The organism is Rhodococcus wratislaviensis, from assembly GCF_900455735.1.
In the GTDB taxonomy this organism is placed as follows: Bacteria; Actinomycetota; Actinomycetes; order Mycobacteriales; family Mycobacteriaceae; genus Rhodococcus_F; species Rhodococcus_F wratislaviensis.
In genome coordinates this window covers 1-57,671 of sequence record NZ_UAUI01000002.1, presented here as the reverse complement: position 1 = coordinate 57,671, position 57,671 = coordinate 1, and the positions used below count along the sequence as shown (strand labels likewise).

The window sequence follows — 57,671 nt, the reverse complement described above, 5'->3', positions numbered from 1 at the left end:
CTGGTCGGAGGGAATGACGAACGTGCGCGGGTTGTCGGTCGCGGTGTAGACGGCGAACCCGTAGACGGTGTCCATGAGCACCGATCCCTCGGGCAGATTCATCGCGTCGATGTGTTGGGCCAGTGCGCGTTCGGTGCTGAACGAGGCGATGATCCGCCGCTCGGTGCGCCGCTTGTCGGAGGTGTCGTCGGGGGCGGGGAACACCACCGATTCCAGTGCGTACTGCTGATCCGACAGGGTGGGGGACACCATCAGCGCGCCGGTGGCGACGGGAGTGAAGACGACGAGGGCCACGGCCAGCGCCGCCGGAACGGATCGTGAGCCGACGACGACGCGTCGCGCGAACCCGTGCGGGCCGTGCCGCCGCTCGACCAGGGGACCGCCCGGCGGGACGAGTTGGAATGCGAGCACCGCCATCAGCGGTAACGCGCAGATGTAGAACCGCAGGAACGGGAACGTCAGCCCGCGCATGTAGCTGAGCGTGGCGAAGGCGATCACCGACGCCAGGACCACCACGGCCGCGATCACCTCGAGGTCGCGGCGGCGCCAGGCGAGTACCGCGACGATCGGGATCAGCAGGGGGAGGACGGGACCGAGCACAACGGTCTCCGCGATCGAGAAGATCAGGGCGTAGCCGGGGTCGGTGGATCCGCCGCCGCTCTGCGCGAGGATGCTGGAGTTGCCGTACGTGGACGAGAACTGCTGCAGGGCTTCACCCGTGATGAGCCAGCTGGTGGCCGCCCACGCCAGGAACGCCACACCGGTGGGCAGTGCCACCAGCACGGCGTCGAGGGCCGCGGGAAACAGCAGTTCCCGCTTGTTCTTCCACCCGTTCCGGAGCAGGGTCGTCGCGAACACGAAGACGGTCACGGCGAGCCCGGCGGCGAGCGCGTCGTACCGGGTCAGGTAGGCGAGTCCGAGTGCGACCGCGACGGCGACGAGATCGTGGATGTCGTCGGTGGTGCACCAGCGGATCAGGCGGCGGGTGGCCCAGCACATCAGCAGCAGGAACGGTGCCTCGCTCATGCCGTTGCCGCCGTAGAACACGATCATCGGGTTGAGCGCGAACAGTGCGGTGACCGTCCAGACCAGCCACATCGGGCAGCCGCGATCGGTGCCGATCTTGAAGATCTGCACCACCGCGCCTGCCATGAACGGTGCGGACATCACCACCCCCGTCACGCCCCAGGACGTGAGTCCGGGCCACCACTGGCTGAGCAGCACCGTCGGCAGCTGCACCACGGCCGTCAGGGGGGTGAAGACGAATCCGATGGCAGCGAGGTGAGGGTCGCGGCTGAACAGGACGCTCCGCGCGGCGGATACCCGGCTCAGTGCGTCGCCCATCAGAAAGCCGTGCCCGACAGTCAGATACAGGCCGACCGCCAGGTAGAGGGCGGTGCAGCCCCAGAACAGCCAGCGGGCCGGCCTCACGGCACCGACTCCGACTTCGGCTCAGCCGAACTCGAGGTCGTGGCCGGCCCGGTCAGTCCGTGGAACGTCTTCTCCCAGTACGAGGGATTGCGGATCAACTGGTACGTGCCCTTGATCGCGGCGATGCTCATCATCACCCAGTACAGCGGTGTGGTCAGTCCCGCGATCAGCAGCGCCGAGTTCCGGGTCTCTCGGCACGCGATCAGATTCATGTAGAGCACCGCGACGTTGCCGAACAGCAGCGAGAAGAGCGCCGGGAAGTACACGTACGCGGGAAACTCTTCCCGGATCACGTGCGGCTGACCCAGAATCCAGGCCAGGCTGATCAGCCAGAACACCATGTTGAGGCACGCGATCAGTGGCGTCCCCGCCATCAGGGCGGTGAACCGGAAGAACCCGACGGCGCCGAGCCCCCGCCACAGCCCCACGGGCCTGCGCATGTGCACCAGCCATGTCTGCAGGTAGCCCTTGTACCAGCGGGACCGCTGCCGGATCCAGTTGATCGGGTCGCTGTTCGCTTCCTCCAGCGTCGTGGAGTCGAGGACCGCGGTGCGGTACCCCGATTCGGCGATGCGCACACCCAGGTCGGCGTCCTCGGTCACGTTGAACGGATCCCAGGATCCGATCTCGTCGAGGACGCTGCGCCGCAGATGATTCGACGTGCCGCCGAGCGGGATGGGCGAATCGCTCCGCATCAGTCCGGGCAGGATGAACCCGAACCACAACGCATAGTCGGCGGTGAACCATGCGGTGAGAAGGTTCTGGTTTCCGTTGTGGAACGCCAACTTGGCCTGCACGCACGCGGTGTTGTGCGGGAGCCGGTCGAACGCCGCGACGACCCGCCGCAGCTGCAGCGGGTCCGGGTGGTCCTCGGCGTCGTAGATGGTGACGATCTCGCCGGTGGAGAAGTGCAGTCCGTAGTTGCAGGCCTTCGGCTTGGTCCGCGGGTCTGCCGGCGGGACGAGGAGAATGGTGACCACGTCGCCGACTCCGGCGGCGTTCGCCGCATCGATGGTGACGGCGTCGTCCTCCTCGAGGAGCAGCAGCACCTGCAGCTTCTCCTCCGGGTACTTCAGTGCCCGCATGGCCGCGATCAGATCGGCCACCACCTCCGGCTCGTTGTAGGCGGGAACCAGAATCGTGTACGGCGGCAACCGATCGTCGGGTAACCCGAGTGCCTCCTCGTCCGAGATGCGGACGATGGTGCTGCCGTCGAGTCCGCGGAAGAACAGGATCAGCCGGTCGGCCAGCGTCCAGACGTACGCGATCGTGCAGAAGAGGGTGACCATCACCAGCGTGGGGATCGGAAAGGAGTACCCGCACAGGATGACCACGGCCAGCAGGCCGAGCAGCAGGTTGCGCTGCCACGGGTAGAACGCGACCGAGGCGGACGACATCGGGTGCTTCTCGCGAAGACCGTTGACGGCGTCGTGGAGTGCGGCCGCCTCGAACTCGGTGTCGTAGGTGTCGTCTTCGCGGGTCACCACTGCTGCGCCTCCACGATCTCGCGTGCCAGAGTTTCGAGCATCTCCCGGTCCTTGTACTCCGGTTCCGTGTCGGAGACCGCGGTCTTGCCGCGCAGCAGGACGGCCAGTGAGTTGGCGCCGTTCGACGCCATCGACGGCGCCGGTTCGGGGAAGTAGGCGTCGGGTTCGTGATTGTCGACGGTGATGAGGCTGACCCGTTGCGTGAGTCCAGGTCCCCGGACCCACACGAAATTGAGATTGCTCCACGTGAGGAGGAGGTCGTCGTCCACCACGGTGTACATCTCCGCGGTGACTCCGCGACCGATGTCGATGAAGACCTTCGAGCTGACGCGGGCGTTCTGCAGTTGGTACTGGGTGTGGCTGGGGTAGACCTCGAGCGTCGAGGGCCGGCGAACCGACAACGTGTCCACCTGCACGGTGCGGGGGCGGTTCTGCACGTCCCACGAAGGGTTGGGTTCGGTGGTGCGGATGGTCTGCCGGGTGAGGCGCGAGGTGGAACCGTAGTACTTGCGCGGCCAGCCGTACTCGGTGAAGTCGAGTTCCTGCCAGCCGCCCGGAACGACGATTCCCGCGTGAGCGGTCGGGGCGGGACCGGGGGAGACCGGGGTCAGGTTCTCGTCGGGCAGCGGCGTCGCGAACAGCACCGCGGCGGCAGCGAACACCGCGACGAATGTGAAGCCGCTGTTGATCGTGGTGGGACGGCGGACCGGACGATCGAAGGGTGCCATGCTGCCGCCGCGACGCTTGTACACGTAGAAGCAGGCCCCCACGACGATCGAGGTGGCGAGCGCCGGACCCAGTTGGGTAGCGAAAGACGGCGCCGTCGGAAACAACGTGATGGTTGCCCACAGTGCGACGCTGCCGAGTGCCACCGAGCAGACGAAACCGACGGTGGCGCGGCGATTGCTGCGGCTCACCGCGATCGCTGTGGCGCCCGACGCCAGGACCACCATGATCAGGCCGTAGTGGAAACGCTGGCCGCCGAGCAGGATGGCCAGCGAACGGTACGTCAGGGGACCGAGTCCGAGGGCGAGCACCCACACCGGCCAGAACCGCGACACGGGGCGAAGGCCGAAGACGAGGACGGCGGAACTGATGACGAAGAACCACGCCGCGACCACGTCGATGTGCATCAACTGGTAGTCCTCGGCGAACCGGGGGAGGAGCAGCACCTGGATCGCCAGGGTGACGAGCAGCCCGATGCCTCCCACGATCTTGTCGGTCTGGCGGTCGTGGATGGGAAGCTCGCCGTCGCGCCGCAACGAGATGCCGATTGCAGCACAGATGCACAGCGCCGGGACGACGAAGACGTAGCCGATGGCGGTGCCCTCGGTGGTGCTCCGCCACACGTCCTGCCACGTCTTCCAGAACGCGAACACCGTGGCCCCCAGGATGAGGACCCACCGGGCCGTGAGCCGAACCGCCGCGTCGACCGCGGTGTTGCCGATGATCATGCGCGTCGCTCAGCGCGGCAGCGGACGGGACCGGCGATGACGGACGACGACCGCGGCCGCGATCACGACGCCCACCAGCAGGAGGATGCCGGCCACACCGAGCACCCACCCGACCGTCCGGGAAACCCCGGACGGGCTCGTGCTTCCCGCGGTATGCGGTATCGACAGCTCGACGGGATCGCGATTCGCGGCGGTGAAGAGGACATCACCGTTCAGGCTCGCCCACCGATCCGGTGTGGCGCGCAGCCAGTCGAGCGTGCGGTCGAGTTCGCCGGGCACACCCGTGGATCCGGCGACCACCACCTGCCGCGTGCCGTCGAACACGGTCTGCAGCGACGCGAAGTCGATCGGTGCGCCGAACGTGACGGTGGTGGAGCCGTCGGTCGCCGGATCGGTCAGTTCGAACGTGGCGTCCTCGGTGCTCTCCAGGGGCAGGGGCACGCCGTCCGGCAGATTCCCGTCGGCCGCGATGAGGATGGCCGGTGCCGCCGAACCCACGGCCTCGTCGATCGACACCCAGTGCGGGTCGAGTTCGACGGTGGTCAGCGACTGCAGTCCCGTCACCACGGCCACGGCTCGCGCGGTGTCGTCGAATCCGCCGACGGTGCCCGCGACATCGACGCTCGGCAGCAACGACTGCGGCAACGACTCGAACCCGCCCGGATGCGGCGTGCCCGACGGTTCACTGGTCACCTCGCTGTCCGGGTCGATCGACAGGGTGACCGGCTGTTCGAGCCCGCACTGGTTGGTGGCGCCCGTGGTCTGGAGTGCGACGGTGAGCGTGGTGACGCGGCGCAGCGCGTCGTTCGGGACGTCGATCCAACGGTCGATCACACCGCTGGGCTCCGCGGCCCAGCCGGCCACCGGTCGGTCGCCCGCGGAGACGGAGAGCAGACCGCTCTGATTACTCGGCAACGGCGTGTACGTGCCCTGCAGGTTGACGCGCACGGTGTCCGAGGCCCGGCCGAGGCGGGTCTGGTCCAGTCCGACGGCGACTTCGACTCGGCCGTGCGAGGTGGAGGTGAGAGTGCTCTGGCCGAGGCCGCGCAGCGTGGTGGACGTGGGCGCGAGGACGGGCGGGTGATCCATCGAGCCGGCCGTCGCGCGGGCCTCCACCGCGATACCGGCCACCTGGCTGGTGATCAGCCGGCTCTGGTCCAGCAGCGTACGGTCGTCACCCGTCAGGCGCAGGGCCGGAGGACCACTGGCGGCCGGGATCAATTCGGTCGCGGCGGTGCCGCTCTCGCGGATCACGACGGAACGCTCGAACGGTCCGTCGGCGGACGTCGGCTCCAACTGCCCGTCGGGAAGGCGCCGCACGTCGACCCGCACCGGTTGCGCACCGTAATAGGCGACGACGGCCGCGCCGAGGTCGACCGCCGCCGCGCTCTCCGCCGAACTCGGATCGCCGGGGAGGTAGAGGTGCAACTGCTGCAGAACCGGTGGGAGGAAGTCCGCGACGACCGTCGGATTCGCGGGCGTCCCGCTGTACACGGCGCGGACGTCGCGGAAGTTCAGACTGCGTCCCGTCCAGTCCTGCGGGCAGATTGCGTCCAGCGGAACCAGCGTCGTCCGCAGCGTCACCGCGACTGCCTGATCGGTGAGTTCGGCGCCCGCGAGCGGAATGGACACCGGCGCATTCTGTGCCGGGGCACCGGGCAGGTCCACCCGGCCGAGCGAACGACCAGCCGATTCCACATCGATCCACGCGCGCCCGACGTTGCCGGGGAGATCGACGACCCCGTCGAGCGACGTGGGCGTGAGCCCCTGCGGGACCGGCACGGTGACGGTGACCTCGTCGTGGTTGCCGCGGAACGGTACCGCCTCGCCGAACCCGAGGGCCCGGGAGTCCAGGGAAACAGTGCCGCTCGGCTGCGGCTCGATCTCCGCGGACACCGGATCCTGCGCATGCGCCACCGAGAGCGACACCAGTGCGAGCCCACACGCGGCGAGGACGGCGAGAAGGCGGGGAGTGTGTGAGCGGAACGGTGCGGCAACGGGCATCGGCGAATCTTTCGGTGCGGCGTGTCGGTCGACTTCTCGAATAGGCACAAATGGGACGGTCGTGCCTGACGCTACAGCGAACCGGTCGGTTTCGTCCGTTGAACCCACCATTCGACGTTCGGGTGCAATTGTGTTGTCGGCCTTGGAACCGAGTTGGTGCCCGGCTCAGCCGCCCCGACGCGCGGGTGCCCGGCCGTACGGTTGCCGCACGGGCGCGGTAACCGGCAGTTCGGGGATCGGCCGCGTCACCGGGAACGAGTCGAGAGTGAACGGGTTGCCGTGATGGGCGAGCTGAACCGGTTCGCCGGACAGCAGACGGTAGGTTGCGGTCATGGCGCGGATGTCCACGTGGATCTGGCTGCCCCGCACCGTCATCCGGAACGACAGATTGACCAGCTGTGGTGGTATCCGCGGCGCGAACGAGATGTCGCCGTCGTGGTCGCGCATCCCACCGAATCCCGCGACACACGCCATCCACGTCCCGGCGAGCGAGGCGATGTGCAATCCGTTCTCCACGTTGGCGTGGAGGTCGTGAAGATCGGTCAGAGCGGCTTCGGCGAGGTAGTCGTAGGCGAGTTGAAGTTGCCCGACCTCGGCGGCCATCACGGACTGCACGCACGCTGACAGGGACGAGTCCCGAACCGTCAGGGCTTCGTAATAGGCGAAATTGGCGATCTTCTGTTCGTGGGTGAAGGCGTCGCCCCGCAGATACATCGCCAGCACGAGGTCGGCCTGCTTCACCACCTGCTTGCGGTAGAGGTCGAAGTACGGGTAGTGGAGCAGCAGCGGATAGTGTTCGGGGGGTGTGCCTTCGAAGTCCCACTCGGCGTGGTGCGTGAAGGCGTCGGACTGCTGGTGCACGCCGAGAGCGTCGTCGAACGGAATACGCATGTGCTCGGCGGCATCTCGCCAGAGTGCCGCTTCCTCGTCGTCCACACCGAGCTCACGCGCCAGCCCCGGGCGCCTCTCGCAGGCGATCGCCGCGTCGTGCAGGTTCTTCTGCGCCATCAGATTGGTGAACACGTTGTTGTCGGCGACAGCGGTGTACTCGTCCGGCCCGGTGACACCGTCGATTCGGAACTCGCCCTGCGCGTTGTGGTGGCCGAGCGACGTCCACAGCCGGGCCGTCTCCACGAGCAGTTCGACGCCGCATTCGGCTTCGAACTCTTCGTCCCCGGTCGCGGCCAGGTACCGGGACGTGGCTGCGGCGACGTCGGCACCCACGTGGAAGGCCGCGGTACCCGCGGGCCAATAGCCGGAGCATTCTTCGCCGTTGATCGAGCGCCACGGGAACACGGCGCCTGCCTGCCCCAGCTGTACGGCGCGGTTCTTGGCCTTGTCGAGCGTGGAGTGCCGCCAGCGCAGCGCGTCGCGGGCCGAGTCCGGCACCGTGTAGGTGAGCAGCGGCAGGACGAAGGTCTCGGTATCCCAGAACGCATGCCCGTCGTATCCGGGCCCGGTCAGACCCTTCGCGGGGATCGCGCGTGACTCACCGCGAGCACCCGCCTGCAGCACGTGGAACAGTGCAAACCGCACCGCCTGCTGAAGTTCCGCGTCGCCGTCGATCTCGACGTCCGCCGTCTCCCAGAACGCGTCGAGGTACTCCCGCTGCCTCTTCAGCAGGGTTTCCCAGCCGGTTTCGAGTGCTCCGGCGAGCGCCCCCTCCACCTGGCCGCGCAGGGCCGGAGTCGACCGCCGCGCCGACCACCCGTACGCCAGGTATTTCGTCACCTTCAGGCGTTCACCCTGCGGGATGTCGACTGCCACGGTGAGCCGGGCCAGATCCTCTTCGGTCTCGATGCTGCACCGCCCGTTGGACGGGTACTCGACCTCGTGGTCCATACCCGCGGCCATCCGCAGTCCCGACGCCCTCGTGTGATGGGCGAGCACAGCCTTGAAGTCGTGGGCGGCAGCGAAATCGGAGACCAGTGGACTGTCCAGGGCGGCAGCTACTCTCGGGTCGTCCGTGCGGGCCGGGATGTGTTCGTTGGCGAGCAGATCCGACTGCAGGACGAGTTCGATGTCGCCGTCGAGCGGCTCGACCTCGTAGTGGATGGCGGCGACGGCGCGCGAGGTGAACGACACGAGTCGTTCCGAGTGGATACGCACCCGGCGTCCGGTCGGCGACGTCCACTCGGTGGTGCGGCGCAGGGTACCCGAGCGGAAGTCGAGGACCCGCTCGTGCGCCGGTGCGCTCCCGTACCGCATGTCCATGGGTTCGTCCTCGACGAGCAGGCGGATGATGCTGCCGTCGGTCACGTTCACAACGGTCTGCCCGTCCTCGGGGTAGCCGTAGCCCGCCTCCGCGTACGGCAGGGGACGTTGCTCGTAGAACCCGTTGAGGTAGGTGCCGGGGAGGCCGCGTGGTTCACCCTCCTCGAACGTGCCACGAATCCCGATGTGTCCATTGGACAGTGCGAAGGTGGATTCGGTGGCGTGCAGTGCCTCCAGATCCAGTCCGCGCCAGCGCAGCTGCCACGGCGAGATCTCGTAGCCCTTGTCGTCCATACTCACCTTTCCAGGAGTTCGGCCAGGTCGTTCACCACCACGTCGGCGCCGTGCTCCCGTAACGCCTCGGCCTGATCGTTCCGATTCACCCCGACGACGTAACCGAATTCGCCTGCCCGCCCCGATTCCACTCCGGAGAGGGCGTCCTCGAACACGGCCGCCTGATCGGGATGAACGTTGAGGGCGCGGGCGGCCGCGAGGAACGAATCCGGCGCGGGTTTACCGCGGAGACCCTGCTCGCTGATCACCACCCCGTCGATGCGGACGTGGACGTAGCGGCTGAGGTCGGCCGCGTCGAGGACGGCCTTGCCGTTCGCGGACGACGTGACCACGGCGATCTTCAGGCCGGCGTCGTATGCCGCGCTGATGTAGCGGACCGAACCGGGGTAGGGGCTGACGCCTTCCTCTTCGATGACTTTCAGCAGCAGCCGGTTCTTGCTGTTTCCGACACCGTTCACGGTTTCGGCGCCGGGCGGATCGTCCGGCGACCCCTCCGGCAACGTGATGTTGCGGGACGTGAGAAACGTCCGGACCCCGTCGGCGCGGGGGCGTCCGTCGACGTAGTCGTAATAGTCCTGGTCGGTGAACGGCCGGAAGTTCGCGCCCTCGCGATGCTTCAGGAACTCGTCGAACGTGCGTTTCCACGCCTTCCGGTGCAGCACCGCCGTTGCCGTGAGCACACCGTCGAGATCGAACAAGCAGGCCGAGATCGCATCAGGCAGTCCCATCACCTCCCCGACGGTACCGCCGTCGACGGCGGATTCGCTGAGGCGCGCGCAAATCCTGCACCCGACCGGTATCCGGTCGTTGACTTCCCGTCGACGGCGGCCGAATACTGAGAGTTCCAACCGACTGTTGCGGAGTGCACCGTGAACGTGGAGGAACCGGCCCCGTCGGAGCAAGTGAAATCCCTCGCCGTTCGTGCGATGGAGATCATGTCGAACGGAAGCCGAGCCGATTTCGATTCCGTCGTCCACACGGGCGCAGTCAACCGGGAGAGCATGTCGGAACCCCCGCGGACGCGAGGGCGCGGACCCGACGCGTTCTACGCCTCCGCCGTGTGGCTGCGCGCCGCGTTCACCGAACTGCGGTTCGACGTCGAGCACGTCGTCGTCGAGGGCGACCTCGCCGTCGTCTACACGATCATGAAGGGCAGGCACGTCGGACCCTTCGTCGTCTACGACGAGCAGGGATCGATCGACCAGGTGTTCGCGCCCACGGGGCGATCGTTCGCGGTCAAGCAGTCGCACTGGTTGCGCGTCGAAGACGGCCGTGTCATCGAGCACTGGGCCACCCGGGACGACCTCGGTCAGGCGGTCCAGCTGGGCTGGGTGCCGCCGACGCCGCTGTCCATGGTCCGCAATGCCTGGGCCAAGCGTGCAGCGCGCAGGAATCCGTCGCACTGACACCTGACCATGTCGGAACGGTGACGATTCCTCGCAAGAACGCCAAACCGTACCAAACGGACCGTATGTTTCGTTCGATCGATAGATACTCGAACGAAGGAGATGGTCCTTGAAACGCTCGGTGGTTATCGCGGCAAGTTGTGCACTCCTGACGCTGTCGGCCTGCGGGTCCGACAGTGAACCGACGCCGGCATCCGAAACGTCCAGCTCGACAACAAAGGCGACACCCGCCGCCGCTACGACCACTCCGCCGGCGTCGGAGCTCGCACCGCCGGCTGTCGCACCGGAGTCGAACGGAGGCGGCGGCGGTTCGTCGGGGACCGGGCAGGGAGGTCCCGGCGGGGGTTGGCAGGCTCCGGTCGCCGGTCAGCAACAGGCGCCGGTGGTGCCGCCGCCTGCCGTCGTCGAGAACCCGCCGGCGGCGGTCGAGCAGCCTCCAGTAGGCGAGCCCCCGGCGGGTGAGAATCCGGACGCGGAGAATCCGGACGCGGAGAACCCGGACGGTGAGAACCCGGACGGTGAGAACCCGGACGGTGAGAACCCGGACGCGGAGAACCCGGACGCGGAGAATCCGGCGGGTGAGAACCCGGACGGTGAGAACCCCGACGGCGGCACTCCCTAGTCGAAGAAGCGGCGAGTAGCGGGCGTCTCGAGCATCGGGGCGCCCGCCTCTGGTGCTCGCGTCATGAGGTATGGCTGTGTCCATCGAGATTGCGTGTCGGCCCACTGGGATGCCGGAGCGTGAAGTCGCCGCCCCGAGGGCATGGGCGCCGATCCTGGGCTGCGACTACGCGCATCGGCTGTACCGCGGCTGTTGACGGCCGGTAGTCCGGAGACGATCGTTGTAGACATGAAAGTCGGGCCGCCCGCCCATACCGGATGGTGGCGCGGGCGCAGGTTGCCGCGCAGACCACAGAGCGGATCATTGATGCGACGTCCTGAACCCACTGGCAGCAGGCGATCGTGACCTGTTGTTCTCCCAACGGATTCCGCCGACAGACTTTCTCGTCTGGCTCGATTTCGCAACGATCGGCTCGTCGGCCGAACGCACCGATCAGTCCCAGCTCGGCCGCCTGCGAGTTCAACTGCCGGACCGACTGCCCGAGCAGCTTTTAACGGGCACGACCTCGATCGTCTGGAGGCACCCCATGGCACGCATTCTGTTCGTCACCTGGGATGGCGGCGGCAACGTGCCACCCGCTCTCGGCATCGCGACGGAGGCGCGCAACCGCGGTCACCAGGTCCGATTTCTCGGACACGCCCAGCAACGCCGGCGAATCGAAAGCCACGGTTTCCGGTTCACGCCCTACACCCATGCACGACCCTGGCAGTCGACGACCAGACATCCCGGTATCGCGGGCGTGTACCAATCGCTTGCAGTCTTTACCGACGCCGGGCCCGGAATCGATCTACTCGAGACCGTCGCGCGCGAGCCGGCCGACGTGGTGGTGGTCGATTGCTTTCTGTACGGGGCCCTGCAGGCCGCCGCCGACGCGCACCTGACGCGTGTCACGCTGGTGCACACCTACTACGAGTTCATGTATCGAGGCGTGACACGTGGTACGACGCCCGTGATGGCCCGTCTGAAAGGCCAGCGGCCACTGAGGCTGTGGACATCATCGGACCTTGCGCTGGTGACGACCGAGAAGGACCTCGATCCGGCCTCACGTCGAAGCCTGCCCGCCTCCGTCCACTACACCGGGGTGGTGCGACATCCGATGCCGTCCACGTTGACACCCGTGTCCGAACGCGATCCGCTGATCCTGGTCAGCCTCAGCAGCCTCAACTTCGGCGGACAACAGCGGGCCCTGCAGAATATCCTCGAGGCTGTCGCGGGACTGCCCGCCCACACCGTTGTCACTACCGGACCGTCGGTCGATCCGGCAACCTTTACGGCGGGCCCGAACACCGAAGTGCACGGCTACGTTCCACACGAACAGATCCTGCCGACCGCCACGCTCGTGATCGGGCACGGCGGCCACGACACCACTATGCGCGCCCTTGCACACGACCTGCCCCTGGTCATTCTGCCGATTCACCCGGCGCTCGATCAGAAGATGATCGGCCGCAGCCTGGAGCAGCGCGGCGTCGCCCGGTGCCTCCGCAAGACGGCCGCGCCCGAGCGCATCCGGTCGGCGGTCGGAGAGTTGCTCGTCGCCGGACCGCACAGGGTGACCGCAGCAACTCTGGGAGCGCGGATCCGCGCCCATGACGGTGCCGTTCATGCCGCGGACCTCATCGATCACCTGACGATCCGAGAACGACGGAAGGGAGTGCGATGACGACGCAGTAGCGATCACCTGCGCCAGTGCATCAGTCCGGAAGACTGCCGATTCGATCCGCGAGCAGCGCGCAGTATGTCCGATCGGTGCCAGGGGCGAGCCGCACCCAGTAACTGGTGTGGTCGCCCCGGAACAGGTAACCGTTCACGTCGTCGATGGCCTCGGAGTACTGCTGCCACACCGTCCACGGTCGCCACCAGTTCAGGATCACCGCCTGCCACCTTCGGGTGCGGAGCCGGTCGAGGAGGTCCGCCACCCACGCGGCCGGGTCGGCGAGTGAGAAGGCCGCCGACTGGTCCGCGAACGTCCGCAGCGGTGAGTTGCCCGGGCAGCAGCAGATGACGTCCAACGGGTCGGCGATCTGCCACACGGGCATCCCCGTGATCGCGCGTTGCCCCGCGATGCCCCAGCCTGGCAGATCCGGAGACGCCGGCCGCAGCGGATCGGCGATCAGACCGACCCCACGCACGTCCAGGGCGGGGTGCTGCCCCCGTCCCACTTCGGCCGCCACATTGCCGGCGAGCGCAGCGCCTCCCGAGTAGCCCAGCAGAACAACGGGATTCGGGTCTTCGGAGATCATCCGCAACAGGAGTGTGCGTCCTTCGGACAGCGCCTTGTCGAACGCTGATCCACCCGGATCGGGCACCGGTCCGTAGCTCGCCTCCCACGGGACCTGCTTGACGACGAACCGAGCGGGGTCCAGGAGTTGTGTGGTGTTGGTGAGCATGTTGACGTCGAGATCCTCACCGATGCCGCGACAGCACAGAACGGTGATCATGCAACCTCCCACGTGAGTGCCGATGCGTGCCCGAGCACACTTTCCCACTCACGTGCGGGGGTGTCCCCTGATCGGGGGAGTCGAGATTCATCCGATGCACGGCCTGATCGGCGGACAGACGTGGGCGCCGAGGCAGGAGAGAGTTGTCTCGTACCGGGATCAGCCGTTCACGTGGACAGGAACCTTTGGCATGTCACCCATCTCCAGCATCGAGGTCGCACGAGCCCGTCGGTCTCGCCGCGTGTTGTTCGTCGGCAATCCCACCCGCTACGCCGACGTGTCGCAGTGGGCGATGGTCCGGCAATGGGTGGCGCTCCACGGGCTGGAACCGATCCGCGAACTCGAGGGGGACGTGCTCTGCGTCATCGTCACCGAGGACATCCTGGACGGGCGTTGTTCGCAGAAGGAATCGGCCGCCGTTCAGCACGCCCGTGCGCTCGGCGTGCCGTGCATCAGCGTCCACGACACCACCCTGATCTGGCAGGTCACCGCGCGTGTTCGGGCGCGGATGGGACGGTCTCGGGTCGGTGCGTCGGCCAAGCCCCACCGTGACGGGGCGTGACACGGGGGAGCCTCGATGCCGAACCGTTCGAATTCTCGAGTCGGTCACCGAAGTTCGGTGCTGGCTCGTGAAAATCGTCTTCGATTCGGTGATGGGATCGCATACGTCTCGCAATCGCCAACTTTGGGTATGCAATTCGAGTGTTGGCAGGACTTCGAGTGCGCGCAGACGCCTTGATGCGAACTTGACTGCGTGAAAATCCTTCTGCCCGAACACCTGTGGTCAGTTTGCCGAAAAAGACTGTCCCCGAACCAATTGTAGGAGCGAATAACCGCTGCTCAGTCCGTATTTAGTGCAGACCGCACGGTCTCATGTCGCCGGTGCGGATGAGACAGGACGGAATCGCGCTGATACCGTCCACACTCGTTGTGAATGTTCGATGTCGTCTATCTACATGGCGGTGCTCGGGGCACTTCTGGTTTTGCTCGTTGGTGACGACGGCACGGTCCGCGTCCGGAGATCCGCTGTCGTGAAACGACCGACTCGACCATCACACTCTGCCGACGGTCGGTTCGACAGTGGAGGGGATGCATGGCGACGTTCAACTCGACTGTGGAGAGATCTTCAGCTGTTCGCACCGTTGCGGCGGTTCCAGCGCAACGAGGGGTCGCACGCCGACACTGGCTGGCCGTGTACATCAGGCGAATCCTCCTCACCGACACCCTCGTCGTGGTGGCAGCGGTGGCTCTGGCTCAATGGGTGCGCTTCGGAGGCCCCGGGTCTCTCGTCGACTCGCGCACTCTGAGCAATGTGAGCTACGGTCTGATTTCCGTCGCTCTCGTGGCGTCGTGGCTCGCCATGCTCGCCGTCTTTCATGTGCGATCCCCACGAGTGGTCGGGAGTGGCCCGGAGGAGTATCGGCGCATCGCCACCGCGACGCTACGACTGTTCGGGCTCATCGCGATCGCAGCGCTCCTCCTGCAGCTGGAATTGGCGCGGCTGTACCTGGCGATCGCATTCCCCACAGGTCTACTCGGCCTTCTGCTGACCCGTTGGATGTGGCGCCGCGTCCTCGCCCGCAAGCGTGCACGCGGGCTGTGCCAGACATCCGTGTTGGTCGTCGGCGCCGAACACTCCGTGCGCAACCTCGCCAGCACATTCGACCGTGGAACAGCGGACGGCTACAACGTGGTCGGGGTATGTATCCCAGCCCATTACCGGTCGTCCGACGACACGATCACCGTGGACGGACGACCGATACCGGTCCTCGGCGACGAGCACGATGTCGTCGATGCGATCGAGCGATCCGGGGCCGACACCGTCGCGGTCACGGCGACCGAGCATCTCGGCCATCACGGGCTTCGTGAAATGGTGTGGGACCTCGAGCAGTTGGACGTCGACATGGTGGTCGCCCCGGGAATGATGGACGTCTCCGGGCCGCGCCTCGAGATGCGACCTGTCGCGGGTCTGCCGCTGATTCACGTGGAGAAGCCGCGCTATCACGGCGCCAAGCGATTCGGGAAGACGTCGTTCGACCTGATCTTTGCCACTCTTGCGCTCGTGCTGGCGAGCCCTGTGATGGTGGCTGCAGCGGCGGCGGTCAAGCTGACGAGTCGAGGGCCGGTGTTCTACAAATCGGAACGAATGGGCATGGATGGCAGGCCGTTCCCGATGCTGAAGTTTCGGTCGATGGTGGACGACGCCGACAAACACAGCGCGACCCTGAGCGGGCCCAACGAGGGCGCCGGAGTTCTGTTCAAACTGCGAGAGGATCCGCGTGTCACCCGTGTCGGCCGCGTCATGCGCAAGTTCAGCATCGACGAGTTGCCACAGTTCATCAACGTGCTGCGACGAGAGATGAGTGTGGTGGGGCCGAGACCTCCCCTGCGGGTCGAGGTCGAGTCCTACGAGAGCGAGGTGCATCGCCGGCTCCTGGTGAAGCCCGGTGTCACCGGCCTGTGGCAGGTGAGCGGGCGCTCGGACCTCTCGTGGGAGGACTCGGTGCGCCTCGACCTGTCCTATGTCGAGAACTGGTCGATGGTCGGCGACATGCTGATCATCGCCAAGACCCTGAAGGCTGTGGTGGCGAGTGACGGTGCGTACTGATGGTGCAGGTCCGGTCCGCGCTCGGCAAGGCCGCACCATGAGACGTCCGAAGAAGCTCATCGCTGTGCATCCCTCCGACGAGATGTACGGGGCCGACCGGGTCTTCTTGGAATCTCTGACCGAAGTGCCGAGTGGGTGGGACGTGGAGGTGTGGCTGCCGACCGACGTCGACTATCCCGGGAACGAGCTGTCGACTGCGCTGGCCGAGTTGGGGCATACGGTGCGCAGGATGCCTCTTCCCGTGATCCGGCGTTCGTATCTCCGCCTCGGAGCGCTCCCCGGACTGGTCGGCCGTTTCCTTCGCACAGCGGGCGCGGTAGTGCGTGCGCGGCCGTCGAAGATGTACGTCAACACATCGGCATTGGTTCTGATGCTGCCGTTGGCGCGGCTCATCGGTGCAGCGACGGTGCTGCATCTCCACGAGTTCCTGGATCGCAGGACAGCGCTCTTCGTCACTCCGTTCATGTCGTGTGCGCAGCGGATCGTGTGCGTGAGCAAGGCCGTCCGCCGTCCGCTGCCCGAAAAGCTCGTCCGCCGATCGGTAGTGGTCTACAACGGTTTCGAGCTGCCCGAACCGACACCGCTCGTTGTCGACGAGCGGCTCGTGTGCTTGGTGGCGAGCAGGTGGAACACGTGGAAGGGGCACGATGTTCTCCTCGACGCGTGGGACGGTCTCGATCGGTCGGACATCGAACTGATCGTCTTGGGGGCGCCGCCCCTGAACGGCGCGTCTGTCGACGTAGTTGATCGCGTGGAAAGACTCGAACGCCCCGACAGCGTGTCGATAGTCGGTCAGACCGACAATGTCCGCAAGTACCTCGACGCGGCACATCTGGTGTTGGTGCCGAGCATCAAGCCGGATCCATTGCCGACCATAGCCATCGAGGCAATGGCTGCTGGACGCGCTGTGATGGCCAGCGACAGTGGCGGTCTGCCCGAGATCATCGGTGAGGACGTGGGGCGTCTCGTACCCACGGGTGATGTGGCGGCGTGGCGGCAGGCGCTCGAGGAGTTTTCGATCGAGGACGCAACGGAACGCGCCAACCAGGCGCGGCGGAGGTTCGAGGCACAGTTCGGCGTGCGCCGATTCCGTGACGAGATCGGCAAGGAGATATGGACATGAGCGCACCGGAAGAGGCGCGCAGTGACGGGTGCACGATCTCCGTCGTGGTCGTGACGTACAACAGCGCTGCCGTCATCGAACAGTGCCTGTCTGTGCTGGGATCCGATCCCCGGCTGGACATCATTGTCGTCGACAACAATTCGATCGACGACACGATCGTCAGAGTATCCGGAGTGTGTCCGAGCGCCCGGGTGATCCGAAGCGAAGCGAACCTCGGATTCGCCGGCGGGGTCAACAGAGGAGTGTCGGTGGCGCTGGGCGAACACGTGCTTCTGCTGAATCCCGATGCCGTTGTCGACGCGGAAAGTGTGTTCGCGCTGAGTCGCACCCTCGATGCGGACGCCAGTATCGGCATAGTCGCCCCGCTGCTCGACAAACCGGGGGAACGGCTCGCGATCAGAGAGTGCGGAAGGCAACCGGACCTGTGGCGCGTTCTGTGCCACTATTCCGGCCTTTCACGACTGGCCGGTTACTCGCCACTCGTCGAGGGACTGTATCTCCTCAAACGGCATTCGTCGGTGGAGCCGAGAGACGTCGACTGGGTGTCCGGTGCTTGCATGCTGGTGCGACGTGACACCTGGATGCGATTGGGCGGACTGAGCCGTCGGTGGTTCATGTACGCGGAAGATATCGAGTTCTGTCTGCGGGTCAAGGAATCGGGCGAGCGGGTCGTCACGGTGCCCTCGGTGACGGGAGTTCATCTGATCGGCGAGAGTTCGACGACGCCGACGGTGTCGCGGGTGCCCAACTCGGCCTGGGTAGTCAACATGTACGACCTGTACAAGTGGCGCCTGTCTCGCACACGATTGCAGAACGTCGCCTGGAAGTGGGCAGTCGCGGGCGGTCTGTTCGCGCGTTCCGCCGCTTACAAACTGCGCGCGGGCCCGGAGTCGGGCCAGGAGAACGACTGGGACGCGGAGTCGGTGAAGTTTCGTGTGTTCGCTCAGGACCTTCTGGCGGTCTCGTCCGCTCGGATGACATCCGAGAGCGAGAGCAGGAGCTCCCTGTGACGAGCGGTTCGGATCAGAGGGTGTTGGCGCCGAACCCTTTCAGCGGATCTCGCAGCCGCAACGACGTGGTCACCTTTCTGCTGGTGTGCGCGGTTGTCGCTGCATCGTTTCTCGGTCGCTACTCGTTTGATCTTGCGGGTTTCACCGTGCGGTGGGAGCAAGTGGCGCCCGTGGGGTTCGTGGGCTGGTTGATCGTCAACCCGGGTTCCCGACTCGATTTTCTTCGTACACTGCGGCATCCCGTCGTGTTGACGTTTCTCGCATTCATCGCCTGGAATGCGGCATCGACCGTTCTGTTTTCGCCCAGTCTGGGCAAGAGCGTGGCGATTCTGGGCTGGCTCACCATCGATCTGTTGTTGCTGGCGGGTCTGATGTCGCTCGGCGCCCGCGCGGTGTGGGCCGAGAACATCGGGATCCGATTCGTCGTTCCCTGGGCTTTCGCAGGTTTCGCGATGTATCTCATCGCCAACAGAACCGGGGGTGGCGTGTCTTGGGGAACCAATCTCGATTCACTCTACGACGTCTATGTCACCCGGCTGTCTGCCACGGAAGCGAATATCTACGCTGCGATCCTCGTATTCTGGACCTTGTTGCTGGTTGCCCGGAAGGGGGCCGACCGGCGTTGGATGATCGCGGCGGCGGTGACCGTCCCGCTGGGACTGATCGCATCCCAGACCCGCACGGCGGTGTTCTGCATGGTGATGGGATTGGCCGTCTACGTTGCCTACGAACTTGTTCGGCGCCGTCGGAATCCGACTCCGCTGAAAGCATTCATCTTCGGCCCCGCTGCCGTCGTCGTCGGCGTACTGGTCGCCTATGGGGCCACGACCGCACTTCCGGACATCGGCACGCAGCAGCGACCTCCGTCGAGCCGTCAAGACACCGAGCCCGAAGTGCGGAGCGACACGGCGCGCCCCGCCCAGGACAAGCTGGGGGACATCGACTTCACCGGCGGTACGGTCGGATTCCGTATGGCGGTCGCACGAGAAGCCGCGGAGGACATCCGTGGAGTCCACCTCTGGTTCGGCAACGGCACCAACACCTTCGGCCTTCGCCATGAACAGCCCGGGTCGCCCGGCGTGTCGGGGCACATCATCATGCTTCCGGTCCAGATCTTGTACGACGCGGGAATTGTCGGCTTGGCGATTCTGAGCGCATTCGGGGTGGTCGTGTGGCGTCACGTGCCGTGGCGGCGTCGGCCGATCGCTGCTGCCCTCGCTGCGGCGTTCATCGCGGCAGCGACTCTCACGAGCATGTTCTGGTTCAGCGTCGTGTGGATCATTCTGGCGTCACTGCTTCGTCCATCGTCTCGGGACGAGTGCGAAACAGGCAGGGGAGCAGTCCAGAACGAGGTCGAAGAACACCCGTCCGCACTCGAGACGACAGAAATCGGGGAAAGAATATGAGTAACTCGGTCGCAATCATCGGAACCCGGGGTTATCCCAGCTACTACGGAGGGTTCGAAACCCTGGTGCGGAGGTTGGCGCCGTACTTGGCCGACGAAGGCTGGAACGTCACCGTGTACGGGCGAGCGGGAAGCACGGAGCCGGATGACCCGTTCAGGGACTTCCGCGTCGAGTGCGCGACGACGAGGGGTGTCGAGTCCAAATCGCTGAGCACCCTGTCCTACGGCCTCACGTCGTGCGTCGACGCATCCCGGCGTCGCCCCGACGTCGCGCTGGTGATGAACGTGGCGAACGGGTACTGGCTGCCGCTTCTGAAAGCGCGAGGGATTCCGACGGTGGTGAACGTCGACGGAATCGAGTGGGAGCGGGAGAAGTGGGGGAAAGCAGCGAAAGCCGCCTTCCGGACCGGTGCCCGACTCACCGCCCGATTCGGCGACCAACTCGTGTACGACTCCCACGAGATCGAGAGGCGGTGGCGCGACGGGTTCGGCCGCACCGGGGAATTCATCCCGTACGGCGGCACGTTGCCCGACGACTTGGATCCGATCGAGGGATTCCCGCACCGTTCGTATGCGTTGATGGTGGCACGCTTCGTGCCGGAGAACACGGTGGGGGAATTCTTCGATGCGGCGAGAGAGTTGAGCGAACGTTGGGATGTGGTGATCGTCGGTTCCTCCGGCTACGGCGGCGACTTCGATCTCAGGGCCGAGAGTTTGGCCGCGACCAGCGAACGAATCCACTGGTTGGGTCACGTCAGTGACGACGACAAGCTCTTCGCCCTGTGGCAGCACGCCGGCGCCTACTTTCACGGGCACAGCGTCGGCGGTACCAATCCGGCCTTGGTTCAGGCGATGGCGTGTGGATCACCGATCGTCGCGCGGGACACGGTGTACAACCGTGAAGTACTCCAGGATTCCGCGACCTTCGTCGAGCCGGATTCCCGCGAGATCGCGTACGAGATGGATCGGGTGCTTTCGGATCACGCGTTGATGGATGAACTGAGTGTCGCTGCCGAACGGCGTCAGCGGACCCACTACACGTGGGATCAGGTATGCCAGAGCTATTCCAAGGTGTTGTACGGTGCACTGTGATGCGAATGCCCGCGTGCGCGCGTGACGCCCGAGCAGACCTCGCCACGATTCCATGAAGTTGCGGAGAGAACAGTGACACGACCGAACGTGGTAAGTGTCGGCGCATTCGACCGGTTCAATTACGGTGACCTCCTGTTCCCGCTGGTGCTGGACAGCCGTTGGGCGGCACTGACCGACGGCACGCTGTCGCACTATGCGCTGTGGGGCGCACGGGGGACCGGGTGGGGTACCGCTCGCTCCGGCAGCGCGAGGGATCTGCGCAGACGCTTCACGGAGCAACCCCCGACGGGTTGTGTCGTCGCTGGTGGAGAGGTCCTGAGCGCGACGTGGTACGACCTGACCCGGCACTCGGTCCCCAGCGGATTCGACCTCGCTGTGGCCGCTCTCCATCGGTCCGTTCCGCGTAGGCAACTGTCGAGAATCTGCCGGACCCTCGCGGGCGGAATGTGGGACCTGCCGTTGGTCCCCGACCCAGCGACGAGCCGGCAGATGCCCGTGGTGTACAACGCAGTCGGTGCGACGAGTGTCGATACCCTGTCCGGCGATGATCGGAGCCGAGTTCTCGGTTCACTCCGCGCCAGCAAGTATCTCAGCGTGCGGGACAATTCCAGCGTCGACATCCTGCGCTCTCACGGAATCGACGCGGACTTGTCTCCCGACTCGGCTGCCGTCATCGACAGGCTTTTCCCCGCGACGCCGAAGCGGTCGCGGACGCTGGTCTTCCAGTGCTCGCGACAGTGGCTGCGGGGTCACGAGGACGAGGTCGTCACGCAACTGCGCGCCCTGTCGGAGCGATACGAGATCAGCCTGCTGGCGATCGGTCTCGCAGGGGGTCATTCGGATCTCACCGCTCTGCGGCGCCTGTACCGACAGTTGTCGAGGACGACGAGCCGGGTGCGACTGGTCAAACCGGCGAACGTTCGTGACGTGGCAGCGGAGATCGCGTCGGCGGACTGCTACGTGGGTACGAGCCTGCATGGAAGTATCACAGCGATCGCCTATGGGACGGCCGTGGTCGGTCTGGACCGTATCCCCAAACTGTCTGAATACCTGGCGACGTGGGCTCCCGATTCGACAGTGCGAGACGTTTCCGCATCGGCGATCGTGGAGAGCGTCGATACGACCGAGTTCTTCGACTCTCGCGATCTGGTCGATGTGGGCAGACGTCTCAGTAAAGCCAGCGCGGCGTCGACCGACAGGATGCTCAGCGCGCTGCTCGAGGCCGGTTGAGGTGAAGGCGCTCGCCGATAGACGACTCGCCGTCCTCGTGGCCGGCCAGTACTCGCCACTGCTCGTTCAGTTGGTGACCGGGCCAATTCTGGCGCGTGCTCTCGGGCCCACCGACCGCGGCTACCTCGGTGTCGCCCTGATTCTCGTCGCGGTCATCCCGGTGTTCGCGTCGATCGGAACACCGGCCGCTGCGAGAAGGCTGGTCGCGGAAGGATCTGACGTGGCGACCGCAAGGGTCGCGGCCGCGAGATCCAACCCGGTGGTCTTCGTCGTGACAGTGGTCATGAGTGCTGTGGCCGTCTACATCTGGTTCAGTGGGCTCTCTCCCGTCGAAATAGTTACGATCTTCGTCCTGCTCGCGTTGTCGTATTTCGGCGCAGTGCGAATGACGATCCTTTCCCTGGCTGTGGGCGAGGGCAGTACGAACATCATTGCCAGATATCAGATCGTCGGTGCGTGCCTGTCCGGACTGAGTATCTGCAGCCTGGCAGTTCTCGGCCGGATCGACATCGTCACCGTCTGCATCGTCTACGTCGTGAGTCAGCTCGCGCAGTTCGCGGCCATTTTTCGGTACGGCAGGGGACCTCGTCGCCAGGACCGAAGAATTGATTGGACGTACGCGCTGAAGTCCCTCCCCGGACAGATCTCGGATGTGTTGCTCATCCGAGTGGACCAGCTTCTGTGCTCACTCTTCCTCGGCGGGCATGCCACCGGCGTTTACGTCGTCGCGTTCAGCTATGCGTTCGTAGCCTTTCCCCTGGTTCACTCTGTCGGCTTGCGCATCAGTGGGGGAAAGCGGCGCGACGAACTTTTGACGAACTCTGTTCGGGTTCCCTTGTCGGTCTTGTGCGGGGCACTGTGCTTCGGCGTCGTGTGGAGTGGTGCCGCCGTCTGGGTGGTGCCCCTGCTGTTCGGGGGAGACTATGCCGAATCGGTCCCTCTGGCGGCGATACTCACCTTCGGGGTCGTTCTCTTCTCCTCGGCGACCGTGAATGTTCAGGCGGCCGTGTCACTGGGGCGGGCGCATCTGATCAGCGTGATCGGTCTTGCCGCAGTGTGCCTGGAGATCGTGGCCGTCATCCTTCTCGGGAACGCCAGGACGGTGACGACGATGGCTGTCGTCGCCGTCCTGGCGTCCGGTGTCTACTACACGCTGTCTCTCCTCGTGCGGCAACGGAGTGTCCTCGGTACGCGGAACAGAGCCTCGTCCGAACCGGATGGAGAGGAATCCGCCGTGCCCGCCTCTCAGAATTCCGAACGGGGATGACCCCGTTCACCCCCCACAGTTCGGCACGCTGACGGTCACTTTCGGATCGTCGACGAGAGGCTGGACCGGCACCCGCGCCGCACCCGGTGCCGTCGGCTCGTTCAGTTCGTATCGCAACTCGACGGTCGCGCCCTTCGGGATGGTGACGGGGACCGTGAAGATCGGGTGCCCCAGCTCTTTTCCTTGAATGGCGAACGACTGCTTGCCGTCGATGGTCGCCTTCGTCAGGGTCGCGCCGTTGGTCGACAGCAGCGACACCATCGCGAGGTTGGTGCCGTACGGCAGGGGCTTGTCCTTGAAAGTGCCTGCGACGATGCGCGGAAACTTCGTATCCGGGGTGTTGTTGGTCAGCCGCACGGTGACGGCGGTCGCACGTGTGTCGCCTGTGCAGTCGCCGGCGGTGTAGTCGATCTCGCGGTCGAGGTAGTAGTCGAGCTTGTTGCCGCCGTTGTTGTTGATCACCACGCCGGCGTAGGGGGCGGGATCTTCGGGCACCGTGTATCCGAGCGTGGTGCCGGCGAGAATTTCCTGCTCTTCCGGATGCGCACTCCACACCGCGATGCGTCGCTCCCCGGCGGCCCGCCCGACCGCGTCGAGCAGTCGCTGCGGTGATTCGATCTTGCCGGTCATCTTTTCGACGACCTTCCCGGCGATGGTCTGCAGGTATTCCTTGCGGTCGGCGTTGTCAGCGGTGTAATTGGCCTCGTCGGTGATGAATCGGGTGTAGGCGGTGGATTCGGTCAGTTCCACGACGTTGCCGGCATCGACGACCTCCCCATCGGGCAGGGTGACCGGGCCGACGGCGGCCAGGACGTAGCTCAGTGCCACAGGATCCGTCGCGATCGCTCCGTCCACCCGCTCACCCGACTCCTGCGCCCACATCGACTGCCAGATCCGGCCCGCGTACGGGAAGTGGGAGCTCAGGTTGCTGTTTCGGATGTCGACCGACGGATTGTAGTTGCCGTACATGCTCTTGTAATCGGGGCCGAGATCGAGAGGTCGCTTGTCGTAGGACACTTCGGTGTTCTTGCCGAGCTTCTCGATGCCCAGTTTTCCGTCGCTGGCCCGGATGACGCTGTAACCGCCGACGAGTCCGCCGGTGGCGCGTGCCTCCGCGTTGGTCTGAAACGCGAGAAAATAGCTCCGCGGTCCGTCGAGGCCCAGCATCGCCGGAAGTACTTTGGCGCCGATCGTCGTGTTCTCCAGAAGTTTTGCCACGTCGTCGGTCTGATTCTGTAGCTCGGTCCGCGCATCGTCCACCAGGCCGAGGTATCCCGCGCCTCGAATGCCCTGCGCCTGGGTTGCCAGGTTCCGCGCTGCAGTCGACGTCTCCTGCAGCGCCGGGGCCGCGTCGCGCAGCGGCTGGAGTTGCACGCTACCGCCTTCGCCGATCAGATCCCGGGGTGACAACGCGACACCGACGTCGACTGCGGGTGTGAGAACGTCACGAGTGAGCCCGACCACGACGTCGGACATCTGTTGCGCCGATTCGAACGGGGCTCCCAGCCCGGGAACGGCCGCCAGGGAACTCCAGGGGACCGAGTGCAGGTTGTCCTGTGCGCCTGCGGCCCGTTCCCGGGCTTCGGCCGCCGCTCGCTGGGCTCCTGCCGTGTCGCCGTCGAGCAGTGAGTCCTTGGCGAGCTGCGCGTTGTCCCGAGCGCCGGTGAGGTTGTGCTGGACCTGCCAGGCCGAGAATCCGAACCATGCGACCACGGCGAAGGCGGCAACGCCCACACCGGTGAGTACCCGCCGTCGAACGGTCCATCGGCGCGGTTCCATCGGTGCCTCAGCGGATGTCGAACCGTCGCTGTGGGAGTTGTTGGGCGACTTCGCGTCCATTCAGGTCTGCTCCTAGCTATCGAGGATAAGGTTTCTGGTCGCGTAGCTGAACTGCCGGTCGCGGGAGGAATGCGCAGGACGACTGCTGGTCGTGTCATGACGACGGTTTCCGCTGCCGCATTCCCGTTTCCAGCGCAGTTCGCAGACCTGCGGCACCTGCCGTATCCTCCTCTGTCCGTGTCTGTTTCCGGCTATCAAAGAGTAAGGGTAAGCGCCGTCATGTTCCTGTTCGGTGGTGGCACGGGCACCCGCCCGACGAGCGCTGCGAACGAGCTGGGACTGCGAGTAGGGTCACCGTAACGATTTCCTCTGCAACACCCATACGTATACGGCCCGCATTCGGGCAGTTCGTCAAAGTTGTAGATCGGGGGACAGATAGTGGGCTCGGGGTTCCCGCGCAAGACTGCAGGTGAAGTGGATTCACGTGCGTTCCCGCTCTCGCATGCCCAAAAGGGACTGTGGTTCGCGCAGCAGTTGGAACCGAACGTCCCCATTCTCGTCGCGCAATATGTCGAGCTTCGCGGGCCTGTGGACGTCGGGGCGTTGAAGTGGGCGTCCGAGCAGGGCTCGTTCGACATCGAGTCACCTGGGGTACGGATCGTCGACTACGCGGGTGAGCCGTACCAGTTGGCCGACGAGACGATCGACGACGAACTCGCCTACGTCGATCTGCGGTCCCGTGAAGATCCGGTGGCGGAGGCGCACCGGTGGATGGACGAGCGGCGACGCCGCCCCATGTCGGTGTACCGGGACCGGCTGATTTCCGCGACACTGCTGCACGTCGGCCGTGACCACTACTTTCTCACCACCTTCGCGCACCACCTGATCCTCGACGGCTACGGCGCCATGGTGCTGATGAATCGCGTGGCCGAGCTCTACACGCACGCAGTCGAGCGAACGGAAGCTCCCGCGTCGAAGGCGCTGCCACTACGCGAACTGTACGAGGCAGAGGATGCGTACCCGCGGTCCCGCCGATTCGAGATCGACCGAGAGTACTGGGCCGAACGAACAGCGAACCTGCCCGAGCCCTCACGTCTGACCGACCGGGGGAGCGCCCCGTCGGCTGTGTCGTTGCTCGCCGGCAAGGTGATGGATCCCGGTGTCGTCGACGACCTGGAAGCGCTCGCTCGAGAGTGGAATTCGTTCGAGGTACCGATCGTGGTCGCGGCGTTCGCCGCATTTCTCGCCCGGATGACGGGCAATTCGGATGTCGTGCTGAGTCTCCCGGTGTCTGCTCGCACCACCGCGGGCGCGCGCCGTTCGGGCGGCAGTGTGGCCAATATCGTTCCGCTCCGGATCGCGGTGGATGCGCACGGGACTACCCACGACCTGGTGCGTCGTGTCCAGTTGGAACTCACCGGTGCGCTGCGACATCAACGCTTCCGGTACGAGGACATCCTCCACGACATGCGGTCGACCTCCCGCGTCGGCCGCGGCTTCGGGCCGATGGTCAACATCATGATGTTCCACACCGAAACGTGGTGGGGTGACGTACTCGGTGAACTGAACGTTCTCACCGCCGGCCCGGTCGACGACCTTGCGGTGGCGATCTATCCGGGTGCCGCCGGTCAGAACGTCCGCGTGGACTTCGAGGGCAACCCGGCGGTGTACGAGCGGAACGAACTGGTGGGACACCACGAGAGATTTCTGGAGTATCTGGGCGGCTTCGTCGGTGCGGACGCCGACGCGGCGGTCGGCAGCCTGCCGCTGCTCACCGACGACGAACTCGAGGCGCTGGCCCCTCTCACCGGCCCTCCCTCGGTGTCTCCGCTCACCCTTCCGGACATGTTCGACCAGACAGCGGATTCCGACACGGTTGCGGTCCGCTGCGGCGATGTCGAGATGACATACCGCGCTCTGCACGAGCGATCGAACCGGCTCGCGCGCAGACTGCTCGCACAGGGTGTGGGTGTCGGCAACCGCGTTGCGTTGATGCTGCCCCGCTCGATCGAACAGGTGGTCGCGGTGTGGGCCGTCGCGCGTTGCGGCGCGGCGTTCGTCCCGGTGGATCCGGGCTACCCGGCCGAACGCATCGCGCACATGATCGACGAATCAGGTGTCACCATCGCTGTCGCAACGGAACCGGAGGTGGTGCCTCCTGGTGTCGAGTGGGTGGATGTGGCCGATGCACCGGGGGACGGCACACCGATCGCCGATGCAGAACTGGCACACCCGATCAGGCTGGACAACGCGGCGTATGTCATCTACACGTCCGGCTCGGTGGGGGCGCCACGCGGTATCACCATGCCTCATCGGGGACTCGCGAATCACGCCGCCGCATTGCGTCGTCTCTACTCGGCAGATTCCCGCTCGCGAGTGCTGATGTGCGCGTCGCCCTCCTATGACGCCTCGATTCACGAGTTGCTGGTCGCGGTCACGGCGGGCGCGACGTTGGTGATCGCGCCGCCGGCGGTGCGCGGAGGGAAAGCGCTGGCCGACCTGCTGCGGCGTGAGCGGATCACCCACTGGACCACCACACCGGCCGTCCCGGCGCAGATGGATCCGGCTGGATTGACCGACCTCGAGGTACTCGCCGTCGCGGGGGAGGTCTGCCCGCCGGACCTGGTGGCGCGGTGGGGCGTCGACCGCACCGTGCTGAACCTGTACGGTCCGACGGAGGTGACTGTGTGGGCCACGGCCACCGAAGCACTCGTCCCCGGTTCCCGCACCACGATCGGGCGACCGATCGAGGGTGTGTCCGCAGTGGTGCTGGACCGTTTCCTGCAGCCGGTGCCGGCCGGAGTGGTGGGCGAGTTGTACCTGTCCGGCCCGGGGGTGGGCCGCGGATACCTGGAGCGGCCGGGTGCGAGCGCGACTCGTTTCGTCGCCAATCCGTTCGCGACCGATCTGCGACGCATGTATCGGACGGGCGATCTCGTCCGGTGGTCGAAGGACCACGAGTTGGAATTCGTGGACCGGGCCGACGATCAGGTGAAGATCCGTGGATTCCGGGTCGAACTGGGTGAGATCACCGCGATCCTCGGCCGGCATCCGGGCGTCGACACGGCCATCGCCGTGGCACACGACCGGCACGGCGAGTTGGTGGTCGACGGTTACGTTCACGGCACCGGACTGGATCCCGACGACGTTCTCGCCGGCGTGGCCGAGCGGCTGCCGGCGTACATGGTGCCCTCGACGGTCACAGTTCTCGATGCGGTGCCGCTCACCCCCAGCGGCAAGGTCGATCGATCCGCGTTGCCGATTCCCGCGCCGTACGAACGCGAGTTACGCTATTGGACAAGGCAGCTCAGGGGTCTGCCGCGTTCTCTGCCGTTGCCGGTGGACCACGAAGTCTCGGTGAACTCCGGGGCGCTCACCGGTGCGGTTCCGTTCACCGTGGATCCCGCACTGTGCCGGGATGTGCACCACCTGGCGGCCCGGCACGACGTCTCGCTCTTCACGGTCGTTCACGCGGCCGTGGCGGTGTTGTTGTCAGTCGTGAGCGGTGAGGACGACCTCGCCGTCGGGGCGGCCCTGTCGGACTGCCCCGACGGACGGGACGGTCGCGATTCCGAGCCTCTGGTGCTGCGCAGCAGACTGGATCCACGCCTGACGTTCGAGGAGTTCCTGGTCGAAACTCACCGCGCCGAGCAGGCGGCACGCGCGCACGGTGCGGTCCCGTTCGCGCAGGTGGTCGATGCTGTCGGGCAGGAGCTTTCGCCGGATCGTCACCCGCTCTTCCAGGTGATGCTGTCGGCGGAAGCAGAACCGGAGCGGGAGTTCGACGGCCTGGATCTGGTGGTATCGCTGCGCGGTCGGGTCGACGGACGCAGCGACGGGATCGAGGGGGTAATGCGTTACGCAGCAACTCGTTTCGAACGAAAGACCGTGGAACAATGGACGCGGCGGCTGCACCGACTCTTCGTGGTGGTCGCCGGGAACCCCGGTGTTGCGTTGAGTTCGATCGACCTGCTGACCCCGAACGAGCGAGCCGGAGCCATCGGTGGACCGAGGGATTCAACGCACCAGGACATGTCGTTGCCCGAGTTGTTCCAGCGTCGAGTGGCCGACCGCCCGGACGCCGCGGCCGTCAGCAGCGGTGGGGAGGTGCTCTCCTATGCCGAGGTCGACCGTCGCTCCGACCGTCTCGCGCGAACGCTGACGGCCTCCGGGATCAGAGAATCAAGCATTGTCGCTGTCGGACTGTCGAATCCGGTCGACACGGTCGTTGCGCACATCGCCGTGCTGCGGGCGGGCGCAACCTGCCTGCCGCTGAGTACCGACCACCCCACCGAACGCATCCGGTACATGCTGGCCGACGTGGTGCCGACACTGCTGCTCATCAGTCGTGCGGATGCGCGGGCGATTCCGCACGGCGGGTACCCGACCGTGCTGCTGGACGATGTCGAGCTGAACAACGATGACGACCGCGACGCCACTGCGTCGGAGTCGGAACCGATTCATCCGGACCGCGTTGCCTATGTGCTCTGCCCCGTGGGCTCGGAGCCGGTCGCGGTGACCCACGCGAATGTGCCGGCATGGTCGGGCAACGACTGCGACGCCATGGTGGCGGACATCTGGAATCCCCTCGTCGAGGGTGGGACGGTGGGGCACGATCGACGGGACCGCGAGCCTGCGCAACCGACCGAGCTGAATGCCGGGTCCCGCATCTACGTGCTGGACCGGGCGTTGCGGCCCGTCCCGCCCGGCACGGTCGGGGAACTGTATGTGGGAGGGCAGCAGGTTGCCCGAGGATTCCACCGTCGGCCCGCGGCCACGGCCGAAAGATTCGTGGCAGACCCGTTCGTGCCCGAGGGTACGGAGGGAACCGGGGGAGTACGGATGTACCGAACCGGGGACCGAGCACGGTATCTCGACGGGCGACTGGAGCGGCTACCGGGGACATCCGGAGACAGCAGCCTCGCCCGGTGGCAGCGCGCGTTGCGCGGCGTCGGGTCGTCGTCGCCGGTGCCGACCGACCGGGTAGTCGGGGGCGCTATGTCCCCGTCGGACTGCGTGCACGAGTTCGCGATCGGCTCCGATCGCCACGAGGCGGCCCTGCGGTTGGCGCGCGAGCAGAGCGTGACGCTGTTCACGGTGTTGCGGGCGACTCTCGCAATCCTGCTCGCACGCATCGGTGTTCACCGCGACATCGTCATCGGCGGCAATGCGGGGTTGACGCGAGATCGGGCCCACATGGTGGCGTTGCGGGCCCGCGTCACCCCGGACATGTCGTTGCTCGAGGTCCTCGAGCAGGTCCGCAGCTTCGATGTTGCGGCTTTCCAGGACGCAGACGTGCCGATCGAGGCCCTGGCCGACCTGCTCGGTGGCGAGCGACCGCAGGTGTCGCTCGCGCTCGCGCCGACCTCGGAGCACGGCACCACTCCGACGCCGTTCGATCTTGCGTTCACATACTCGGAGCGCTGGTCGGACCACGATCCCGTGGGAGTGGACGGTGTCGTCACCTACACGCCGTCGCTGTTCGACGCCGCGACGGTGCGATCGCTGGCCGAATTGTTCGTGGATGTGCTGGCCGTCGTCACCGACCGTCCTGAGATCGACGTGGGCAGCATCGGCCTCGCTGCCGGCGCAGTCCTCGACGGCGGTGAGCCTTCCGAACCGAGAACCCTTTCCGAGATTCTGACCGGCACTGCCCGCGCCTTCCCGGATGCGCCGGCGCTCTCGGACGGTGCCGTGACCCTCACCTACCGTGACCTCGACGCGCGTTCCGATGCGTTGGCGCGGGTCCTGATCGACGCAGGCGCGCGGCCGGGTCGCGTGATCGCGCTCGCCCTGCCGCGGTCGGTGGATTTCGTGATCGCGTTGTGGGCCATCACCAAGACCGGTGCGGCCTTCGTCCCGGTGGACCCGACCCATCCGGCGGAGCGTCTGGAGAGGGTGCTGACCGAGGCCGACGTGGGTGTCGGCGTCGGGGAAATGTCGGTGGGCGGTTCCCGGATCGCGTGGCTGCCGGTCACCGCGGGTGAATATCTGAACGATGTCGCTCCGGTCTATGTTCCGGTGCATCCGGACGAGGTGGCGTACGTCATCTACACGTCGGGTTCTACCGGCACGCCCAAGGGGGTGATGGTGCCGCACCGCGGTGTGTCCTCGCTGACCGAGGAAGCGGTGCGTCGGTATCGGGTCACGTCGGACTCACGGGTGCTCCACGCCTACAACCCCACCTTCGACGCCGCGCTCCTCGAAGCTTTGCTCGCGTTCGGTTCGGGTGCCTGCCTGGTGGTCGCCCCCGCCGAGGTGTATGCGGGACCGGATCTGCACCGCGTGCTCGTGGAACACCAGGTGAGCCACTACCTTTCGACGCCGGCAGTGCTGGCATCCCTGAGCACGGACGGGCTCGACCACATCGACGTCGTCGCGGTCGGCGGTGAAGCTCTGCATCCGGATCTTGCCGCCGCATGGAGCGACGGCAGGCGGATGCTCAATGCGTACGGGCCGACGGAGTCGACCGTCGTCGCGACCCTCGCCGCGGTCGACGGCCACGTGACCATCGGTGGACCGATTTCCGGCACCAGCGGTCGGGTGCTCGACGATCGGTTGCGCCCGGTCCCCGTCGGTGCGATCGGCGAGCTGTATCTGTCCGGTTCCGGGCTGGCGCGCGGCTACGTCGGTGATCCTGGGCGGACCGCGGTGCGATTCGTTGCGGGCGCGGGCGGTACTCGCATGTACCGCACCGGCGACCTGGTGCATCGCCGCGCCGACGACAATCTGCAGTTCATCGCGCGTGTGGACCGGCAGGTGAAGATTCGTGGCGTCCGCATCGAACCGGGGGAGGTCGACGCGGTGATCACCCGGGTCGCCGACGTCGACGGTGCGATCACGGTGGCCCGGCCCAACGCGGCCGGTGCCGACGCGTTGGTGTCGTATGTCGTGCCCCGCGGGTCCCTCGACGTCGAGTTGTTGCGCAAGAGGCTCGAAGACGTGTTGCCGTCGTACCTGGTGCCTGCCGCAGTCGTGGTGCTCGACGCATTTCCTCTCAACCCCTCGGGGAAGATCGACGTGAAGGCGTTGCCGGCGCCGGTACTCGAGTCGAGGGTCTTCCGGGCACCCGTGTCGCCGGTGCAGGACGCCGTCGTCGCCGTCTTCGCCGAGGTGCTCGCGGTGGAACAGGTCGGGCTCGACGACGAATTCTTCGCACTGGGCGGCAACTCGCTGATCGCGACGCAGGCGGCCGCCCGATTGGGTGAGGCGCTGAATGCGCACGTGCCGGTTCGGATGCTGTTCGAGGCGTCGACGGTGGAAGCGCTGGCCGAGCAGGTGTCTTCGGTGGTGGGCACGGGTAACCGCCCGGTCCTGTCGAGGCAGCCTCGACCGGACCGTATTCCCCTGTCTCCGGCGCAGCAACGGATGTGGTTCCTGAGCCGCTTCGACCCGGCATCGCCGGCGTACAACATGCCCCTGGCTGTGCGTTTGACCGGAGACCTGAACGTGCCCGCACTGCAGCAGGCGGTGCACGACGTGCTGGAACGGCACGAATCTCTCCGGACGGTGTTCCCGGAACACGACGGCGAGCCGGTGCAGATCGTGGTGCCCGCGGAAGGCGTGGAGTTGGATCTGTCCCCGACGACCGTGACGGTTGACGCCGTGGACGCTCACGTGTTCTCGGTCGTCGCACGAGGATTCGACGTCTCGGCATCGGTCCCGATTCGTGGGCGACTTCTGCGGGTGAGTGACAACGACCTGATCCTGGTCGTGGTGGTCCATCACATCAGCGCGGACGGCTTCTCCATGGCACCGCTGGCGCGGGATGTGGCGACGGCGTACCTGGCGCGGGCGAGGGGCGACCGTCCCGGGTGGACACCGCTCGAGGTTCAGTACGCCGATTTCGCGCTGTGGCAGCGCGAGGTACTGGGCGATGAAGATGACCCCGAGTCCCTGGCGGCGACGCAGTTCGACTACTGGACGCGCAGACTCGCGGGTATTCCCGAGTTCCTCGAGCTACCGACCGATCGCCCTCGACCCGCGACGCGCACCAATTCGGGTGCCGTCGTCCCCGTGACCATCGGTGCCGACACGCATCGGCGTCTCGGTGATATTGCACAACAACATAATACGACCCTGTTCATGGTGATGCACGCCGCTCTGGCGGTGTTGCTGGCGCGCGTGACGGGAACCTCGGACATCGTGATCGGCACTCCGGTCGCGGGCCGAGGTGAACGGGTGCTCGACGACGTGGTCGGGATGTTCGTCAATACGCTCGTGCTGCGCACCGAGGTGGATCCCGGCGCCTCTCTTCTCGACGTTCTGGAAGAGGTGCGGGAGACCGATCTCGGGGCGATGGCTCACGCGGAGGTTCCGTTCGAGCGGCTGGTCGAGATTCTGAATCCAGCACGTTCGCAATCGTATTCGTCGTTGTTCCAGGTCATGCTTGCGTTTCAGAACCAGGCCGCGGCGGCGCTGGAACTGCCGGGACTGACCATTGCGCCGCTCGAGATCGATGCGCAGGTCACCAAATTCGACCTCGACTTCTCCCTCTCGGACAGCTACGACGAGAACGGTGACCCTGCCGGTGTCTCGGGGACTCTCACCTACTCCACCGAGCTGTTCGATTCGGACACGGCGGATCGGTTCGCATGGGGGTTGGTGCGCGTCGTCGAGGCTTTCGCAACGCAACCGGGTCGTCAGGTCTGCGATCTGTCCCTGCTGACGGACGACGAGACCGTCCAGATGCTGGACACGTGGAATTCGACGGACGTGGAGCTGCGCGCAGCGACACTGGTCGATCTTCTCGATGCCCGGGTGGCCCGCGCCTCGGGTGCTGTTGCCGTCGTCTTCGAGGGCGAGTCGTTGACGTACGGCGAACTGGACCTACGTGTCAACCGCCTGGCGAGGCTGCTCGTCGAGCGCGGAGTAGGACCGGATTCCCTTGTCGCGCTTGCGTTCGAGCGTTCGCCGGACATGATCGTCGGAATGTGCGCCGTCCTCCGGGCCGGCGGCGGCTACGTGCCTCTCGACCCCGACCACCCGGCAGAGCGTATCGAGGACGTGCTGAGCTCCGCCGCTGCGGATCTGGTGTTGACCACGTCGTGGACCCGGGCGTCCTTGCCTGCGGGTATCGCACACGTCGACATCGACACCGTCGATCTGTCCGGGTTCGGTTCGCACCCGATCTGCGATGCCGACCGGGTGCGCCCGCTGCGGCCGCAGAACACCGCCTACGTTCTCTTCACGTCGGGATCGACGGGACGCCCCAAGGGCGTGACCGTCAGCCACGCCGCAATCGTGAATCAGCTGCGCTGGCTCGCCGAGGAGTACGAAGTCACCGCCGACGACCGCGGAGTGCTCAAGGCTCCGTACACATTCGATGTCTCGGTGTGGGAGGTCTTCCTGCCCCTGATCGTGGGTGCCCAACTGGTGGTGACGCGGCCCGGCGGGCATCACGACCTCGACTACCTGGCGACCGTCATCCGCGAGCACCGGATCACCATGATGCATTTCGTGCCGTCGGTACTGGCCGCATTCCTCGCGATGGGTGAGGGGGAGGCCCTGTCCTCGCTACGACACCTCTATGTGGGCGGTGAGGAGATGTCGTCCGAGCTCGCGGAGGACGTGATCGCGCTCCGTCCGGGCGCATTCCACAATACGTATGGTCCCACCGAGGCGGCGATCACCACGACAGCCTTCCGGCTGGGCAAATCCGTGGATACGCGCGTGCCGATCGGTGCGCCGGTGTGGAACACCCGGGCCTACGTGCTGGATGCACGGCTGAATCCGGTTCCCGTGGGTGTGGCCGGAGAGCTCTATCTCGGCGGCGACCAACTCGCCCGCGGCTATGTGGGACGCAGCGAGCTCACCGCGGAACGATTCGTGGCCGACCCGTTCGGCCGGCACGGGGAACGCCTGTACCGCACAGGTGATCTCGTCAAGTGGACCCGAACGGGTCAGCTGGTGTATCTGGGCCGAACCGACCTCCAGGTCAAGCTGCGTGGCCTGCGAATCGAACTGCGGGAGATCGAGTCGGTGCTGGAGGCGGCGGCGGGGGTGTCCCAAGCCGCGGTGGCGCTGATCTCGGACGAGCGTGGAGGCGACCGCCTCGTCGGTTACGTCGCGGCCGAGCGCGGCCGGAGTATCGATACTCACGATCTGACGGCGTCTGCTCGAGAACGGCTACCCGCGTACATGGTGCCGTCGCAGATCATGATTCTGGACGAGCTGCCCTTGGCGTCGGCCGGGAAGCTCGATAGGCGTGCGCTTCCGACGCCGCGGTTCGAACCACGGGCGTTCCGCGCCCCGGTGACGGACACCGAGGTTGCGGTGGCCACCGCATTCTCGGAGCTGCTGGGTGTCGAGAGGGTGGGTGCGGACGACAACTTCTTCGAACTGGGTGGCAACTCTCTGATGGCGGTGCGTGTGGTGAGTGCCCTCGAGGCGTCCACGGGTGTGGCGGTTCCGTTGCAGATGGTGATGACGGATCCGACCCCGAGTTCGATCGCGGAACGGCTGAGTTCGGCCGATCGACAACGTGACGGGGCGCTCGACGTGCTCTTCCCCATCAGGACGGCAGGGGAGGGGCGGCCGCTGTTCTGCATCCACCCGATCGTGGGGCTCGCCTGGTGCTACACGGGTCTGACGTCCAGGATCGATCCCGATCGGCCGATCTACGGCCTTCAGTCGCCGTCGGTTACCGGCGACGCCACGCTGCCGGCGTCGATCGACGACCTGGCCGCGCGGTACGTGGAGGAGATCCGCAGGATCCAGACTCGCGGGCCGTACGAACTGCTGGGTTGGTCGCTCGGCGGAGTCCTCGCGCATGCGGTCGCGGTGCAACTCCAGGCAGCGGGTGCAGAGGTCGCGACCCTCGTGATGCTCGACAGCTACGCGCATCAACCGGACCCGAGGGCCACCGAGATGCCGGTGAGCGTGAGCGACCTGCTGGCGGGAATCGGCGTCGAGGGGGACGTGCCGGCGGCCGTCGCAGACATGACACCCGAATCGGCGGTGGACCTACTGGCGGCGACGGGCAACCCCACGGCCGTTCTCAGCCGCGACCAACTCCACAGGCTGATCGAGAGTGCCGCACACAACTGCGCGCTGCTCGATCGCCACACCCCCGGTGTCTTCCGGGGCGACGTCGCGTTCTTCACCGCCGGGCGCGACGATCCCTCGGGTTCGGCGGCGGCAGTGAGTTGGGAGCCCTATGTGGCGGGCGCCGTCCGGAACCGCCTCGTCGACAGTGCGCACTGGCACATGACGTCACCGCGCGTGCTGCGCGTGGTGGGGGCGGCATTGAGAGGCGATTAGCCGATCAGTACCGGACACGGAACAGCGTTCGGCGGCGTCTCCCGGTTCGCCGGGCCCACGGCCGGTCACCGATGGTCGTGAACGTCCAGACCGCGACGGCGACGGCGGCAACGGAGAGCAGATCGGACACCGTGAGGCCGTGCGTGGCGTCGAATTCCCAGAGGACTTGGCCCTCGAGTGGTCCGTTGCCGAACAGCCAGAGCACGGCGGCGCCGACGGTGGCTGCGGCGGACAGGCGGGAGGGTCGTGCAAGGCACAGTGTGGTCGCCGCAAACAACAGGTTCATGAACACGAGTGGATAGAAGGGCAGCGCCATCCCGTCATTCTTCCAAGCTGCACCGGGACCGCACCCGCTGGGGCGCGGTCACGCGACCGTACGGTCGGGCGGATCGTTCTTACTCGTCGCATCCTCTTTGGCGGGCAGTTCGTGCAGGTCTTTCTGCCGAATCGCCTTCCCGATGAGGATCGCGAGCGGCACCGACAGTGCTATCCACGCGAGCACGACCCAGGCAATCCACCACACACATCGAGTATGCCCGTCCCCTGGACGCTTGCCCAAGGGCAGCGGATCGCCTGCGGTCCGTGGGGACTGGTCGGTAGCGGAAATTCGGAAAAATTACCTGGTCATCACTGGTTTGCGGTATGGAGTTCGGGGCACCCCCTTCGGTAGGGATTGGTTCTCTTTTCAAGGAGGTGGGTGATGACGACACCAGGTATGTCGATCGAGAGACACCCTGATATCGCCGAGTTGCGGGCTCGCTACGACCGGGTCTCGGAACAGCCGATGACGCAGGTCACCGAGGGCCTGATGTTCATGGCTGGCCTCTACATGGCGGCGTCGCCGTGGATTATCGGGTTCGCGAGCCAGTCGGGCCTGGCGATGTGCAACCTGCTGTCGGGTGTTGCGGTGGCACTGCTCGCCGTCGGTTTCACGTCGGCCTACTCACGCACGCACGGCATGGCGTTCGTCGCGCCGCTGCTGGGCTTGTGGATGATCGTCAGCCCGTGGCTGGTCGTCGGAGTAACCACCACGGCGGGAATGATCTGGTCGAACGTGGTCTGCGGCATCGTCGTCTGTCTGCTGGGTCTCGGTATCACCGCCATGGGAATGGCGGACGGCGGAATGCGGATGAGGAGGAGGTAGTCGCGGCGCGTGCCTTCATGGGGATGGGGCACGAGTCAGAGAAGCGCCCGCCGATTCGGTGGGCGCTTCGCTGAGTCCACCTAGCTTTGTTTGAGGAACGCGTCGTGCTCCTGGTGTGAGCGTTTGATGAGGTCCATCAGTGCGGTTTCTTCGCGGACCATCTTCTTGAACTTCGGGTCGAGCTTCTTGAGCTGCTCCTCCTCGCCCCGCAGCTTGTCGTACATGCGTTCGCGCTCGGCCAGGTCGGCGGTGTAGTCGAGGTCGAGGTAGTTGATCGCGTGCCGCCGGGCGCCGGCGATCGCGGACTGTGCCCTGCCCTTCTTGCTGGTGAGCGACGCGATCACGGTGATGACGAGGATGCCGATGATGACGCCGAGCGACACGAAGGTGCTGATTTCGATGACGTTCACGGGTTCGCCGTCGTTGACGAACGGCAGGTTGTTCTCGTGCAGCGCATGCAGGATCAGTTTGACGCCGATGAACGCGAGGATCGCGGCCAGTCCGAACGACAGGTAGATGAGGCGGTCGAGGAGCCCGTCGAGCAGGAAGTACAGCTGACGCAGACCCATCAGCGAGAACACGGTGGCGGTGAAGACGACGAAGACGTTCTGGGTGAGGCCGAAGATCGCGGGGATGGAGTCGAGCGCGAACAGGATGTCGGTGCCGCCGATCGCGACCATCACCAGCAGCATCGGCGTCATCGCCCGCTTGCCGTTCTCGACGGTGAAGAGTTTGTCGCCGTCGTAGTGCTCGGTGGTGTGCATGAACTTCTTCGCGATCCGGATGATGAAGTTGTCGGCCGAGTGCGAATCCTCGGTCTCGGGCCGCAGCAGGTTCCCGGCGGTGATCAGCAGGATGAGGCCGAAGAAGTAGAAAATCCAGGCGAACGAGTTGATGAGCGCGGCGCCGAGGAAGATGAACGCGGTGCGGGCGAAGATCGAGAACACGATGCCGAACAGCAGGACCTTCTGCTGGTCTTCGCGCGGCACCCGGAAGCTGGACATGATGATGAGGAACACGAAGAGGTTGTCGACCGACAGCGCCTTCTCCGTGACGTAGCCGGCGAAGTACTCGGTGCCCATGTCGACGCCGCCGAAGATCAGCACGGCGACACCGAAGAGCAGCGCGAGCCCGATGTAGATCGACGACCAGATCGCCGCTTCCTTCAGCGTCGGGATGTGCGCATGGCGTACGTGGAAGAAGTAGTCGAACGCGAGCAGAGCGACGATCACCACGATCGTCACAGTCCAGGCGAACGGAGTCACATGCATCGTCTCTGCCTTTCAGCCGAAGCGAACGCGCCTGTTCGTCAGCGTAGTCGCGCGCGGGGGCGCGACTCGGCAGAACTGCCGCGGTCGCCGGGGCGGAACACCTGTTGCCGCCCCGGCGACCGGACCTATCCTCGGTCGCCGAACACCGTCCGGTGCCAGTCCTTCCTGGCGGTGCCGGTGATGTCGGACATGACGTGCTTGACGTTGGTGTACTCGTCGAGCGAGTACGTCGACATGTCCTTGCCGTAACCGGACGCCTTGTACCCGCCGTGGGGCATTTCGCTGATGATCGGGATGTGGTCGTTGATCCACACGCAGCCCGCGGCGATGTCGCGGGAGGCGGTCTGCGCCCGGTACAGGTCCCGGGTCCACGCGGACGCCGCCAGCCCGAAGTCGGTGTCGTTCGCCAGTGCAATGCCATCTGCATCGTCGTCGAACGGCAGGACGACGAGAACCGGGCCGAAGATCTCCCTCTGCACGATCTCGCTGGACTGGTCGGCGCCCACGACGAGCGTCGGCTCGTAGTAGAAGCCGGACGCGAGGTCGCCGCCGGGAACGGCTCCGCCGCGGACGATCTTCGCCCCGGTGTCGCGGGCGCGGTCGATGAACCCGGCGACGTGCTGTTGCTGTCGCCGCGACACCAGCGGACCCATGTCGGTGCTCGGATCGGACGGGTCGCCGAGTCGGACGGTGTCCATGAGCGATGCCACCCCGGCGACGAAGTCGTCGTACAGCGGGCGCTGCACGTAGGCGCGGGTGGCCGCGGTGCAGTCCTGGCCCGAGTTGATGAGGGCGCCGGCGACGGCTCCGTTGATCGCGGCCTCGAGATCGGCGTCGTCGAACACGACGAACGGGGCCTTCCCACCCAGTTCCAGGTGCAGGCGCTTGCCTGCCGCGGCGGCCGCGATCTGTCGTCCGACGGGAGTCGATCCGGTGAAACTCACCATGCTCACGTCCCGGTGCGACACCAGCGCCGACCCGGTCGTCACGCCGCGGCCGGTGATCACGTTGACGACGCCGTCCGGCATGCCGGCACGGGACGCGGCCTCCGCGAACAGCAGCGACGTCAGGGGAGTGATCTCCGCGGGTTTGAGCACGATGGTGTTGCCTGCGGCGACTGCGGGCAGGACCTTCCACGCGGCCATCTGCAGCGGATAGTTCCACGGCGCGATCGAGCCGATCACCCCGACCGGTTCACGGCGGATGCTGGACGTGTGGTCGGGGGAGTACTCGCCCGACGCCTTTCCCTCCAGATTGCGGGCCGCGCCTGCGAAGAACGACACGTTGTCGATCGACCCGGGAACGTCGAACTCGGTCGACAGCTTGATGGGCTTGCCCGTCTGCCGGGTCTCGGTGCGTGCGATGTCGTCGGACATCTCCGTGAGCTCGGCGGCCCATCGAGTCAGGACGGCGGAACGCTCACCCGGGCTCGTCGTCGACCATTCCGCGTAGGCGGCCTTCGCGGTCGCGACCGCGTCGTCGACGTCCTCCACCGACGCCTCGGTGCGGGAGGAGATCACCTCACCCGTGGCCGGGTCGAGCACCTCGTACACCTCGGCGGCCCGGCCGTCCCGGTAGCGGCCGCCGACGTACAGCCCGGGGAGCTCCTGGTGGTTCACAGCAGGGTCCAGGCTTCGGTGAGGACGCTGCGCAGGATGTTTTCGATCTCGTCGAATTCGGCCTGACCGCAGGTCAGGGGCGGGGCGAGCTGGATGACCGGGTCGCCGCGGTCGTCGGCCCGGCAGTACAGGCCGGCGTCGAACAGCGCGGTGGAGAGGAACCCGTGCAGGATCCGTTCGGCCTCGTCGTCGGTGAACGACTCCTTGGTGGTCTTGTCCTTGACCAGCTCGATGCCGTAGAAGAAGCCCTCCCCGCGCACGTCCCCGACCATCGGCAGATCGGTCAGCTTGTCGAGGGTGGCCCGGAACGCCGGCGCCTGCTCGGCGACGTGGGCGTTGAGGCCCTCGCGTTCGAAGATGTCCAGATTCGCCAACGCCACCGCCGCCGAGACGGGGTGCCCGCCGAAGGTGTAGCCGTGCGCGAACATCGACGCACCGTCCGCGAAGGGTTCGAAGAGCCGGTCCGAGGCGATCATCGCCCCGATCGGCGAATACCCCGACGTCAGGCCCTTGGCGCAGGTGATGATGTCGGGGACGTACCCGAAGTCGTCGCACGCGAACATCGACCCGATCCGCCCGAACGCGCAGATCACCTCGTCCGAGACCAGCAGCACGTCGTACTCGTCGCAGATCTGCCGGACCCGCTCGAAGTAACCGGGCGGGGGTGGGAAGCAGCCGCCGGCGTTCTGCACCGGTTCGAGGAAGACGGCGGCGACGGTGTCCGGTCCCTCGAATTCGATGGCCTCGGCGATCCGGTCGGCGGCCCAGATCCCGAACGCTTTCGGGTCGGAGCCGAGGGGTTCGGGGGCCCGGTAGATGTTGGTGTTGGGGACCCGGAACGCGCCGGGGGTGAGCGGTTCGAACGGGGCCTTCAGGGCGGGGATGCCGGTGATGGCCAGGGCGCCCTGCGGGGTGCCGTGGTAGGCGATGGAGCGGGAGATCACCTTGTGTTTGCCGGGTTTGCCGACCTTCTTGAAGTACTGCTTGGCCAGTTTCCAGGCGCTTTCGACGGCCTCGCCGCCGCCGGTGGTGAAGAAGACCCGGTTCAGATCACCGGGGGCGTACCCGGCGAGGCGTTCGGCGAGTTCGATCGCCGGCGGGGTGGCGTACGACCAGAGCGGGAAGAACGCGAGCTGTTCGGCCTGCTTGGCGGCGGCCTCGGCGAGCTCGGTGCGGCCGTGCCCGGCCTGCACGACGAACAACCCGGACAGTCCGTCGAGGTAGCTCTTGCCGGCCGCGTCCCAGATCCGGGCGCCCTCACCGCGGGTGATGATCGGCGGGGTGATGTTCTGCCCGTGCCGGGAGAAATGACCCCACAGATGGCGGCGGGCGGCCGCCTCGAGTTGCGGCGTGGTAGGCGAAGTGTTGGTAACCGTGGTCATCGGGTTCCCCAATCATATTGCTGTTTGACAAGTTTCAGGTACACCATCGTCTCGGTGCCGAGCACACCGGGAATAGTGCGAATTTCTTTGTTGAGCACGGTCAGGAGGTGGTCGTCGTTCTCGCACACGATCTCGGCGAGAATGTCGTAGGCGCCTGCAGTCAGCACGACGTAGTCGATGGCGTCGACGTCGGCGAGCCGGGCGGCGATCTCGGTGACGTCCCCCGAGCAGCGGATTCCGACCATGGCCTGACGTGAGAATCCCACTTGAACGGGGTCGGTCACCGCGACGATCTGCGTGACGCCGGTGTCGATCAGCTTCTGCACGCGTTGGCGTACAGCCGCTTCCGACAATCCGACGACCTTGCCGATGGCCGAGTACGACCGTCGTCCATCCTCCTGAAGTTGCTCGATGATCTGCTTGGACACGGGATCGAGAGAGGCAGGCTGCTCAGACATGGTCGAATCCTCCCTTGCTCGTCGTGTCGAAGACAATCGGCTCGGACATTTCGGAACTATCGCCTCTTCCTGGTGACGTGGGTACTCACGACTCGGGCACCTTCACTTCCGTGTCGGCGGTGAGGGTGCGTCCGCGGAAGAAGTTCCGGGAGCCGGTCGCGAAACACAGCAGCATCAGGGGGATTCCGACGACCAGCATTCCGACGCCGAGAACGAACACGCCCCCGAACGGGCCGAACGCGGTGAATCCGTAGTCGGGACGCAGCATGTCGACGGCGCTCTGCACGAAGGCCCACGTCATGCAGAGGGCACCGAGCAGCGGAAAGATGCCGCGCATGAACAGGTTACGTGCCGAGTCGAGGAGGGTGCGACGGAAATACCAGACGCACGCGTAGGCGGTGATGCCGTAGTAGAAGGCGACCGCGAGTCCGAGCGACGCCACCGAATCCTGCAGGGCGTTGGCGCTGGCGAACGACAGCACCAGATAGAACAGGAGCGCCGCCGCTCCCATGACCAGGGTTCCGAAGCCGGGGGTCATGTACCGGGGGTGCACCGAGGCGAACCGGCGCGGCAACGCCTCGTAGACCGCCATCGACAGCGTTCCGCGCGCCGTCGGCAGGATGGTGGTCTGGGTCGAGGAGAGCGCGGAGATCGAGACCGTCAGCAGCAGCAACGAGGCAGCCACCGGCCCGGCGACCGGTCCACCCAGGGTGGTCAGCACGTCGTCGACGTTCTCGGGGTTGTTCAGTCCGATCCCGGTGTCCCCGAACCCGGCGAACGACTGGACCGCGTATCCGACCAGGACGTACGTGGCGACGAGAATGACCGTGGTCAAGACCGCGGCACGGCCGGGCGTCCGCTCCGAATCCTTCGTTTCCTCACCGACCGCCAGGCAGGCATCCCACCCCCAGTAGATGAAGATGCACAGGATGATCGCCTGTGCGGCACTGGACATCGAGACGCCGGTCGGAATGATCCAGTCCAGTTGCGGGGTGACCGCCTGCGGGCCGGCGGTGCCGCCGAACACCTTCGACAGTGCGAGGACGCTGACCCCGATCAGGACGGTGAACTGCACCGCGATCAGGACATTCTGCAGTCGTTCGCTGATGAGAATGCCGCGAAAGCTGACGTAGGTCATGGCCGCGATGAAGAAGCAGCCCAGCAGCACCTTCGCGGCGAGCGACTCCGCTGCCGCGTGCAGGCCGAGAACCTCGAACAGGTAGATCGCCGCGATCTCCGCGGTGTTGGCGAGGACGATGATCGCGGAGACGGCGAGTCCCCATCCCGCCATCCAGCCGATCCACGGGCCGAACGCCTTGGTGCCCCAGGTGAACGAGGTGCCGCAGTCCGGGGTGTCCCGATTGAGTTCGCGGTAGGCGAACGCCGTGAGCAACATCGGGATGAACGCGACGAGGAACATCGACGGTGCCTTGTCGCCGACTGCCAGGACGACGTATCCCAGTGTCGCGGCGAGGCTGTAGGCGGGCGCGACCGAGGACAGCCCGATCACCGTGTTGCCGATCAATCCCAGTGCGCCGCTGTTGAGGCCCTTCGCGGTGCCGAGCGGGTTCTGGGTCGTCGAGGGCTGGGTCTTCAAGGGTGGCGGTTCGGCAATGCTCATCAAGTCTCCCTCGAGGTGTGCGGCTGCGGGCAGAGGTGCCCGCGCGTGTGTGATGAAGGGGTGTAGTGGTTTTCGCGGTTACGTGGCCGTCGCGGCGATGAAGATCTTCCGCAGCGTGTCGCGCACGATCCACCGGGTCTTCTGCCCGGACCGCACGTGGACGACACTTCCGGGACCGAGTTCGAGGTCGGGGGTGTCGTCGTCGAACTGCACGGTCGCGTCGCCGCTGAGGACGACGAACACCTCGTCGATCTCGACGTCGGACGAGATGCTGGGCTCGATCTCCCACACGCCGACGGTGACACCGGCGAAGTCGCCGAGCACTCGTTCGCCGACCATCGGTACGCTGTCGCCGATCACCTGCTCGTCCGGGAGACGGTGGTAGTCGAGATCGGCGGTTCGAGCCTCGACGTGCGGTCCGGATTCCCAGGTGACGACCCCGGTCGCGGGGTCGATCACGAGTCGAACCCCAATCCGACCGCGTCGAGGGCCTTGAGGAAGAGGTTCCGTCGACCTTCCGTGTGGTCCGCGCGATCGAGCGACCATCGGGTGGCGTTGATGCCGGCCGCCGCCAACGGTTCGGGCGGGAAGGGGAGGGGCATGGACTTCACCAAGTCCAACTCCGTCAAAGCAGTCGTCTCGCCGGACACCTTGTCGAGCATGACGTTCGCCGCGAAGCGGGAGGCGCCGACTCCGAGGCCGGTGAAGCCGGCCGCGTACGCGATCCGCCCCTTCGCCGCGGAACCGAAGAACGAGCAGAAGCGTGTCGACGTGTCGATGACACCGCCCCACCGGTGGGTGAACTCCAGGCCCTCGAGCTGCGGGAACGTCGTGAAGAAGTGGCTCGCCAGCCGTGCGTGGGACTCGGGACGGTCTTCGAGGTCGTGGTGCATTCCCCGCCCGAAATGGTAGATCGCGTCGTACCCGCCCCAGAGGATTCGGTTGTCGCGGGTGAGCCGGTAGTAGTGGAACTGATTGGACATGTCGGCGACGCCCTGGCGGGCAGACCATCCCACCTCGGCGAGCTGTGCGTCGGACAGCGGTTCGGTCATGAGCACGTAGTCGTACACCGGAACCGTGTGCAGCCGGTACCGCTTCAGCAGGGACGGAAAAGCGTTGGTTGCCAGGATCACTCGGCCGGCCGACAGGGTCGCGGACGCCGTCCGGACGCCGACCCGGGACGACGATCGGGAGCGGACGAGATCGAGGACCTTGGTGTGCTCGAACATCTCGACACCGTGCTCCGCACAGGCCCGGCCGAGTTCGGTGGCGAGCTTGGCCGGATGCACCAGCGCGGTGGACTCCTTGTCCCATACACCGGCCAGGTACGTGGGCGAGTTGACCTGCGCGCGCATCGCGGGTCCGTCCAACACCGTGGTGGTGGCGCTCGGGGGCGTGTCGAATACGTCCTTCGCCTGGTAATCGGCGATCGCGACCGAGATCGCGCCGTTCCGTTCGAAATCGCAGTCCAACCCCAGGGTGTGGACGGTCTTCTCGATGGCGTCGAGGTTCTCGAGCCCGAGCGTCTCCAGGGTGTCGATCTCTCCCGGCCAGCGTCGACGGCCGTTCTCGCTGCCGTGGGTCAGGCTTGCTTCGACGAACCCGCCGTTACGGCCGGATGCCGCCCATCCGATGGTCTCGCCCTCCACGAGGGCGACGGACAGGTCGGGGTGGCGCTGTTTCGCGAGGAGTGCACTCCAGAGTCCGGTGTATCCGCCGCCGACGACCACCAGGTCGTACGCGGCGTCGGCCGAGGCGGACGGGTAGGTGGGGGTGTCGGCGACGTCCTCGATCCAGAACGGTGCCAACCGGGTGCGCCGGAGCGCATGGTCGACGACCTTCGCGTTCGGTTGATTCTTCTCGAACACTGTCTGCAGCATGGAGCACCTTTGTTGGTGGAATGACCGAAAGGTGACGTGTGAGGCGCGTCACCGTGGCACCCATCCTGACCTACGCTCGCCACTATTTCAATAGCAATAGGCGAGAATCATTGCGGAATCAGTTGTCGAAGTAAGAATCGGAAACCGAATCGGTTGCCCATGGCTGGCTGCCTCGTCAGCGCGCGACCGTTCCGAGGTGCAGCGACACCGAGCGGACCGGGCTGATCCTGGCCTCGTCGCCGGACTTGACGGCGTGAACGGTGCCGAACTCGACGGTCTCGTCGGGGTAGGTGCCTGCGAATGCGTAGGCGTAGTAGGTGCCCGCGACTGCATCACCCGGGATCGTGTACGCGATGTTCTCCTGGAGCACCTCGCCGGGTTGCAGGTCGACGTCGATCGGTCCGAAGAAGGGGTCGCTTGTCCGGCCGTCCGGGGAGACCGCGCTGACCCACACCTGCCCTGCATAGGGACGGTCCTCGGGTGCCTCGACGAGCATGGTGGTGTCGACGGTCCCGCCGCCCGCCGGCAGCGTCGTGTCGGAATCGGCGCGCAGCGTGACCCGCACCGGCAGGTCCGTGTCGGGGTTCGCCGGCCCGGTCGACGCGGGCGAACCGTCGCCCACCTCGGGCCAGCCGTTCGCCCACACGATCCGGTCGATCATCCCCTCGCGCCGGCGGGCTCCGCTGGGCAGATCCCGGTTGTCGCGAGGAATGGCGTGGTACACGATCCAATCCGAGCCCGCGTCGTCGGAGACCACCGTGTTGTGGCCCGGCCCGGCCCACGGTTCGCTGCCGGCGAGGATGAGGGCGCCGCCGCCGTCGTTCAGGTCCTGGCCCTTCCGGTCGAGGTATGGCCCCGTCAGCGACTCCGACCGGCCGACGAGGACGCGGTAGGCGGTGTCGGCGCCGTTGCAGCAATTGCCGGCCGAGAGGAACAGGTAGTAGTAGCCGTCGTGGAATTCGACGTACGGGCCTTCGAAGCGCTCGTCCGCGACGCGTACGGGTTCGCCGGCCGCCGCGGTGCCGTCCGGGCTGAGCGGGATGGCGTGGACGCCCTGGAAGTTGCCGACGAACATCGTCTTCGTCGTGCCGTCGTCCCACACGAACGGGTCGATGGTGCCGCCGACGCCGACGTCGTGGGCGCAGAACACGGGGCGGCCGAGGTCGGTCCACGGTCCGGTGGGCCGGTCGGCGGTGGCGAGACCGATGCACGGGTTCGATTCGTCGTAGAGGGAGTAGTACAGGCTGTACTTGCCGTCGGATTCGAGCGCGTTGGGCGCCCACGCGAGCTTGCCGTCCGGATGCCACGCGGGCCGGTCGGGGAAGACGTCGCCGAGGTACATCCAGTCCATGAGATCTGCGGACTTGAAGATCGACATGTTGTGCATGCCCTGGCCGTCGCCCCAGTCGTCGGCGGTCGTGTACATGTAGAACATGCCGTCGGACGCGCGGACGACGCTCGGGTCGGCGGCCACCGGTTGCACGATCGCTTCGGCTGTCGCCGACGGGGCAGGCGCGACCATGAGGACGAGAAGCGTCAGGGTCGCCACGATCCACCCGCGCCGCGGACGGTGTCGGGTGCCGGACTTGCGCAGCGCAGCATCGTCAGTGTCCACGTCACTCCCAACCTCGCCCGCCCGGAAGTCGCAATCTATAAGGGTGAGGTCGAGGTTAAGGGAGGAACCGGCTCACAGCGCCGGACTGCAACCGAACCGTGTTCTGCCGGCGGTGGCCGGCGTCAGGTCGTCGGATCGAGCAGAACCAGAGGGATCTCGCGGTCCGTTTTCTTCTGGTAGCCGGCGTAACCCTTGTAGGCGGCGGTCACCTTCGGCCACAGACGGGCCCGCTCCTCGGGCGTTGCCACGTGGGCGCGCATGGACTGTGCGGGGTTTCCCTGCAGCGACAGTTGGACCACCGGGTTGGCCTGCAGGTTCAGGAACCACGCGGGGTTGCGGTCGTCGCCACCACGTGACGCCACCACGACGAGGGTGTCACCTTCCCGCACCGGCACGGTCAGCATGACGCTGTGCACCTTCCCGGTCTTGCGGCCGACGGTGGTCAACTCCACCGCCGGCATCTTGCCGAAACTCCGCCCGACCCGCCCACCGGTAATGCGCAAGAGCGCGCGGTGGGCGGCGTTCATGAACTTGAGTCCGCGGTCCGAAGGCATGCAATCGAGCCTAACGGTTCGGGTGTCCGCCGGAGGCTGCCTGCGCCGTTTCCGGAAGGTCGTGGACGAGTTCGCTCGGGCCGATTCCGGCTTCGCCGGCGATTCCGGCGAGTTCCGCGCCGACAGACTCGTGCGGCTCGTCCGCCGACGCCGTCTTCTGCGATCCGGTGAGCAGCGAGGCGATTCCGCCGATGACGCACGCGACGATCGCGAAGGCGAACGCCATTGCGAGGCCGTCGGCGAACGGGCCGGAAATCAGCTGGGGAAAGAAGTCCAAGCCGGTCAGGTGCGCCTGCTGCTGCTCGGTGAGTGACGACAGATTCGGCCCGAGCAGTTCCTGAATCGGGTTGACGCCGAGGAACGCCGCGAACAACACGGCGACGGCGGGCAGATTCGCGATCTGAGTGGCCTGCGCCGCGGGCACCCCGTTCGCCATCAGTCCGTCGCTCATCGCGGCCGGAAGGTTGGAACTGAGGCCGGCGATCATCAGACTGAAGAAGAAGCCGATCGACAGCACCATCGCCGCGTTCTGGAAAGTCGTCATCATGCCCGCACCGACGCCGCGCGCGTCGGCGGGAAGGCTGTTCATAACTTCCGCCCGGTTCGGCGCGGAGAACATCCCCATGCCGATGCCGTTGATCAACAGAGTCACCGCGAAGGCCCAGTAGTCGAAGTCGACCGGCAGGGCGATCAGCAGACCGAACGTGCCCGCGGTGATGAACATGCCGGTGCTGGTGAACCACTTGGTGCCGAATCGGTCGGAGATGACCCCGGACACCGGCGCGGACAGCAGGAACCCGATGGTCATCGGCAGCATGTAGATGCCCGCCCACAACGGAGTGCGGCTGTAGTCGTAGCCGTGCTGCGGCAGCCAGATGCCCTGGAGCCAGATGATCAGGATGAACTGCAGCCCGCCGCGGCCGAGCGACGCCACCAGGTTGGCGATGTTGCCCCAGGTGAACGACTTGATCTGGAACAGGTGCAGGTTGAACAGGGGATTCGCGACCCGGGTCTCGATGACGCAGAACGCTGCGAGGACGGCGAGGCCGCCGACGAGGCACCAGAGCACCAGCGGACTGGTCCAGCCCATCGACGAGGAGCCGTACGGCTGGATTCCGTAGGTGATGCCCACCAGGACGGCGATCAATCCGACGGCGAACGTGATGTTTCCCCACCAGTCGATGTCGGCGTGCCGGCGGACCCCGGTGTCGCGGAGTTTCAGGTAGGCCCAGATCGTGCCGACCACACCGAAGGGAACCGAGACGAGGAAGATGAGATTCCAGTGGATCGGCGCGAGGATGCCGCCGATGAGCAGGCCGAGGAACGATCCGGCGATCGCGGCGACACCGTTGATCCCGAGTGCGAGCCCACGCTGATCGGCGGGAAAAGCGTCGGTGAGGATCGCCGACGAGTTCGCCATCAGGAACGCACCGCCGACGCCCTGGACGACGCGCCACCCGATGAGCCACAGCGCCGCCTCGGACCCGTCGAACCATGTCACTGCCAGGAAGATCGAGGCGATCGTGAAGACGGCGAAGCCCATGTTGTACATCCGGGCGCGGCCGAACATGTCGCCGAGCCGGCCGAAACTCACGACCAGGACCGCGGTGACGACGAGGAAGCCCATCATCATCCACAGCAGATAACTCGTGTTGCCGGGTTCGAGTGGGTCGAGGTGGATGCCTTTGAAGATGTCGGGGAGCGCGATCAGCACGATCGACGAGTTGATCGTCGCCACCAGCATGCCGAGCGTGGTGTTCGACAACGCAATCCACTTGTAGTGCGGGCCCAGTTCTTCGAGCGTCGCGGTGGCGTCACCGATCAGGCGGGAAGGTTCCTTCGTGTGGGAGACCACGGGATTTCACCTCTCGAGTTTTCATAGTTTTCAAAAGTAAGTAAATGGAAGGCAAAGTGTTCTGTTGTCGCGTGTTCTGTGTGGTGGGCGATCGGACGACCGCGGCATCCCCTGATGGGAAATGCCCGGTTTGCCCGTTATGTCGCTGTCGCTCAATCGGTTCCGTCGAGACGGTCGATCAGGTTTGTGATGATACGACGTCCCGGTTCACCCCGCACTCCAGGCGCTGTGGCCCGATCGGGGGACCGCCGAATCATCCGATTCAGGGTCCGATCGGGGGACAGTCGCGGTGCCCGATTCGCGACACGATGATTCTCATGCGAGTCGGACGCAGGAACAGGACCTAGAAGATGTCGACGATTGCGAGCACCACCCTGGCGGAGGTGGCGTCCGAGTGGTGCACCGAGGCGGAGATACAGGTGCAGTCGTCGGCCGTCGCCGGCGGACGAAACGCCACGCGGAGCGTGCTGTTCATCGGCAACCCGTCCACCGTCACCGAGGTGACGCACTGGGCTGCCGTGCGGCACTGGACGGTGGAGCAGGGGCTGAAACCGGTCCGCGATCTGCAGGCTGATGTGCTGTGCGCGATCGTCACCGAGGCCGTCGTCGACGGGACCTGCGCGTCGGCGGATGCGGAGGTCGTGCAGCGCGTGCGCGCACGCGGCCTGCACTGCATTCCCGTCTACGACATCGAGCCGTGGGGGACGGCCCGGTTGTCCGGTGCGCTGCCGCCTACGTCGGCTCCGTGAGCGCACGTTGGGCCGCCGGCCAGAACTCGAATCCGGCGGTCATCAGTCCGCCGAGCCCGATGATGATCACCGCGGCGTCGACGCTGGTCCGCCCTTCCTTCGCCCAGTAGACGTCTTCGAGGTCGAGCAGCAACGCCAGTTCGTCGACGATGAGGGCGGTGCCGACGCCGTAGGAGATGGGCACAGTCGGATGTCGGCGTTGCTTCTCGGATCCACGCACCGCCACGGCACCAATCCCTGCCAGCGCTGCGATGCCGAGGTTGTAATGGTGGAAATGCCGGCCGTGAAGACTCAACCCACCGCCGGCCGGGCCGTGCCCGCGCCTGATCCAGTGAGTCAGCGCCCGCACCCCCGCGAACGTCAGCGTGAACGCACCCCACGACACCACCGCCGACTGTTCACTCGGATCGAGCTTCCTCCGCCACGCAGCGCGCAGGCGGCGCCAGCGGCTGCGGTGGGGTGCGTTATCGAGCGGGCGAGTGGTCACGGCGTCAATCGTGCCACTGATGTGCGTGTTCTATCTGGAGTTCGGTCGCTGAATAATGTATCGCTCGAAGGAGAGTAGTCATGGGTGTACCCCAGAATCGGGAACAGCGGGTTCGATAGGCAGTGGTTCGCAAGACTCGGATCGATACCGGTTGAACTGGGCCGGAGGCACTTGCCCATAACCGATTAAATTCATGCAAACGTATCCGTTAAGCGGGTCGAGATGTCCGCCCAATCGGTGTGATCTGCGTCATTGCGTTCGGTTACTCTAAGCCACTTAAACGTTAATCATGATGCGGCAACGCGCAATGCCGGTACCTTCGACGCGCGGATTGCGGCCTTTCTGTGGCGAGGAACTGGTCGGGCTCGAAGGGCGGCATCACGCGTGTCGGGATTGGCGCTGCCGCGGACGAGTTGGTTCGTGACTGGTCGAGCTTTTCGGACCCGCCCTCATGCCGGCAGTGTGGCTACGCCGCTGGGGTGTAGGTCAGAAACATGATGTCAGTATTAATCAACGCAGCGAACGCATTTCGTTGTGTCGCGGGCGAACACGGCCAGTGCGTTCGACTTTCGCACCTGATACTGACCCGCCCGTGTTGCCCTAATCGAGCCGGCGGCTGATGCAGTGGTCACTGTCGAGCTGTCCTTCCGGGTCCGCAGGGGTGCCGAATCCCTCAACTTGCGGGCGGTCGAGACGATCGTCTAGCTCTTCTTGATGGTCACCTGAGGGATCGCCCTATCGATATGGTCGGCGAGTACCTGCTGCCCCGCGTCGGTGGGGTGCACACGATCGTCCTTCTGAATTAGCGTGGGGTCGCCGAGCCAGTTCTCTGCTAGTGCATCGATAAACAAGAGACCTGCGTTCTGAGCTGCCTGTCGAATACTCGCGTTCACGCTCAGCATCGCTGGCGGCGGCTGTTTGTTGTCCCAGATCGGACCGACCACAAATATCGGCACGTTCGGCGCCTTCGCTTTCAGGTCTGCGTATACCCTTGCAGCCGCCGGTCCCACTAGTTCCGGGTTGTAGACGTCGTTTCGGCTCCCGACCACCATGATCACGTCGGGCGTAGTAGCGACAGCGTCGTCGACTTTGAATGGGAAGGCCTTGTTCTCGCCTGCAGAGTACCCGGTGCTACCTTCGGCGATGTTGTTGACGTACCAAGTCCGCTTCGCGGCGAGGAGGTCAGGCCAAACCACATTGTTGTGGCTACCTCCGGTGATGGAATCCCCAAGGACGGTGAGGCGTGGATATGTGTGAGACTCGAATGATCTCGTTGCGGTCCGGCCTTCATCGGGCGGGACAGCGGAAACACGGGATTGCGCCACCCCGTACATGGCGACACCAGTAACGAGCGCGACGGCCATGAACGACCAGAACATGATGGTCTTCGGATCACGCTTCTCCACGGTCCGTGACCGCGACTTCTTCGACATGCGATGCATTCTCCCGCACGGCCAATCCCGCGCAAATCCGGTCTGCGAATGACGCGACTTGGATCGATCAAGGTGGGTCAAAATAGTTCATGCGCGGCAAATGACCGGCGACTGTTGACACCGGGCACACCGCTCGCAGAGAGTCGCTTCCCGCTAGCTGCCCTGTTGCGCGAAACCATCAAGGCGGTCACGAGGCTGGTGGAACCGGTGGCCAGGGAGAGCGTGACACCAAGCGAGAGTGTTTCCTGCTCGTTTCTAAGCGACGAGCCGACTGTGAGCAAGCCACTAGCGCGAGGCCGAACTAGCGGAGGCGGACCGCAAAGATGGGCACCCGCGTTTCAACCCACATTGCCGTCATAGACCAAATAACCGGGCGTATCTGCGGCGTTACGCGCGTCGATCTCCGCAATTGGGCGCTACCGTGATCGGTTCGAGCTCGGCGTTCGCCGCCGAGGGCGGGGTGCCGTGCAATAAGCGACGGCACCCCGCACCGCGTCCACTCGCTCAGATTCCGTCCATTGCTCCGTTCGACGATGTGGGCGCTTGGGTGGGCAACGAGAGACCTGCGAGAAAACGCGTTCGATCTGACTCGAAAGTAGGGTTTGCGCAAAATACCGAATTACTCTTCAATGCGCTAGGACTTTCGGCCCTGTTCTCCGCGTCCGGCGTGGTGTAGGCAGTGTCATTCAATTGATGTATAGCTCGGTGACCTGCGCAGGAACCTGTTCTCGCGGTTCGTGTCTGGCGTTTGTGACTCTCGCCACTCCAGCTGTAACGAAGTTGGTTGAAGGTGCGATCATCATCTCGGCAGCAATACAGGGGGGCGGTCGTCATTCACCGCCAACAGTCGGAAGACAGCAACGCTTGCCGGCTTATTGGTTCTCAGGTGGAAGGCAACGAATGTGACCGCATTCGATGTTCCGCTCGGCCCCGCATCGGGTGTACCGGGCGCGACAACGGTCTCTTCGGAGACAGGACGACTCGGGAGTCGTCGAGAGTGGCAGGCCGTGTACATCCGGCGTTTGTTGATCTCCGACACCCTGGTGGTGATCGCTGCTGTCGCATTGGCCCAGTGGATTCGCTTCGGTGCCGGAGACGCGCTGGCATCGTACGAAGCGATACACAATCTGAGTTACACACTCATCTCGGCAGCGTTGATCGCGATGTGGATTGGAGCGCTAGTCGTTTTTCGCACTCGCTCCGTGCGTGTGATCGGTGCTGGAGCCGAAGAATACCGCCGAATCTTCGTGGCGACCGTCCGCCTGTTCGGACTCATCGCGATCGTCTCCCTTCTCTTCCGGCTGGACCTGGCGCGGCTGTACCTTGCAATAGCGTTTCCAGTCGGCCTTGCTGGGCTTTTGCTCAGTCGCTGGTGCTGGCGTCAAGCGATCGCACGCAAGCGTGCCCGGGGCGAGTTTCAGACATCCGTCCTTGTCGTCGGCGGTGAGCGGGCGGTACGAAACCTCACGGAGTCCTTTGCTCGTGGCACAGCCGAGGGCTATCGCGTGGTCGGAGTGTGTATGCCGGGTCATACCGGTGAGCATGGCGACACGATCACCGTTGGCGGACGGGTTATTCCCGTGCTCGGCAACGAGCGCGACGTTGTGGACTCATTGCAGTTCTGCCACGCCGACACGGTCGCAGTTACCGCGACCGAACACCTCGGTCATGAAGGAATGCGGGACCTAGCGTGGGCGCTCGAGCCGCATGAGGTCGACCTCGTCGTTGCTCCAGGGATGATGGACGTGGCGGGACCGCGTCTGTCGATGAGGCCGGTAGCAGGACTCCCACTCATCCATGTCGAGAAGCCGCAATTCCACGGTTCCAACAAGTTTGCGAAGACCGCATTCGATCTAGTCGCGGCGTTGCTCGTACTGGTGGCGCTAGCTCCGGTGATGCTGATCGTCGCTGCGATCATCAAGATTGGCGATCGCGGCCCAATCTTTTACCGGCAAGAACGAGTTGGACTCAACGGCGAGACATTTCGGATGTGGAAGTTTCGGTCGATGGTGCCGAACGCGGACAAGAAGTTCGCTGCGATACGCGAAGCGCTCGGACAGTCTGAGGGCACCTTCTTCAAGTCAGCGAAAGATCCGCGAATCACACCGATCGGGCGATTTATTCGAAAGACCAGCGTTGACGAGTTGCCTCAACTCTTCAATGTCCTGACACGAGATATGAGCATGGTCGGACCACGTCCACTCATCGAGGGCGAGGGGCTAGGCGTGCCGGGCTTCGTAGAGCGCCGGATGCTTGTTCGGCCGGGGATGACGGGGCTGTGGCAGGTGTCGGGCCGCTCAGCTCTGTCCGAAGAGGATCGGATTCGATTGGATCTCTTCTACGTGGAGAACTGGTCGATGACACAGGACCTTCTGATCATCGGAAAGACGGTGAGGGCCGTGATTGGAAGCGACGGCGCCTATTGAATTCGCTGCACCGCTGAAGATTTGCTAATAGTCCCGTTACGAGAAACGGCCTGACGTGCAGGTCGAGGAGAACAAATGAAGCGCGCTCTAATCACTGGTATTACTGGCCAGGACGGCTCCTATCTCGCCGAGTTACTACTCTCGAAGGGGTACGAGGTTCATGGCCTGATCCGTCGTTCGTCGACCTTCAATACTTCGCGGATCGAACATCTGTACGTGGATCCCCACGACCCCGAAGCGAAGCTCTTTCTTCACTATGGTGATCTCAGTGACGGTGCTCGCCTCGTCACACTGCTTGCGGAGATCCGGCCGGATGAGGTTTACAACCTCGCGGCACAATCGCACGTTCGCGTGAGCTTCGACGAGCCTGAACACACAGGCAACACAACAGGTGTCGGATCTATTCGACTGCTGGAGGCAGTGCGTCTTACCGGTCTGCAGTGCAGGTTCTATCAGGCTTCGAGTTCTGAAATGTTTGGCGCAACCCCGCCCCCGCAGAATGAGGAAACCCCCTTCTACCCGCGGTCACCGTATGGCGCTGCGAAGGTCTATTCCTACTGGGTAACCAAGAACTACCGAGAGGCCTACGGGATCTTTGCGGTCAACGGAATCCTCTTCAACCACGAGTCCCCGCGCCGTGGAGAGACATTTGTAACGCGAAAGATCACTCGCGCAGTTGCGAGAATCAAGGCAGGCCTTGAGGAACACCTCTACATGGGCAATCTCGACGCAGTCCGTGACTGGGGGTACGCCCCAGAGTACGTCGAAGGAATGTGGCGGATGCTTCAGGCGGATGAGCCTGATGACTATGTGCTCGCAACTGGAGGTGCAGCATCCGTCCGAGACTTCCTCACCGAGGCGTTTGAGCATGCTGGCCTCGACTGGGAAAAGCATGTTCGCTTCGACGAGCGGTACTTGCGTCCGACGGAAGTTGACGCCCTTATCGGGGATGCAGGCAAAGCTGAAGAAAAGCTGGGATGGAAGGCATCAGTTCACGCACCAGAACTCGCAAGAATCATGGTCGATGCCGATATTGAGGCTCTCCAACACGAGGGCCGGCCTTGGATCGATAACCCGGCGCTGCCGGACTGGGAGTCGATCCAGTGACTGTCGAATTCGTACCCGCGCCGTTGGATCGCTCCGCACCGTTCTACGTGGCCGGGCACCGAGGTCTGGTTGGTTCCGCTATCTGGCAAACACTGGAGACCTCGGGTTTCGAGAACCTTGTCGGAGCGGGGTCCGATGAACTCGACTTGCGCGATCGCGACGCCGTTCGTTCTTTCTTCAAGGCGAGGAGGCCCTCATACGTCGTTCTCGCCGCCGCCAAGGTCGGTGGCATACTTGCCAACAACACGTACCCTGTGGACTTCCTGTCGGACAACCTGAGAATCCAGGTCAATGTTCTTGATTCAGCGAGGGAATTCGGGGTCGAGCGTCTGCTGTTCCTGGGATCCTCTTGCATCTATCCCAAGCTTGCACCGCAGCCGATCAGGGAGGACTACCTCCTCACCGGCCATCTGGAACCAACCAACGATGCGTACGCGATCGCAAAGATAGCGGGAATCCTTCAGATCCAGGCTGTGCGTAAGCAATATGGGCTGCCCTGGATTTCGGCAATGCCGACCAACCTCTACGGTCCGCGCGACAATTTCTCGGCGCGCGGCTCGCATGTCCTGCCCGCCCTGATTCGTCGGTTCGATGAAGCGCGGCGAGATGGTATTGAGCTTGTGACTAACTGGGGAACTGGAACGCCTAGACGCGAATTTCTCCACGTCGCGGACATGGCGTCCGCCTGCCTGCACCTGCTTGAACACTACGACGGCACCGAACACGTCAACGTGGGCACCGGGGAAGACTCGACCATCAAGTACATTGCCGAAGTTGTTGCCGACGAGATCGGATACTCCGGACGAATCGAATGGGACAGGTCGAAACCCGACGGCACGCCTCGCAAGCTGCTCGACGTCTCAAAGCTGCGCGCGACGGGATGGTCCCCCTCGATCGGACTCCGAGAGGGCATTTCCTCGACTGTCGCGTGGTATCGAGACAACGTGAGCTCCATACGTTCATAGGTCGTTTGCAAGCCTCCGTCATGTACATCCCAAACTCCCTGTTAGGTAGCTGAATTCAGTGACAATGCGAATCGCCGTATTCGGTACCGGATATCTTGGAGCAACGCATGCCGCGTGTATGGCTGAGCTCGGTCACGATGTTCTCGGCGTCGACGTTGATCAGTCCAAACTGGCGAAGCTTCAATCGGGTGAGGTGCCCTTCTTCGAACCGGGGCTCGAAGACGTTCTGAGGCGAAACATTGCCGCAGGCCGTCTTCGGTTTACTGATTCGTACGAGGAGGCGGCCGCCTTTGCAAGTGTTCATTTCATTGGAGTCGGGACTCCGCAGAAGAAGGGTGAATTCGCGGCGGACCTCAAGTACGTCGACGCCGTTGTCGAAACGCTTGCGCCTCTTATCACCCAGGACTCGGTCATCTTTGGCAAATCGACGGTCCCGGTCGGTACAGCGGAGCGATTAGGCGCGCGTGCTAGAGAGCTGGCGAAGGAGGGCGTCGCGGTCGAGCTTGCATGGAACCCCGAGTTTCTTCGTGAAGGCTTCGCTGTTGAAGACACGTTGCATCCCGACCGCCTTGTCCTCGGTATTGACCGCCATGCAAACGGGCGAGCGGAGGATGTAGCGCGCGAAGTGTATGCAGATCTTCTAGACGAGAAGATTCCGTTCCTGGTTACCGACTTGGCTACGGCGGAACTAGTCAAGGCATCTGCGAACGCGTTCCTAGCTACGAAGATCTCGTTCATCAACGCTATCTCGGAGGTATGCGAAGCTGCTGGGGCGGACGTGACTCAGCTCGCAGATGCGATTGGCTACGACGCTCGAATTGGCCGACGTTTCTTGAACGCCGGTATCGGCTTCGGTGGTGGTTGCCTCCCCAAAGACATCAGGGCGTTTATGGCCCGGGCTGGTGAGCTGGGCGCTGATGAGGCACTTGCCTTGCTGCGTGAAGTTGACAGCATCAATATGCGGAGACGGACGAGGATG

40 protein-coding genes (1 of these 40 running past the window's edge) are annotated in these 57,671 nt (G+C 65.2%); 18 read left to right on the top strand and 22 right to left on the bottom strand.

From position 1 onward, the window contains the following. The 6 genes from DTA22_RS06610 to DTA22_RS06585 form a co-directional block, all read right to left on the bottom strand. A protein-coding gene (locus DTA22_RS06610; RefSeq protein WP_112298930.1) for a glycosyltransferase family 39 protein crosses the window boundary here: on the bottom strand, positions 1-1,431 show its 5' portion. The gene continues 207 nt to the left of window position 1, outside the view; only the first 1,431 of its 1,638 coding nucleotides appear in the window; the start codon lies at positions 1,429-1,431; the stop codon falls past the left edge of the window. Continuing rightward, positions 1,428-2,915, bottom strand: coding sequence for a glycosyltransferase (locus tag DTA22_RS06605; RefSeq protein ID WP_037235646.1), 1,488 nt, complete (start codon positions 2,913-2,915; stop codon positions 1,428-1,430). Before DTA22_RS06605 ends, DTA22_RS06610 begins: the two co-directional genes overlap by 4 nt. After that, positions 2,912-4,372 (bottom strand): hypothetical protein, encoded by a 1,461-nt coding sequence (locus DTA22_RS06600; RefSeq protein ID WP_112298929.1) that lies wholly within the window; start codon positions 4,370-4,372, stop codon positions 2,912-2,914. The genes DTA22_RS06605 and DTA22_RS06600 overlap by 4 nt, the downstream gene beginning before the upstream one ends. 9 nt (positions 4,373-4,381) lie before the next feature. Beyond that, positions 4,382-6,376: a hypothetical protein gene (locus DTA22_RS06595; protein ID WP_112298928.1), complete on the bottom strand. Its 1,995-nt coding sequence runs from the start codon at positions 6,374-6,376 to the stop codon at positions 4,382-4,384. A 165-nt stretch (positions 6,377-6,541) separates the two neighbouring features. Beyond that, positions 6,542-8,884, bottom strand: a complete 2,343-nt coding sequence (locus tag DTA22_RS06590; RefSeq protein WP_037235543.1) for a glycoside hydrolase family 65 protein — start codon at positions 8,882-8,884, stop codon at positions 6,542-6,544. 2 nt (positions 8,885-8,886) lie between these two features. Further along, positions 8,887-9,612 carry an HAD family hydrolase gene (locus tag DTA22_RS06585; protein WP_112298927.1) on the bottom strand — a complete coding sequence of 242 codons (726 nt, stop codon included), beginning with the start codon at positions 9,610-9,612 and terminating at the stop codon, positions 8,887-8,889. A gap of 141 nt (positions 9,613-9,753) precedes the next feature. On the opposite strand from DTA22_RS06585, the gene DTA22_RS06580 reads away from it, so the two are divergent. From DTA22_RS06580 to DTA22_RS06570, 3 genes are all read left to right on the top strand, one after another. Continuing rightward, positions 9,754-10,290, top strand: coding sequence for an ester cyclase (locus DTA22_RS06580; RefSeq protein ID WP_037235546.1), 537 nt, complete (start codon positions 9,754-9,756; stop codon positions 10,288-10,290). A 109-nt stretch (positions 10,291-10,399) separates the two neighbouring features. Continuing rightward, the gene (locus DTA22_RS06575) at positions 10,400-10,912 is read left to right on the top strand and encodes a chromosome condensation regulator RCC1 (RefSeq protein ID WP_112298926.1); all 513 of its coding nucleotides are present in this window, start codon (positions 10,400-10,402) and stop codon (positions 10,910-10,912) included. A gap of 349 nt (positions 10,913-11,261) precedes the next feature. Further along, positions 11,262-12,572 (top strand): glycosyltransferase, encoded by a 1,311-nt coding sequence (locus tag DTA22_RS06570; protein ID WP_245973341.1) that lies wholly within the window; start codon positions 11,262-11,264, stop codon positions 12,570-12,572. 31 nt (positions 12,573-12,603) lie between these two features. Here the strand turns inward: DTA22_RS06570 and DTA22_RS06565 are convergent, their stop codons facing one another. Beyond that, complete coding sequence (locus tag DTA22_RS06565; RefSeq protein ID WP_112298925.1) at positions 12,604-13,350, bottom strand: alpha/beta hydrolase family protein; 747 nt, start codon at positions 13,348-13,350, stop codon at positions 12,604-12,606. A 190-nt stretch (positions 13,351-13,540) separates the two neighbouring features. Here DTA22_RS06565 and DTA22_RS06560 point away from each other — a divergent pair, with 190 nt between their 5' ends. From DTA22_RS06560 to DTA22_RS06525, 8 genes are all read left to right on the top strand, one after another. Further along, positions 13,541-13,912, top strand: a complete 372-nt coding sequence (locus DTA22_RS06560) for a hypothetical protein (RefSeq protein ID WP_112298924.1) — start codon at positions 13,541-13,543, stop codon at positions 13,910-13,912. A gap of 531 nt (positions 13,913-14,443) precedes the next feature. Beyond that, positions 14,444-15,958 carry a sugar transferase gene (locus DTA22_RS06555; RefSeq protein WP_112298923.1) on the top strand — a complete coding sequence of 505 codons (1,515 nt, stop codon included), beginning with the start codon at positions 14,444-14,446 and terminating at the stop codon, positions 15,956-15,958. Positions 15,959-15,995: 37 nt separating this feature from the next. After that, on the top strand, positions 15,996-17,081 hold the full coding sequence (locus DTA22_RS06550) for a glycosyltransferase family 4 protein (protein WP_245973340.1): 1,086 nt from the start codon (positions 15,996-15,998) through the stop codon (positions 17,079-17,081). Next, the gene (locus tag DTA22_RS06545; RefSeq protein WP_245973339.1) at positions 17,078-18,091 is read left to right on the top strand and encodes a glycosyltransferase family 2 protein; all 1,014 of its coding nucleotides are present in this window, start codon (positions 17,078-17,080) and stop codon (positions 18,089-18,091) included. The genes DTA22_RS06550 and DTA22_RS06545 overlap by 4 nt, the downstream gene beginning before the upstream one ends. A 245-nt stretch (positions 18,092-18,336) precedes the next feature. Beyond that, complete coding sequence (locus DTA22_RS06540) at positions 18,337-19,497, top strand: O-antigen ligase family protein (protein WP_245973338.1); 1,161 nt, start codon at positions 18,337-18,339, stop codon at positions 19,495-19,497. Then, on the top strand, positions 19,494-20,588 hold the full coding sequence (locus DTA22_RS06535; RefSeq protein ID WP_112298920.1) for a DUF1972 domain-containing protein: 1,095 nt from the start codon (positions 19,494-19,496) through the stop codon (positions 20,586-20,588). The genes DTA22_RS06540 and DTA22_RS06535 overlap by 4 nt, the downstream gene beginning before the upstream one ends. Positions 20,589-20,660: 72 nt before the next feature. Then, positions 20,661-21,818, top strand: coding sequence for a polysaccharide pyruvyl transferase family protein (locus DTA22_RS06530; RefSeq protein ID WP_112298919.1), 1,158 nt, complete (start codon positions 20,661-20,663; stop codon positions 21,816-21,818). Between the two features lies 1 nt (position 21,819). Further along, positions 21,820-23,085: a lipopolysaccharide biosynthesis protein gene (locus tag DTA22_RS06525; RefSeq protein WP_160118494.1), complete on the top strand. Its 1,266-nt coding sequence runs from the start codon at positions 21,820-21,822 to the stop codon at positions 23,083-23,085. Between the two features lie 6 nt (positions 23,086-23,091). Here the strand turns inward: DTA22_RS06525 and DTA22_RS06520 are convergent, their stop codons facing one another. Beyond that, on the bottom strand, positions 23,092-24,924 hold the full coding sequence (locus DTA22_RS06520; protein ID WP_112298917.1) for a DUF4012 domain-containing protein: 1,833 nt from the start codon (positions 24,922-24,924) through the stop codon (positions 23,092-23,094). Positions 24,925-25,338: 414 nt separating this feature from the next. Here DTA22_RS06520 and DTA22_RS06515 point away from each other — a divergent pair, with 414 nt between their 5' ends. Next, positions 25,339-36,126 carry an amino acid adenylation domain-containing protein gene (locus DTA22_RS06515; RefSeq protein WP_112298916.1) on the top strand — a complete coding sequence of 3,596 codons (10,788 nt, stop codon included), beginning with the start codon at positions 25,339-25,341 and terminating at the stop codon, positions 36,124-36,126. 4 nt (positions 36,127-36,130) lie between these two features. On the opposite strand, the gene DTA22_RS06510 is transcribed toward DTA22_RS06515, so the two are convergent. After that, positions 36,131-36,442, bottom strand: a complete 312-nt coding sequence (locus DTA22_RS06510; RefSeq protein ID WP_112298915.1) for a hypothetical protein — start codon at positions 36,440-36,442, stop codon at positions 36,131-36,133. A gap of 48 nt (positions 36,443-36,490) precedes the next feature. Further along, on the bottom strand, positions 36,491-36,649 hold the full coding sequence (locus DTA22_RS36215; RefSeq protein ID WP_174233762.1) for a hypothetical protein: 159 nt from the start codon (positions 36,647-36,649) through the stop codon (positions 36,491-36,493). Between the two features lie 177 nt (positions 36,650-36,826). Between DTA22_RS36215 and DTA22_RS06505 the strand changes: the two genes are divergently transcribed. Next, the gene (locus DTA22_RS06505) at positions 36,827-37,270 is read left to right on the top strand and encodes an SPW repeat protein (protein WP_037235590.1); all 444 of its coding nucleotides are present in this window, start codon (positions 36,827-36,829) and stop codon (positions 37,268-37,270) included. An 80-nt stretch (positions 37,271-37,350) separates the two neighbouring features. Here the strand turns inward: DTA22_RS06505 and DTA22_RS06500 are convergent, their stop codons facing one another. The 10 genes from DTA22_RS06500 to DTA22_RS06455 form a co-directional block, all read right to left on the bottom strand. Beyond that, complete coding sequence (locus DTA22_RS06500) at positions 37,351-38,541, bottom strand: TerC family protein (protein ID WP_112298914.1); 1,191 nt, start codon at positions 38,539-38,541, stop codon at positions 37,351-37,353. Between the two features lie 125 nt (positions 38,542-38,666). After that, positions 38,667-40,160: a gamma-aminobutyraldehyde dehydrogenase gene (locus DTA22_RS06495; protein ID WP_112298913.1), complete on the bottom strand. Its 1,494-nt coding sequence runs from the start codon at positions 40,158-40,160 to the stop codon at positions 38,667-38,669. Beyond that, positions 40,157-41,542: an aspartate aminotransferase family protein gene (locus tag DTA22_RS06490; RefSeq protein WP_112298912.1), complete on the bottom strand. Its 1,386-nt coding sequence runs from the start codon at positions 41,540-41,542 to the stop codon at positions 40,157-40,159. The genes DTA22_RS06495 and DTA22_RS06490 overlap by 4 nt, the downstream gene beginning before the upstream one ends. Continuing rightward, positions 41,539-42,000 carry an Lrp/AsnC family transcriptional regulator gene (locus DTA22_RS06485; protein WP_009478710.1) on the bottom strand — a complete coding sequence of 154 codons (462 nt, stop codon included), beginning with the start codon at positions 41,998-42,000 and terminating at the stop codon, positions 41,539-41,541. Before DTA22_RS06485 ends, DTA22_RS06490 begins: the two co-directional genes overlap by 4 nt. An 85-nt stretch (positions 42,001-42,085) precedes the next feature. After that, positions 42,086-43,621, bottom strand: coding sequence for an APC family permease (locus DTA22_RS06480; protein ID WP_037243404.1), 1,536 nt, complete (start codon positions 43,619-43,621; stop codon positions 42,086-42,088). A 78-nt stretch (positions 43,622-43,699) separates the two neighbouring features. Then, entirely contained in the window at positions 43,700-44,080 is a 381-nt protein-coding gene (locus DTA22_RS06475; protein WP_112298911.1) for a cupin domain-containing protein, read from the bottom strand. After that, positions 44,077-45,501 carry an NAD(P)/FAD-dependent oxidoreductase gene (locus DTA22_RS06470; protein WP_112298910.1) on the bottom strand — a complete coding sequence of 475 codons (1,425 nt, stop codon included), beginning with the start codon at positions 45,499-45,501 and terminating at the stop codon, positions 44,077-44,079. Before DTA22_RS06470 ends, DTA22_RS06475 begins: the two co-directional genes overlap by 4 nt. A gap of 175 nt (positions 45,502-45,676) precedes the next feature. After that, a complete protein-coding gene (locus DTA22_RS06465) occupies positions 45,677-47,116 on the bottom strand; it encodes a family 43 glycosylhydrolase (protein ID WP_112298909.1) in 1,440 nt (479 codons plus the stop codon). Positions 47,117-47,238: 122 nt separating this feature from the next. After that, positions 47,239-47,670 carry a nitroreductase/quinone reductase family protein gene (locus DTA22_RS06460; protein WP_009478715.1) on the bottom strand — a complete coding sequence of 144 codons (432 nt, stop codon included), beginning with the start codon at positions 47,668-47,670 and terminating at the stop codon, positions 47,239-47,241. Between the two features lie 10 nt (positions 47,671-47,680). Then, positions 47,681-49,525, bottom strand: coding sequence for an MFS transporter (locus DTA22_RS06455; protein WP_112298908.1), 1,845 nt, complete (start codon positions 49,523-49,525; stop codon positions 47,681-47,683). Between the two features lie 350 nt (positions 49,526-49,875). Here DTA22_RS06455 and DTA22_RS06450 point away from each other — a divergent pair, with 350 nt between their 5' ends. After that, positions 49,876-50,274 carry a hypothetical protein gene (locus tag DTA22_RS06450; protein WP_112298907.1) on the top strand — a complete coding sequence of 133 codons (399 nt, stop codon included), beginning with the start codon at positions 49,876-49,878 and terminating at the stop codon, positions 50,272-50,274. Here DTA22_RS06450 and DTA22_RS06445 read toward each other — a convergent pair. Together DTA22_RS06445 and DTA22_RS06440 are read right to left on the bottom strand one after the other, a co-directional pair. Further along, positions 50,258-50,761, bottom strand: coding sequence for a hypothetical protein (locus DTA22_RS06445; RefSeq protein WP_112298906.1), 504 nt, complete (start codon positions 50,759-50,761; stop codon positions 50,258-50,260). The genes DTA22_RS06450 and DTA22_RS06445 overlap by 17 nt on opposite strands. Before the next feature lie 701 nt (positions 50,762-51,462). After that, positions 51,463-52,194 carry an SGNH/GDSL hydrolase family protein gene (locus DTA22_RS06440; RefSeq protein ID WP_160118493.1) on the bottom strand — a complete coding sequence of 244 codons (732 nt, stop codon included), beginning with the start codon at positions 52,192-52,194 and terminating at the stop codon, positions 51,463-51,465. 902 nt (positions 52,195-53,096) lie between these two features. Between DTA22_RS06440 and DTA22_RS06435 the strand changes: the two genes are divergently transcribed. The 4 genes from DTA22_RS06435 to DTA22_RS06420 all read left to right on the top strand — a co-directional run. Further along, positions 53,097-54,620 (top strand): sugar transferase, encoded by a 1,524-nt coding sequence (locus DTA22_RS06435; protein WP_112298904.1) that lies wholly within the window; start codon positions 53,097-53,099, stop codon positions 54,618-54,620. Between the two features lie 75 nt (positions 54,621-54,695). Further along, the gene (gene gmd, locus DTA22_RS06430; RefSeq protein WP_112298903.1) at positions 54,696-55,727 is read left to right on the top strand and encodes a GDP-mannose 4,6-dehydratase; all 1,032 of its coding nucleotides are present in this window, start codon (positions 54,696-54,698) and stop codon (positions 55,725-55,727) included. Beyond that, positions 55,724-56,692: a GDP-L-fucose synthase family protein gene (locus DTA22_RS06425; RefSeq protein ID WP_112298902.1), complete on the top strand. Its 969-nt coding sequence runs from the start codon at positions 55,724-55,726 to the stop codon at positions 56,690-56,692. The genes gmd and DTA22_RS06425 overlap by 4 nt, the downstream gene beginning before the upstream one ends. 64 nt (positions 56,693-56,756) lie before the next feature. Beyond that, the coding region (locus tag DTA22_RS06420; protein ID WP_146777757.1) for a UDP-glucose dehydrogenase family protein at positions 56,757-57,671 on the top strand (915 nt) is incomplete at its 3' end.

Coding starts and splice junctions, on each gene's coding strand:
- DTA22_RS06440 (WP_160118493.1), bottom strand. CDS start 52,194: ATGTCGAAGAAGTCGCGGTCACGGACCGTGGAGAAGCGTGATCCGAAG.
- DTA22_RS06460 (WP_009478715.1), bottom strand. CDS start 47,670: ATGCCTTCGGACCGCGGACTCAAGTTCATGAACGCCGCCCACCGCGCG.
- DTA22_RS06450 (WP_112298907.1), top strand. CDS start 49,876: ATGTCGACGATTGCGAGCACCACCCTGGCGGAGGTGGCGTCCGAGTGG.
- DTA22_RS06545 (WP_245973339.1), top strand. CDS start 17,078: ATGAGCGCACCGGAAGAGGCGCGCAGTGACGGGTGCACGATCTCCGTC.
- DTA22_RS06585 (WP_112298927.1), bottom strand. CDS start 9,612: ATGGGACTGCCTGATGCGATCTCGGCCTGCTTGTTCGATCTCGACGGT.
- DTA22_RS06595 (WP_112298928.1), bottom strand. CDS start 6,376: ATGCCCGTTGCCGCACCGTTCCGCTCACACACTCCCCGCCTTCTCGCC.
- DTA22_RS06490 (WP_112298912.1), bottom strand. CDS start 41,542: ATGACCACGGTTACCAACACTTCGCCTACCACGCCGCAACTCGAGGCG.
- DTA22_RS06550 (WP_245973340.1), top strand. CDS start 15,996: ATGAGACGTCCGAAGAAGCTCATCGCTGTGCATCCCTCCGACGAGATG.
- DTA22_RS06555 (WP_112298923.1), top strand. CDS start 14,444: ATGGCGACGTTCAACTCGACTGTGGAGAGATCTTCAGCTGTTCGCACC.
- DTA22_RS06500 (WP_112298914.1), bottom strand. CDS start 38,541: ATGCATGTGACTCCGTTCGCCTGGACTGTGACGATCGTGGTGATCGTC.
- DTA22_RS06470 (WP_112298910.1), bottom strand. CDS start 45,501: ATGCTGCAGACAGTGTTCGAGAAGAATCAACCGAACGCGAAGGTCGTC.
- DTA22_RS06590 (WP_037235543.1), bottom strand. CDS start 8,884: ATGGACGACAAGGGCTACGAGATCTCGCCGTGGCAGCTGCGCTGGCGC.
- DTA22_RS06520 (WP_112298917.1), bottom strand. CDS start 24,924: ATGGACGCGAAGTCGCCCAACAACTCCCACAGCGACGGTTCGACATCC.
- DTA22_RS06565 (WP_112298925.1), bottom strand. CDS start 13,350: ATGATCACCGTTCTGTGCTGTCGCGGCATCGGTGAGGATCTCGACGTC.
- gmd (WP_112298903.1), top strand. CDS start 54,696: ATGAAGCGCGCTCTAATCACTGGTATTACTGGCCAGGACGGCTCCTAT.
- DTA22_RS06485 (WP_009478710.1), bottom strand. CDS start 42,000: ATGTCTGAGCAGCCTGCCTCTCTCGATCCCGTGTCCAAGCAGATCATC.
- DTA22_RS06505 (WP_037235590.1), top strand. CDS start 36,827: ATGACGACACCAGGTATGTCGATCGAGAGACACCCTGATATCGCCGAG.
- DTA22_RS06480 (WP_037243404.1), bottom strand. CDS start 43,621: ATGAGCATTGCCGAACCGCCACCCTTGAAGACCCAGCCCTCGACGACC.
- DTA22_RS06535 (WP_112298920.1), top strand. CDS start 19,494: ATGAGTAACTCGGTCGCAATCATCGGAACCCGGGGTTATCCCAGCTAC.
- DTA22_RS06560 (WP_112298924.1), top strand. CDS start 13,541: ATGTCACCCATCTCCAGCATCGAGGTCGCACGAGCCCGTCGGTCTCGC.
- DTA22_RS06600 (WP_112298929.1), bottom strand. CDS start 4,372: ATGATCATCGGCAACACCGCGGTCGACGCGGCGGTTCGGCTCACGGCC.
- DTA22_RS06510 (WP_112298915.1), bottom strand. CDS start 36,442: ATGGCGCTGCCCTTCTATCCACTCGTGTTCATGAACCTGTTGTTTGCG.